Genomic DNA, 55,831 nt, shown 5'->3' on the forward strand with positions numbered 1-55,831 from the left:
TGACCCGTTGACTCTCACACCTACACTTATCGGCCATCACTCCCAAAGGAATAGCCCTGATGAAAGCCGTGCTGTGCAAAGAATTCGGCCCCGCCGAATCGCTGGTGCTGGAAGACGTCGCCAGCCCCGTCGCGAAGAAGAACGAAGTGCTGCTGGACGTGCATGCCGCCGGGGTGAACTTCCCTGACACGCTGATCATCGAGGGCAAATATCAATTCAAACCACCCTTCCCGTTTTCTCCCGGCGGCGAAGCGGCGGGTGTCGTCAGGGAAGTGGGCGAAAAAATCAGTCACCTCAAGGTCGGTGACCGAGTGATGGCACTGACCGGTTGGGGCAGCTTTGCCGAACAGGTCGCGGTGCCGGGCTACAACGTGTTGCCGATCCCGACCTCCATGGACTTCAACACCGCCGCAGCCTTCAGCATGACCTATGGCACCTCGATGCATGCCCTCAAGCAGCGCGCCAACCTGCAACCCGGCGAAACCCTGCTGGTGCTCGGTGCCTCCGGCGGCGTGGGCCTGGCAGCGGTGGAGATCGGCAAGGCCATGGGCGCGCGGGTGATCGCCGCCGCCAGCAACGCGGAAAAACTGGCCGTTGCCAAGGCCGCCGGCGCCGACGAATTGGTCAATTACAACGAAACCAGCCTCAAGGACGAGATCAAGCGCCTCACCGACGGTCAGGGCGTCGACGTCATCTACGATCCTGTGGGCGGCGATCTGTTCGACCAGGCCATCCGCTCCATCGCCTGGAATGGCCGGCTGCTGGTGGTTGGTTTCGCCAGTGGACGCATCCCCGAACTGCCGGTGAACCTGGCCCTGCTCAAAGGCGCGGCCGTGGTGGGTGTGTTCTGGGGCTCCTTTGCCCAGCGCCAGCCTCAGGACAACGCCGCCAACTTCCAGCAATTATTCGACTGGTTCGCCGAGGGCAAACTCAAGCCGCTGGTCTCGCAACTGTACCCACTGGATAACGCCGCCCAGGCGATCAATGACCTCGCCCAGCGCAAGGCTGTGGGAAAGGTGGTTGTGCAGGTGCGTTGACTACATCGATGCGTCCCCGACGCCCACGGCGTCAGGCCGCGACTGCCCCGGTATCGAAACGCTTGCGGCACCGAGGCCCACAACGTCGCCAGCTTATGCCTGGACGACGAGTTCGTTTATGAACATCCCCCCGGCAACATTTCCCCCGTGCAGAGCAAAACAAGCGATGCTATTTTCGGTAACGAAACTGTAATATTCGCATTCGCAGTCATAACAAGAATCCGGAGTCCTTGAATGTTTGCTTTCTTCCGCCCTGCCGCACACCAGGCACCCCTGCCTGACGAAAAAATAGACAGCACCTACCGACGCCTTCGTTGGCAGATTTTCGCCGGGATTTTCATTGGGTACGCGGGCTACTACCTGCTGCGCAAGAACTTCACCCTGGCATTTCCAGACTTGATCGCCCAAGGTTATACAAAGGGCCAGCTCGGCGTGGCGGTATCGGCGATTGCGATCGCCTACGGCCTTTCCAAGTTTCTGATGGGCATCGTGTCCGACCGTTCCAACCCTCGCTACTTCCTGCCCTTTGGCCTGGTGATGTCCGCCGCGGTGATGTTCGTTTTCGGTTTCGCACCGTGGGCGACGTCCAGCGTGACCATCATGTTCATCCTGTTGTTCATCAACGGCTGGGCGCAAGGCATGGGTTGGCCACCGAGCGGGCGAACCATGGTGCACTGGTGGTCGCAGAAAGAACGCGGCGGTGTGGTTTCGGTATGGAACACCGCACATAACGTCGGCGGCGGCCTGATCGGCCCGTTGGCGATTCTCGGCATGGGGTGGTTCAACGACTGGCACAGCAAGTTCTACGTGCCGGCCGCCGTGGCCCTGCTGGTGGCTGCATTTGCCTTCATTGTCATGCGCGATACCCCGCAGTCAACCGGTTTGCCACCCATCGAGAAGTACAAGAACGATTACCCGGAAGGCTACGACGCCAGCCACGAGAACGAATTCAGCGCCAAGGAAATCTTCGTCAAGTACGTGCTGCGCAACAAGATGCTCTGGTTCATCGCACTGGCCAACGTCTTCGTCTACTTGCTGCGCTACGGCATCCTGGACTGGGCGCCGACCTATCTTAAAGAGGTCAAGCACTTCGACTTCGACAAGACGTCCTGGGCTTACTTCCTGTACGAATGGGCAGGGATCCCCGGCACGCTGCTGTGCGGCTGGATGTCGGACAAGATCTTCCGTGGCAACCGTGGCCTGACGGGCATGGTGTTCATGGCCCTGGTGACGGTCGCGACCCTGGTGTATTGGCTGAATCCGCCGGGCAACCCGATGATCGACATGATCTCGTTGTTCGCGATCGGCTTCCTGATCTATGGCCCGGTGATGCTGGTGGGTCTGCAGGCGCTGGAATTGGTACCCAAGAAAGCGGCCGGTACGGCTGCCGGTTTTACCGGCCTGTTCGGTTACCTGGGCGGTTCAGTCGCGGCCAGTGCCATGATGGGTTACACGGTGGACTATTTCGGCTGGAATGGCGGTTTCATCCTGCTGATCGCCGCGTGCCTGCTGGCCATGGCGTTCCTCGCGCCAACCCTGGGACACAAGCAAGTCAGCAGTCAGAGCCGCGAAGCGGTGGCCTGATCGAGGGTTGATCTGCAACGCTTGAGCCGCGCCTCCAGATTCCGATCCGGCATGGCGTGGCTGCGCAGGGCGTGAATGGTCTGCTCGACATAATCGCGGGTAGTGCCGAAACGCCCGCAGGCGCTTTCAAACACTTGGCTCAGCACATGGTCCGGCAGGTTGCCGGCATAGCTGGGCAGGTGTCGCTCCAGCACAAAGCCCAAGGCCTGCACACGGTTGCCGTTCTCGAGCCGGCAACTGAGCCAGTGCGGACGATAGGATGGAACCGGCATCTCTCGCTGCCACAAGGCAAACAACGAGTCCTCGAGATTCTCCTCCGGCAACCGGTAGGCGAAACCGCTGCATGAGCCACCACGATCCAGTCCGAACACCAGCCCCGGCAATTCCGGCGTACCGCGATGCTCATGGGACCACAAGTACAAACCGCGATGATAACCGTGGACCCGCCCGCGTATCCGCTCCACTGCCGTGCATTCCGGCCGCCAGATCAATGAACCGTAAGCGAACAGCCAGACCGGACCGCCTTGGTGAAGGCGCATGGTCGACTGCATCGACGTGAGCAATTGTTCTCGGGTCAGTTGCGCGCCCAGATCAAGTCGTGGCGGATACAAGGCGCAGCCAATGGCGGTTTCGATAGCGGTCATGGCCGGTAGCAGTAAGCTCCTCACAAGGATCGGGAATGGATCGGCGCGCGTCATGGGCCTGACGCTTGTCACATCCCAGGCAAGTTGGATGCCAGACACACCCTTGACACTGGAAAATCCCCTCGCCACAAAAAAGCGCCACCCAGAATCGTTCAAGATCAAGGCTCAGGCGCGAGGGGCGTAGGCAAACACGTCGGCGCGCATTTGGTGGGCATCCATCCCGGCCTCCACCAGCGCATCGAGGGTGGCATAGATCATCGCCGGCGAGCCGCTGGCATAGACGTATACGCCCGACAGATCGCTGATGTCTTCGCACACCGCCTCATGGAGCATCCCGCAGCGCCCTTCCCAGCCGCACAGGTCGCTGACGACCTTGTGCAGGAACAGATTCGGCAGCTTCTTCCACTCGTCCCAATGCTCGATCTCATAGAAATCGTCCGGCCGCCGCACGCCCCAATAGAGATGCACCGGATGCTTGAAGCCTTCTGCCCGGCAGTGCTCGATCAGGCTGTGCATCTGTGCCATACCGGTACCGGCGGCGATCAACACCAACGGACCGTCCGGCAATTCGGACAAATGAGTGTCGCCAAAAGGCATCTCGACATGAACGTTGGGATTGCGTTGCAGTTGCTCCAGCAGCGCCTTCGCACTGTTTTCGCGCACCAGCACATGCAATTGCAGATCGCGCCCCGAATGTGGCGCCGACGCCAGGGAGAAAGCCGATTTATCGCCATTCTCCCGTTCGATCATCAGATACTGCCCCGCATGGTAGCGCGGCGGCTTGCCCGCCGGCGCCCGCAGGCTGACCCGCCAGACATCGCCACCCACATCGACACAACCGGTGACCTGGCACGCCAGGCGACGCACCGGCAACTCACCCGGCGCCAATACCCCGTCCCACAACACTACACAGTCCTCCAGGGGCTCGGCGATGCAGGTGAAGATCTCTCCGTGATCACAAACGTCGCCGGCCTGCCGCACGCGGCCTTCCACCAGCAACGCACCACAGACATGGCAGTTGCCGTTGCGGCAGCTTTGCGGGCATTCATAGCCCAGGCGCCGCGCACCATCGAGAATTCGCTCGGCGGGCCGTATCTCCAGCACCGCGCCGGACGGCTGCAAGGTCACACGCATCAATCTATTCCTAACTGATTCCAAATGGCATCGATCCGTTGGGTAACGGCTTCATCCTTGACGATAACCCGGCCCCACTCACGGGTGGTTTCTCCAGGCCATTTATGCGTGGCATCGAGCCCCATCTTCGATCCCAGGCCGGAGACCGGCGAAGCGAAGTCGAGGTAGTCGATCGGCGTGTTGTCGATCATCACCGTGTCGCGCTTGGGGTCCATGCGCGTGGTAATGGCCCAGATCACGTCGTTCCAGTCCCGTGCATTGATATCGTCGTCAGTGACGATAACGAACTTGGTGTACATGAACTGTCGCAGAAACGACCAGACGCCCAGCATCACCCGCTTGGCGTGCCCTGGATACGACTTCTTCATGGTGACCACGGCCATGCGATACGAACAGCCCTCCGGCGGCAGGTAGAAATCGGTGATCTCCGGAAATTGCTTTTGCAGGATCGGCACAAAGACTTCGTTCAACGCCACACCGAGGATGGCCGGTTCATCGGGCGGACGGCCGGTGTAGGTGCTGTGGTAGATCGGCTTCACCCGATGGGTGATACGTTCGATGGTGAACACCGGGAAGCTGTCGACTTCGTTGTAGTAGCCTGTGTGGTCGCCGTACGGGCCTTCATCGGCCATTTCGCCGGGGTGGATCACCCCTTCGAGGATGATCTCGGCGGTGGCCGGGACTTGCAGGTCGTTGCCGCGGCATTTCACCAGTTCGGTGCGGTTGCCGCGCAGCAGGCCGGCGAAGGCGTATTCGGAGAGGCTGTCGGGCACGGGCGTGACCGCCCCAAGAATGGTCGCCGGGTCCGCGCCCAGTGCCACCGATACGGGGAAAGGCTGGCCGGGGTGTTTTTCACACCACTCGCGATAGTCCAGCGCACCGCCACGGTGGCTCAGCCAACGCATAATGACCTTGTTGCGGCCAATCACCTGCTGGCGATAGATACCCAGGTTCTGGCGATCCTTGTTCGGGCCTTTGGTGACGGTCAGGCCCCAGGTGATCAACGGCCCCACATCGCCCGGCCAGCAGGTCTGTACCGGAAGCATCGCGAGGTCGACATCATCCCCTTCGATTACCACTTCCTGGCAAATCGCGTCCTTGACGACTTTCGGTGCCATGGAAATGATCTTGCGAAAAATCGGCAGTTTGGACCAGGCGTCCTTCAGGCCCTTGGGTGGCTCGGGCTCCTTGAGGAACGCCAGCAACTTGCCGATCTCGCGCAGCTCGTCGACCGACTCGGCGCCCATGCCCATGGCCACGCGCTCCGGTGTGCCGAACAGGTTACCCAGTACCGGTATGTCGTAGCCTGTTGGGTTTTCGAACATTAACGCCGGGCCTTTGGCCCGCAGCGTGCGGTCGCAGACTTCCGTCATCTCCAGCACCGGAGAGATGGGAACCTGGATGCGTTTCAACTCGCCGCGCTGCTCAAGCTGCTGCACGAAATCCCGAAGATCCTTGAATTTCATTGAGATGCCACCCCGAAAATAGGCGTACATCCTACCTGCTCCAGCGCCCGAACAGCAGCCCACGCGTGCGCAGAGCAGTCAATTATCGGCAGTACCCAGCAGCAGCGGAGCAAACAACGGTCCCAGACGAGCACTACCGAGGTCCGACAAATGATCCTCATCCCGGTATTGCGAGTAACCATTGGCCTCGATTGGGCAGATCCGATCCGAGCACATCAACGGCGTAGGATCGATGACATGTACGCCGGGGTCGGCAGCCTTCATCGAGTCGAACAAGGCGCCCAGGAAGTGCTGGCGCGCCAGGTGCTCCGAGAGCGGACGGCCCAACCCCTCGGCCGAACGCCCTATGCGCGCCAGGCTCGTCAGTCGGCCGATGGCACCCTTGCGTTGCAACGGCACCTCCTTGAACAACCAGACCTGCGCGCCCGTTGCCCTGATCGCTGCGACGCGCGCCTTGAGCGCCGCGGCCATACGCGCCTCGGCTTCGGCGGTATTGTCGCGGGGATCGAGCAACACCTTCTTGTCGCCATCCTCACGACCGTAGACATATAAGCTCCAGTTGGATGCCAGTACCACATCCTTGATCTTCAGGCGACGAACCTGCTCCATGGTTCGTGCATTGAAATCCTTGCAACGCGGCCTCGGGTCATCGCTGAGAATTGGCGGGCAGGCGCTCATGCTGTAAAGCCAGACCGGGCCACTACCGTGCGCGATGCTACTTTCAATCGCCGGCAACAGCGCCGCAGCGTGACTGTCGCCCCAGAACAGCCGGGGCGCCGGGGCATCCTTGTGCCCGCCCAACAGGCATGCCTTGTCCAGACGCTTGTCTGAAGTCACCAGCATGCATTTCATCTGCCCCGCTCGCCATTCCCGCGCCTGCGCATACTCCATTGCTTTGCCGGTAAGGCGCTGGGGAAAGCCATCCGCCGACCGTACCACCGAACCCGATACAGCCAGGACAGCCATGGCCAGCAACCCTCCCACCAACACGGGTTTACGCCCAGCCAGCAGGCGCTTTTCACGGAACGCAAGCTCAACGAAACGCCAACTCAGCCAGGCAAGAACCAGCGCCAGCAGAATCCAGCACGCCGCCTCCCACGGCTGGATTCCATCGATGGAGATGGCGTTGGCATAGACGTAGACCGGCCAATGCCACAGGTAAAAGGAATAGGAAAGCAAACCCACCCAGACCAGAGCCCTGGTACTTAACACCTGAGCGACCCAGGTCGAACAGCGAGCGCCTGACCAGATCAATGCCGTGGTACCGAGCACAGGAAATAAAGCGGCCCAGCCCGGAAACACCGTCGTTTCGTCGAAGGTGAAAACCGCTGCCAGGATCGCCATCAACCCAGCCACGGCGGCGAACTGACAGATCCACGGTCGAACAGCGTGCCTGGGCGCAGGCAGGACCGCCAACATCGCCCCGCACAAAAGCTCCCAGGCCCGGGTCGGCAACGAGAAGAAAGCAACGTCAGGCTTGCGGTCGATGTAAGCGATATTCAGCCCGAAAGAAATCAACAGCAGGGCAAACAGCATCCAACGCCAATGGCGAACGTGGCGCATCAACAGCACCATCAGCAGTGGAAAAAAGATGTAGTACTGCTCTTCGACAGCCAGGGACCAAGTGTGAAGCAGCGGCTTCAGATCCGAGGCAGGCGCGAAATAACCATCTTCACGCATGAACAGGATGTTTGAGATAAACAGAGATTGATAACGAACCGTCCTGCCAAGCTCTGAAAAATCCTTGGCCGTCAGCAGTAACCAGCCGACGGCCAGTGAAGCCAGCAGTACCACGCTCAAGGCCGGGAGGATACGTCGCGCCCGACGCGCCCAGAAATCGACGAAGCTGAAACGCTGCGCACTGATCTCGCGGAACAGGATACTGGTGATCAGGAACCCGGAAATGACGAAAAAGACGTCGACACCGACAAAACCACCGCTGAATGTGCCGAAACCGAAGTGAAACAAAACAACTGGAATAACGGCCAGCGCCCTCAAGCCATCAATGTCACGGCGGTTGCCAAACGTATGCATAACGCTCCTTGTCGCTTTGAAGACCCATGATGAACACGGACACAGCCAGCCTACGAAAGTTGTCCATTTTGATAAAAAACTTCGCAAAAAAAGAGCGCCTCATCTGAGGCGCCCTTTTTTTCTACAACCTGACTTCGTGTTACTTACGCTTCATCGACAGGAAGAACTCATCGTTGGTCTTGGTCGTCTTCAACTTGTCGACCAGGAACTCGATGGCCGCCACTTCGTCCATCGGGTGCAGCAGCTTGCGCAGGATCCACATGCGTTGCAATTCGTCATCGGCGGTCAGCAGCTCTTCGCGGCGAGTGCCGGAGCGGTTGATGTTGATGGCCGGGAACACGCGCTTCTCGGCAATGCGACGATCCAGGGGCAGCTCCATGTTGCCGGTGCCCTTGAATTCCTCGTAGATCACTTCGTCCATCTTCGAACCGGTTTCAACCAGTGCGGTGGCGATGATGGTCAGCGAGCCGCCTTCTTCGATATTGCGCGCGGCGCCAAAGAAACGCTTCGGTTTCTCCAGTGCGTGGGCATCGACACCACCAGTCAGTACCTTGCCGGAGCTCGGGATCACGGTGTTGTAGGCACGGGCCAGACGGGTGATGGAGTCCAGCAGAATGACCACGTCCTTCTTGTGCTCGACCAGGCGCTTGGCCTTCTCGATCACCATTTCGGCAACCTGCACGTGGCGGGTCGGCGGCTCGTCGAACGTCGAGGCAACCACTTCGCCGCGCACGGTGCGCTGCATCTCGGTCACTTCTTCCGGACGTTCGTCGATCAGCAACACGATCAGGTGAACTTCAGGGTTGTTACGGGCGATGTTGGCCGCGATGTTCTGCAGCATGATCGTCTTGCCCGCTTTCGGCGGCGCCACGATCAGACCACGCTGACCTTTGCCGATGGGCGCGCACAGGTCGATGACACGACCGGTGAGGTCTTCGGTGGAGCCGTTACCGGCTTCCATCTTCATGCGCACAGTCGGGAACAGCGGGGTCAGGTTTTCGAAAAGAATCTTGTTCTTCGCGTTTTCCGGACGGTCAAAGTTGATCGTGTCGACCTTGAGCAGGGCGAAATAACGCTCGCCTTCCTTCGGAGGGCGGATCTTGCCAACGATGGTGTCACCGGTGCGCAAGTTGAAACGACGGATCTGGCTCGGCGAGACGTAGATATCGTCCGGGCCGGCGAGGTAGGAAGCGTCCGCGGAACGGAGGAAGCCGAAGCCGTCCTGGAGAATCTCCAGCACGCCATCACCGGAGATTTCCTCGCCGCTCTTCGCGTGCTTCTTGAGCAGGGAGAAAATCACGTCCTGCTTGCGCGAACGGGCCATATTTTCTATGCCCATCTGTTCGGCCAATTCGAGCAGTTCGGTAATCGGCTTTTGCTTGAGTTCAGTCAGATTCATATAGGAATGACGTAATCATTTATGGAGGGGAAATTAAGCTTTTGGCTTAATGAGGCCGCGCCGCAGAGAAGGCGACAGGATCGCGTACTTATTCGAAAGGAGTGCGTCGGCGACGGCTTGCAGGGGGCAATGGAGAAACCAGTGCGGGGCCGAATGTACCACCTGGATTTGCGAGCGTCTAGCCCCGAAGAACGAAAAAGCCCCGCGATTGGCGGGGCTTTTTCAATGGCATTCGGCGCTTAGATGTTGGCGTCGAGGAAAGCCGCCAGTTGCGACTTCGACAGCGCACCGACCTTGGTGGCCTCGACGTTGCCGTCCTTGAACAACATCAGCGTCGGGATACCACGCACGCCGTGCTTGGCCGGGGTTTCCTGGTTTTCGTCGATGTTCAGCTTGGCGACGGTCAGCTTGCCCTTGTAGGTCTCGGCAATTTCGTCCAGAACTGGAGCGATCATCTTGCACGGACCGCACCACTCAGCCCAATAGTCCACCAGTACAGCGCCTTCGGCCTTGAGTACGTCAGCCTCGAAGCTAGCGTCGCTAACGTGTTTGATCAGATCGCTGCTCATGGGAAATCTCCGGGGTTGTCAGCAAAAAAACGTGGCCCATCATAGCTGCCCTTCCCGGGTTCAGGAAGTCACTGTTGATTGAGTCTCGCTATGGCGCCGGACGCATTTGGACATGACCGGGGTCATGAGGCGACCGGGGCGACGAAGCAGATTCCGGTGCGCAGCGCAGCGTTACGGACATGCTCCTGCATGGCTTTCTGGGCGGAGCCCGAGGAACGCCGGGACAATGCCCGCAGGATTTTCCGATGCTCTTGCCAGGTTTCCATGGCCCGTTCGGCCCTGATGAACGGCAATTTCTGGCTCTCCAGGAAAATCTCGGCGCTGGCGGTGAGGATGCTCAGCATCGCCTGATTGCCGCCGGCCTGCAGGATTCGCCGATGAAACTCGAAATCCAGCCGCGCCGCCGTGTCGAAGTCCCCTGATTTCAGTTCCCGGCGCATGGCCTCGACGTTATCACCCAACATATCGAGCTCATCGGGGCTCAGCGTCGCCGCCGCCATTCCAGCCGCGAAACCTTCCAGGGCATAGCGCAGCTGGAAGATGTCCAGTGGCGGGGCCTGGGCCGCGAACGGCCAGCCCGGTGCCGGCTCACTCCACGAGACCTCTGCTGACGCTTGCACGAATACCCCTTTGCCCGGCTGCACGCTGATCATCCCCAACGCGCTCAATGACGACAGGGCCTCACGCAGCGACGCCCGGCTCACGCCCAGTTGCAGCGCCAGATCCCGTTGCGACGGCAGCGCATCCCCCGGACCGAAGCCTTCGTCGGCGATCAGTTTGCGAATGCCTTGCACGGCCACTTCGGGAACCGCACGAGAAATGGAATTCATGTTTTTTCGGGCACATCGGACCAGTGAGCGGCTAGTTGTAAAGCTATTCGCCGCGCCCGGCAAGTCGTGCCCCAGCAATGCTCGACGGCAAATACCGATGCCCGATAAAGGTGCGAGACACACCCCAACTGTTCAGACCAGTCAGACCGAACCCCGTCAGCAAATCCGCGGTTTCGCAGGGTTTGAAAGCGCGTTGGCATGGCCTGTGCTCTGTCCGAACGCAGAAATCACATCACCGACCGCGGAGATTCGCCATGATCCAGCGTTGCAGCGCCCTGCTCACCGTCCTGTTTGCCAGCCTGATGCTCTGCCAGTTACCCGCCCATGCCGACGGGCTGGAAGACGTGGTCAAGCGCGGCACGCTCAAAGTCGCGGTGCCCCAGGACTTCCCGCCGTTCGGCTCGGTAGGCCCGGACATGAAACCCCGCGGCCTGGATATCGATACCGCGAAGCTGCTGGCCGACCAGCTCAAGGTCAAGCTTGAGCTTACGCCGGTTAACAGCACCAATCGCATCCCGTTCCTGACCACCGGCAAGGTCGACCTGGTGATCTCCAGCCTGGGCAAGAACCCGGAACGTGAGAAGGTCATTGATTTTTCCAGCGCCTACGCCCCGTTCTACCTTGCCGTGTTCGGCCCACCCGAGGCCGCCATCAATGGCCTGGACGACCTCAAGGGCAAGACCATCAGCGTCACCCGGGGCGCCATCGAAGACATCGAGCTGACAAAGGTCGCGCCCGAAGGCACCACCATCAAGCGCTTCGAAGACAATAACTCGACCATCGCGGCCTACCTCGCCGGCCAGGTGGACCTGATCGCCAGCGGCAACGTGGTGATGGTCGCCATCAGTGAGCGCAACCCCAAGCGCGTCCCGGCGCTGAAAGTGAAGCTCAAGGATTCGCCGGTTTACATCGGCGTGAACAAGAACGAGCCCGCGCTGCTGGATAAGGTCAATCAGATACTCGCCACGGCCAAGACCGATGGCAGTCTGGAGAAAAACGCCCAGACCTGGCTCAAGCAGCCGCTGCCGGCCGATCTCTGACCGCCACTTGAGAGGCTGAGCATGGCTTATCAGTTCGATTTCCTGCCGGTGATGCAAAACACCGAGTTGCTGTTGCGCGGTGCGCTGTTCACCCTGGAATTGACGGCCATCGGCGCGCTGTTCGGGGTTGGCCTCGGCATCGTCGGCGCCGTGGTACGGGCGTGGCAGATCCGCCCGTTCGCGACGATATTCGGGGTGTACGTGGAGCTGATCCGCAACACACCGTTTCTGGTGCAATTGTTTTTCATCTTTTTCGGCCTGCCATCCCTGGGTGTGCAGATTTCCGAATGGCAGGCGGCGGTCCTGGCCATGGTGATCAACCTCGGCGCCTACTCCACCGAAATCATTCGCGCCGGCATCCAGGCAATCCCCCACGGACAGCTGGAAGCCGCCGCGGCCCTGGCGATGAGTCGCATCGAAGCCTTTCGCCACGTGGTGTTACTGCCGGCGCTGGGCAAGGTCTGGCCAGCCCTGAGCAGCCAGATCATCATCGTGATGCTCGGCTCGGCGGTCTGTTCGCAGATCGCCACCGAAGAACTGAGCTTTGCCGCCAACTTCATTCAATCGCGCAATTTCCGCGCCTTTGAAACCTATGCACTGACCACGCTGATTTATTTGTGCATGGCGCTGTTGATCCGCCAGTTACTGGACTGGGTGGGACGTCGCTGCCTGTACAAGAACAGCGCCAGGAGCGACCAATGAGCGACTTCACTTTCTGGGACGTGGTGCGCAACCTGCTCACAGGCCTGCAATGGACCCTCGCACTGTCGCTGGTGGCGTTTATCGGTGGTGGCGTGATCGGTTTGCTGGTCATGGTGATGCGCATCGCCAGAGTCACCCTGCCCCGCCACGTCGCCCGAACCTATATCGAGTTGTTCCAGGGCACGCCGCTGTTGATGCAGTTGTTCCTGGTGTTTTTTGGCGTGGCATTGGCCGGCGTGGAGATCTCGCCGTGGATGGCCGCAGCCATTGCCCTGACTCTGTTTACCAGCGCCTATCTGGCGGAGATCTGGCGCGGTTGTGTCGAAGCGATCCCCAATGGCCAATGGGAGGCGTCCTCGAGCCTCGCGCTGAACCGGCTGGAGCAGTTGCGCTACGTGATCCTGCCCCAGGCCCTGCGCATCGCTGTGGCACCAACCGTGGGTTTCTCGGTGCAAGTGGTCAAGGGCACGGCTGTCACCTCGATCATCGGCTTCACCGAGCTCACCAAGACCGGCGGCATGCTCGCCAACGCCACGTTCGAACCCTTCATGGTCTATGGCCTGGTTGCCCTCGGCTATTTCCTCCTTTGCTACCCCCTGTCCCTCAGCGCGCGCTACCTGGAAAGGAGACTGCATGCCTCTGCTTAGAATTTCCGCCCTGCACAAATACTACGGCGATCATCACGTACTCAAAGGCATCGACCTGACCGTCGAAGAAGGCCAGGTGGTCGCGATCATCGGCCGCAGCGGCTCGGGCAAATCTACCTTGTTGCGCACGCTCAATGGCCTGGAATCGATCAACGATGGCGTGATCGAAGTGGACGGCGAGTACCTCGATGCCGCGCGCGCTGATCTGCGCAGCCTGCGCCAGAAAGTCGGGATGGTGTTCCAGCAGTTCAACCTCTTCCCACACCTGACCGTTGGCGAAAACGTGATGCTCGCGCCGCAGGTTGTACAAAAAGTATCCAAGGCCAAGGCGACCGAGCTTGCCCGGGAGATGCTCGAGCGGGTCGGGCTCGGTGAAAAATTCGACGCTTTCCCGGACCGGCTGTCCGGCGGCCAGCAGCAACGGGTAGCGATTGCCCGGGCCCTGGCGATGTCACCCAAGGTATTGCTCTGCGACGAGATCACCTCGGCCCTGGACCCTGAACTGGTCAATGAAGTGCTCGGCGTGGTGCGGCAATTGGCCAAGGAAGGGATGACGCTGATCATGGTCACCCACGAGATGCGCTTCGCCCGCGAGGTGGGTGACAAACTGGTGTTCATGCACCAGGGCAAGGTGCACGAGGTGGGGGATCCAAAGGTGCTGTTTGCCGAGCCGCAGACGGTGGAGCTGGCGAACTTTATCGGGATGGTCGAGCCTGTGGCCTGAGGTTTGCGGTGCCGGCTATCGCGCAGGCGAGACAAAACCCGCTTGGGAGCGAGCTTGCTCGCGATTGACCGCGAAGCGGTCGCCTTTGCGTTGGCGTAAGCGGTCGATCGTGGCAGGATGGCAGGGTTATCGACCGAGACCTTCCGACATGCCGCCATCCCAAGCCAAGAATCTGTCCCTGATCGCCGCCATTGACCTGGGCTCCAACAGTTTCCACATGGTTGTCGCCAAGGCCCAGAACGGGGAAATCCGCATTCTTGAGCGGCTCGGTGAAAAGGTCCAACTGGCCGCCGGCATCGATGAAGAACGCAAACTGAGCGAAGAATCCATCCAGCGCGGGCTCGATTGCCTCAAGCGATTCGCCCAACTGATCAACGGCATGCCGCTGGGCGCCGTGCGGATCGTCGGCACCAACGCCCTGCGCGAGGCGCGCAACCGTGGCGAATTCATCCGCCGCGCCGAAGAGATCCTCGGCCATCCGGTGGAAGTCATCTCCGGTCGGGAAGAAGCCCGCCTGATCTACCTCGGTGTTTCCCACACCCTGGCCGATACCCCCGGTAAACGGCTGGTGGCGGACATCGGTGGCGGCAGTACCGAATTCATCATTGGCCAACGCTTCGAGCCGCTGCTGCGCGAAAGCCTGCAAATGGGCTGCGTCAGCTACACCCAGCGCTATTTCCGCGACGGCAAGATCACGCCGGCCCGTTATGCCCAGGCCTACACGGCGGCGCGGTTGGAAATCATGAGCATCGAACATGCCCTGCACCGCCTGACCTGGGATGAAGCCATCGGCTCTTCAGGCACCATCCGCGCCATCGGCCTGGCGCTCAAGGCTGGCGGCCATGGCAGTGGCGAGGTCAACGCCGAGGGCCTGGCCTGGCTCAAGCGCAAGGTGTTCAAGCTCGGCGAATCGGACAAGATCGATTTCGAGGGCATCAAACCCGACCGCCGGGCGATTTTCCCGGCGGGCCTGGCGATTCTCGAAGCCATTTTCGACGCCCTCGAACTGCAACGCATGGACCACTGCGAAGGCGCCCTGCGCGAAGGTGTGCTGTATGACCTACTGGGACGCCATCATCACGAAGACGTCCGTGAACGCACCCTGGGTTCGCTCATGGAGCGCTATCACGTTGACCTGGAACAGGCCGTGCGGGTCGAGCGCAAGGCGCTGCATGCCTTCGACCAGGTGGCCGACGACTGGGATCTCAACGACGGGGTCTGGCGCGAATTGCTGGGCTGGGCCGCCAAGGTTCATGAAGTCGGCCTGGACATCGCCCACTATCACTACCATAAGCACGGCGCCTACCTGATCGAGCACTCGGACCTGGCGGGCTTCTCCCGCGAGGACCAGCAGATGCTCGCCCTCCTGGTACGCGGCCACCGCCGCAACATCCCCAAGGATAAGTTTGCCGAATTCGGCGATGAAGGCATCAAGCTGATTCGCCTGTGCGTACTGCTGCGATTCGCGATCCTGTTCCACCACATCCGCGGCACCCAGGAAATGCCCCAGGTGGCCTTGCGGGCCGACGGTGATCAACTGGATGTAATGTTCCCCGAGGGCTGGCTGGAAGAAAACCAACTGACCCAGGCCGACTTCGCCCAGGAAGCGGAATGGCTGACCCGAGTGGGGATCGTGCTGAATATTCACTGAACCCCGCTACAGCAAAACCCTCTGTGGCGAGGGAGCTTGCTCCCGCTGGAGGGCGAAGCCCTCCCTGACCTTGGGGCTGCTTCGCCCGAACGCGGACCGGCCCAGCGGGAGCAAGCTCCCTCGCTACAAAAAGCCAAGTTCACCGCCCCCACCGCGCTCGCCGTTCCTTAATTGACCGCCAACACCGGGCTGCTCAGACGATCCAGCAACGTCGCCTGGGCGCTGCGCGGGTTCTGGTTGCCGGTCGGTGTGTTGCGGATGTAACGGCCGTCCGACTGCAGGCTCCAGCTGTGGGTGTTATCGGTGAGGTAGCTTTCCAGCTCCTTCTTGACCCGCAGGATCAACTTCTTGCCCTCCACCGGGAAGCAGGTCTCGACGCGTTTGTCGAGGTTGCGCTCCATCCAGTCGGCGCTGGACAGGAACATCTGTTCCTCGCCACCGTTGAGGAAGTAGAACACCCGCGTGTGCTCCAAAAAGCGCCCGATGATCGAACGCACATGGATGTTATGGGAGACCCCCGGGATACCTGGCCGCAGGCAGCACATGCCGCGCACCACCAGGTCGATACGCACGCCCGACTGGCTGGCCTTGTACAGCGCGCGGATGATCTTCGGATCGGTCAGCGAGTTGAACTTGGCAATGATGTGCGCCGGTTTACCGTCCAGGGCGAACTGGGTTTCCCGGGTGATCATGTCGAGCATGCCCTTTTTCAGGGTGAACGGCGCATGCAGCAGTTTCTTCATGCGCAGCGTCTTGCCCATGCCGATCAACTGGCTGAACAGCTTGCCGACGTCTTCACACAAGGCATCGTCGGAGGTCAGCAGGCTGTAGTCGGTGTACAGACGGGCGTTGGCGGCGTGGTAGTTACCCGTGCCCAGGTGGGCGTAACGCACGATCTCGCCGGCCTCGCGCCGCAGGATGAGCATCATCTTGGCGTGGGTCTTGAAGCCGACTACGCCATAAATCACCACCGCCCCCGCCGCTTGCAGACGGCTTGCCAGTTGCAGGTTGGACTCTTCGTCGAAGCGCGCACGCAATTCGATCACCGCCGTGACCTCCTTGCCGTTTCGCGCCGCATCCACCAGGGCGTCGACGATTTCCGAGTTGGCGCCGCTGCGGTACAGGGTCTGGCGCACCGCCAGGACGTGAGGGTCCTTGGCAGCCTGGCGCAGCAGGTCGACTACCGGCGTGAACGACTCGAACGGGTGCAGCAACAGGATGTCCTGCTTGCTGATCACGTTGAAAATATTCTCGCTGTTCTGGAGCAGCTTCGGGATCTGCGGCGTGAACGGCGAATATTGCAACTCCGGATGACTGTCCAGGCCGGTGATGCTGAAGAGACGGGTCAGGTTGACCGGACCGTTGACCTGATACAGCTCGGTTTCATGCAGGTTGAACTGCTTGAGCAGGTAATCGGACAAGTGTTTCGGGCAAGTGTCGGCCACTTCCAGGCGCACCGCATCGCCGTAGCGACGGGAGAACAGCTCGCCGCGAAGGGCACGGGCCAAGTCTTCGACGTCCTCGGTGTCAACCGACAGGTCGGCGTTACGTGTCAGGCGGAACTGGTAGCACCCCTTCACCTTCATGCCCTGGAACAGGTCATCGGCGTGGGCGTGGATCATCGACGACAGGAACACATAGTTGTCGCCAGGGCCGCCGACATCTTCCGGTACGCGAATGATACGCGGCAGCAGGCGTGGCGCGGGGATGATCGCCAGGCCGGAATCGCGGCCGAAGGCGTCGATGCCTTCCAGCTCGACGATGAAGTTCAGGCTCTTGTTGACCAGCAACGGGAACGGGTGCGTCGGGTCGAGGCCGATCGGCGTGATGATCGGTGCGATCTCGTCGCGGAAATAGCGGCGTACCCAGGTCTTGAGCTTGGTGGTCCAGTGGCGACGACGGATGAAGCGGACCTGGTGCTTTTCCAGCTCTGGCAACAGGATGTCGTTGAGGATCGCGTACTGGCGGTCGACGTGACCGTGGACCAGCTCGCTGATGCGCGCCAGGGCCTGATGGGGTTGCAGGCCATCGGCACCGGCTTGCTCACGGGCGAAGGTGATCTGCTTCTTCAGGCCGGCGACGCGGATTTCGAAGAACTCATCCAGGTTGCTGGAGAAGATCAACAGGAACTTCAACCGCTCCAACAAGGGATAGGACTCGTCCAGCGCCTGCTCCAGCACGCGGATGTTGAACTGCAGCTGCGACAGCTCGCGATGGATGTACAGGCTGCTGTCATCCAGGCTGGGGATCGCAATCGCCGGGGCCGGGGCGGGTTCGGCGACGACCACCGGGGGAGCAGGCTCAAGCTCCGGTGGTGTTTCGGCGATTTGCTCGACCACGGGTTGAGCGTCTTTTACAGCAACTTCAGAGAGTCCTTCGGTATTCATCGCAAGTTCCTGGGAGGCTATTACTGCTCTCGTAGCAATTGGGCGGCGCGCACGGCGAAGTAAGTCAGGATCCCATCAGCACCAGCGCGCTTGAAAGCGGTGAGGGATTCGAGGATGACCCCTTCGCCCAGCCAGCCGTTCTGGATCGCCGCCATGTGCATGGCGTACTCGCCGCTGACCTGATAAACAAAGGTCGGCACTTTGAATTCGTCTTTGACCCGGCAAAGGATGTCGAGGTAAGGCATGCCTGGCTTGACCATGACCATATCTGCCCCTTCTGACAAGTCGGCCACCACTTCGTGCAAGGCTTCCTGACTGTTGGCCGGATCCATCTGATAAGAGGCCTTGTTGGCCTTGCCTAGGTTCAGGGCCGAGCCGACCGCATCGCGGAACGGACCGTAATAGGCACTGGCGTACTTGGCCGAATAGGCCATGATCCGCACGTTGACGTGCCCGGCCACCTCGAGGGCTTCACGGATCGCCTGGATGCGACCGTCCATCATGTCCGACGGCGCCACCACCTGGGCACCGGCCTCGGCATGGGACAACGCCTGCTTGACCAAGGCATCGACAGTGATGTCGTTCTGCACATAGCCGTCTTCGTCGAGGATGCCATCCTGCCCGTGGGTAGTGAACGGATCCAATGCCACGTCGGTGATCACCCCCAATTCCGGGAAGCGCGCTCGCAGGGCACGGGTCGCGCGCTGGGCAATACCATCCGGGTTCCAGGCTTCGGCGGCGTCCAGGGACTTGAGGGCCGGCGGCGTCACCGGAAACAGCGCCAGCGCCGGAATGCCCAGTTCCACCCATTGGGCGGCTTCTTCGAGCAGCAGGTCGATGGTCAGGCGTTCCACCCCGGGCATCGATGCCACCGCTTCGCGCCGGTTCTCGCCATCCAGCACGAACACCGGCAGGATCAGGTCATCGGTGGTCAGCACGTTCTCACGCACCAGCCGACGAGAGAACTCATCACGGCGATTGCGACGCAGACGGGTGGCAGGGAACAGACGATTGGCGGGGGTAAAGCTCACGGCAGACTCCTGAGCCCACTGACGGGCGAGCGTGACAGTTATAAGCGGCCATTATGACTAACGTATGACAGTTATGTGCACCTGTGACCTGTCGTCGCAGTTATTGTGGTTGTAGGAAATGTTCACGTCGAGACACATTTCGACACTTTCCTGAATGTGCCCGAAGGGTTAGGCTGCGCGTTCATTTCGCCAGCACCCAGACAATGCTCCAGCAATTTCTACACGACTTCGGCTATCTGGCCCTTTTCATCGGCACGTTCTTCGAAGGCGAAACCATCCTCGTGCTCGCAGGTTTTCTGGCGTTCCGTGGCTACATGGACATCAATCTCGTGGTAGTCGTGGCGTTCTGCGGCAGCTATGCGGGCGATCAGCTGTGGTATTTCCTGGGGCGCAAGCATGGGCGCAAGTTGCTGGCGCGCAAACCGCGCTGGCAATTGATGGGCGACCGCGCCCTGGAGCACATTCGCAGGCACCCGGATATCTGGGTCCTGAGCTTTCGCTTCGTCTATGGCCTGCGTACGGTGATGCCGGTGGCTATCGGCTTGTCAGGCTATCCGCCAGGACGCTACCTGCTGCTCAACGGCATTGGCGCGGCGATCTGGGCGACCGCCCTGGCTGCCGCCGCCTATCACTTCGGCGCGGTGCTCGAAGGCATGCTGGGCAGCATCAAGAAATATGAGTTGTGGGTACTCGGCGCGTTGCTGGTGCTGGGCCTGTGCCTGTGGTTGCGTCGACGGATCAAGAATGCGCGGCTGGCGAAAAAAGTCCTCGAAGCCGAGCGGCTGGAGCGAACCAAACCCGACGAACCTACGACGCCAACCGAGCAAGCCGGTTGCGACAGTAATAGAGCCCCATGACGCTGAGCAGGCTGTAGCTGAGCAAGCCGACCCAGGCTGCGGGGCCTGCCGGCCACACCCCGGCCAGCGGCGCCAGCCACACCAGTGGCAGGTTGGAGGCCAGTCGCAACAACTCCAACCTCAGCGCCCACGGGCGATTTTCCAGAATCATGCCCAATACGAACAGGCCGAACGCGACCGTCCCCCACCCCAATACCAGGGCGGCGACGGGCAGGCTGTTCTCCAGGTTCATCAAATAACTACCCAGCGCGATGTAGAGGCAGAATTGCAGCGCCACGTAGCCCTGCTGGCGTCCATCCAACGGCACTTCGAATTTGCGGAACCGGCTCAGGTCCGGCTTGTTCAGCGGGTAACTCGCCGCCACATCTGCGGGTCGCCACCCCGTTGGCATGAACCAGATCCGCAGCTTGTCCCACCAGCGTCCGGCCCGTCGGGCATCTGTCCATAACTGCACATAGAACTGCAGATTGGCCCACAACGGGTTCCAACTCGCCAGCGGCGTAGTCACGCCAAAAATCACCGGCTCGCGGTCGTCTTCCTCCTGGAAGGTGCCAAACAGACGATCCCAAATAATGAACACCCCGCCGTAGTTGCGATCCATGTAAAGAGGGTTCTGCGCATGGTGAGCACGATGATTGGACGGCGTGACGAAGTACCACTCCAACCAGCCAAGCTTGGGGATGTGCTGGGTGTGGACCCAGAACTGGTACAGCAGGTTCAGCGCCGCGACACTGACGAACACCGTCAGCGGTACGCCCAGCACAGCCAGCGGCAGGTAGAACACCCAGCTCAACAGGAACCCGGTACTGGTCTGGCGCAGCGCCGTGGAGAGGTTGTAGTCCTCGCTCTGGTGATGCACCGAATGAGCCGCCCAGAGGATGTTGCGCTCATGACCCATGCGATGCAGCCAGTAGTAGCAGAAGTCATAGAACACGAAGGCGAACACCCAGACCCAAGCCTGGTCGGCAGGCAGCCGGGCAACAGCCAGATGTTCCAGGGCAAAGGCGTAGGTCACCAACCCCACGCCCTTCGTCAACAAACCGGTAGTGGTCGACAGCACGCCGGTGCTCAGGCTGTTGATCGCATCGGCCATGCGGTAATGACTCACGCCACGCCAGCGGTCGGCCAGCAACTCGACGGCGATCAACACGAAGAAGAACGGTACGGCATACAGAATGAAATTCATGATGCGACCCGGACAGGAGATAGTCGGCAGATTAGGTTTAGCCGCCGGATAACCCTATGGCAACGAGTGACAAATTAGTGGACATTTAACGCCATGAATCTGGAGAAAAACCCATGAGCAAAAAAGTTGCAGTGATCCTTTCCGGCTGTGGCGTGTACGACGGCGCCGAGATCCACGAAAGCGTGATCACCCTGCTGCGCCTGGACCAACGCGGTGCACAGGTCCAGTGCTTCGCCCCCAACATCGCCCAACTGCACGTGATCAATCACCTGACCGGTGAAGAAATGCCCGAAAGCCGCAACGTACTGGTGGAGTCGGCGCGGATCGCCCGCGGTAACGTGAAGGACTTGCGTGAAGCCAGGGTCGAGGATTTCGACGCCCTGATCGTACCTGGCGGTTTCGGTTCGGCGAAGAACCTCTCCAGCTTTGCCGTCGAAGGCGCGGATTGCACCGTCCACCCCGAACTCCTGGCACTGACAGAGGCCTTCGCGGAGGCCGGCAAGCCGGTGGGGCTGATCTGCATTTCCCCGGCCCTGGCGGCGAAAATCTATGGCCTCGGCGTAACCTGCACCATCGGTACGGATGTCGACACTGCGGCTGCGGTGACCAAAATGGGTGGCACCCATGAAGACTGCGCCGTCACCGACATCGTCGAAGACCGCGCGCGCAGGCTGGTCAGCACTCCAGCCTACATGCTGGCGCAAAACATCAGCGAAGCGGCGTCGGGAATCAATAAGCTGGTGGATCGGATACTCGAGCTGACCCACGAAAACGATGCCTGACAACCTTTGTGGGGGCGGGCTTGCTCGCGAATTCGTCGGTTCAGCTGGCATATTTGTTAACTGACAGACCGCATTCGCGAGCAAGCCCGCTCCCACAGGAGACGGTACTCAGGTCATCCGGCTCAAACGCGTAAGGATCCGATCCAACGCATTGGCGAACCCCTGCTTGTCCCGCTCGCTGTAGGCCGCAGGGCCGCCGCCCATCTGGCCCTGCTCACGCAAATTGGTGAACAGGTTGCGCACCGCCAGCCGATCCCCCATGTTCTGCGCGTTGAACTCCTTGCCCCGCGGGTCCAGGGCTGCGACGCCCTTTTTCACCAGCCGGTCGGCCAGGGGCACATCGCTGCAGATCACCAGCTCACCCGGCCCCGCGTGCTCCACCAGATAATCATCCGCAGCATCAGGGCCGCTGGGGACTACGATCAACTTGACGCAAGCCAGGCTGGGCTTGATCTGCGGCTGCCCAGCCACCAGCACGACCTCGAACCGGCGTTTCAAGGCGAACTTGACCACCAGTTCCTTCGCCGCCTTGGGACAGGCGTCAGCGTCGATCCAGACACGCATCAGGAAACCTGGACCCTGCGCTTCTCTGTCATCCAACTACGGCCATACAACACGACAATTGCCAGGATCGCGATCACTTGAGCGGTCAGCGAATAGGCATCGGCGTGAATACCCAGCCAGTCGAAATCGAAGAACGCCACCGGGCGGGTGCCGAAGATCCCGGCTTCCTGCAGAGCCTTCACACCATGCCCGGCGAAGACCACCGACAGCGCGCACAGCAACGCGGCGTTGATGCTGAAGAACAGCGCCAACGGCAGTCGTGCCGAACCGCGCAGAATCACCCAGGCCAGTCCGACCAGCAGCACCAGCGCCGTCGCGCCACCGGCCAGTACGGCGTCATGCCCGGCGGGACCGGCTTGCAGCCACAGGGTTTCGTAGAACAGGATCACTTCGAACAGTTCGCGATAGACCGAGAAGAACGCCAGTACGGCGAAGCCGAAACGGCCACCACCACCGACCAGGCTACTCTTGATGTAATCCTGCCAGGCCGCCGCGTGACGGCGGTCGTGCATCCACACTCCCAACCACAGCACCATCACACTGGCGAACAACGCCGTTGCACCCTCCAGCAATTCACGCTGGGAACCGCTGACGTCAATCACATAGGCTGCCAGGCCCCAGGTCGCCAGGCCGGCCAGCAACGCCAGGCCCCAACCCGCGTTGACGCTGCGAACTGCCGATTCCTGGCCGGTGTTGCGCAGGAACGCCAGGATCGCCGCCAGCACCAGGATCGCCTCCAGCCCTTCGCGCAACAGAATCAACAAACCGGAGATGTAGCTCAGCGACCAACTCAGGCCATCTCCGCCCAACAGTCCCGCCGACGCCTTCAGCTTGGCCTTGGCCGCATCCAGGCGTTGTTCGGCCTGCTCCACCGGCAAGCCGTCCTGCAGGGACTGACGGTAAGCCATCAGGGCTTTTTCGGTGTCCTTGCGCACAGCGGCATCGACGTTATCCAACGAGCTTTCCACCAGCTCGAAACCTTCCAGATAGGCCGCTACCGACAGGTCATAGGCCTGGTCGTGATCACCGGCACGATAGGCCGCGATGCTTTTATCCAGGGTGGCGGCGGTGTAGTCGAGCAACTGCGCCGGGCCACGCTGCACCTGCGGCGGCTGGGCACGCTGGGCGCGGAACGTTGCGGCCGCGGCCGGGCCTTGGGCGGCGAGCACTTCAGCGGGGGTCTGGCGGGCCAGGTCGGCGAGGTTGAAGGTCTGCTCGCTTTTGGCCGCCGCCGGGTCCGCACTGAAGCCGGCGATAAAGGCAGCCAGGTCCCAGCGCTGACGCTCATCGAGCTGATCGGCGAAGGCCGGCATGTCGGTCCCTTCGATGCCCATGCCGAGGGTGTTGTAGATCGCGTAGAGGCTCAGGTGATCGAGACGCCGACCGTCGCGCAGGTTGGAAGGCGCCGGCTCCAGGCCGACACCGGCGGGGCCGTCCCCGGCGCCGCTGTCACCGTGGCACACCGAGCAGTTCTGGGCATACAACGGCGCACCGCGGGTCGGGTCCGGGGTAATGACCGGTGCCTGGCTGACTTCATAGGCCACCGCCAGCTTCGCCCCCAGTTGACGTGCCAGGCGGGCGACGTCGCCGCCGTCCTGATGCTGGGTGATCGCTTGGCGCAAGGCGCTGATGCCCTGCGTGAGCTCCACCTTTTCCGGCTTGGCTGGCAGCGCAACGACCAGCCCTTCCAGCACCTGGGTAAATTCCAGCTGCTCGCGATACTCGGACTCGTCTATGACCTTGCCCGCTTCGACGGTTTCCGGGTAATCCGCCCCGATGTAATCCAGCAAGTGCAGCGCCTGGGGAGCGCCCTCAACGGTGTTGGCCAGCAATGGATTGCTGCACAGGGCAAGCAACGGCAGCGCTAGCCAGGCCAGAAAACGAAGCGGGGCAATCATGAATGACTCTCAATTGGAAATAAGAAGTAACACATTGTTCACTTACCCAGGCTTTGGCTCAAGTGCGAATGTGCTGCAGTGGCACATTTTCATCGGATTTTCATGCTTTGGAAGTGATGTCACAAAAACTGCATTTAAAGATCAAAAAGACATGATTGAATCGCATCCATCAATGGCTGCCACCCGCGGCCATCCGCCGTTCTCTCGTTCAGCGGTGCCGGAGGCGGTAAGGCCTGTACCAGCTTCAGGACATTGCCGATTTGCCGCGTGTAGGCACGAACCTCGTCGAGCCCTTCTACCAATGGCAGGGCGATACCAGTGGCGCTTTCAAAGGCCTCGATCGTCGGAACGACGCCGAGCTTGCCACGAAACACCGGGATGCCGAGCCCCGGCATCAACAAGCCCACCAACAGGCGTGGATCGCGGCGGCTGACACTCAGGCCAACACTGGCGAGCGCCGCGGCCACGCCAATGACCTGGCCGGCCGTTGCCAACAGCGACAGGCGTTTATTGGATTCGCCATCGAAAAAAATCGCCCGATACCGAAAGTAGTCACTGAATACCTCCCGCTCGTCCAGGGCTGCATTCATGAACCAGGCGCGAGAATCGTGGACATGCTCATCGAACAACCGCATCAGCTCCCACGCCTCATCATCGCGAGGCACAAGGTCCTCACCGAACCAACGCGTCACTTCCCGATTGCCGGCCCGGCGCAGGTCACGGTATTCCTCGGCCTCATCCTGCTCGTTGAGCAAGTACACCAGGCCGCCTACCGAGGCGTTGATGAGGCGACCTTGACTCAGGCCTGAACCGAAGGGATTCAGATTCCACTCAGGCACGTAGTCGCGGCGGAAATCCAGCATGGCACCATGCAGCTGATGTTGATCCAGGCTCGGTTCGAATGTTTTGGCCGTATTGAGCGCTATCTCACCCACACCAGTCCGTTGTTCGTATGCACGCTTCAGGGCCAAATGACGTTCATGATCAGCAGGTACGGCGCAAGGCTCCTTGCCGGCGCGCAGGGCAGTGTCTTCCTCCCGTTGTCGCCGGTGCAGGGCGGCAAAGGCCGAACGTTCCTCTTCACTCATGTCCTTGCCCTGCACATGGGCCCAGGCCGAGGTCGTGCGAAAGAGAAAATTGGCATAGCGGCTGATTCGCCATCCGGTGATCAAGCCGGCCTCCCGGGCCATCACTTCTTCGAGCGGCCCATTGTCCTGGGCATCGAGCCAGATGTTGAAGCGACGGACCAGTGTTGGAGAGATGTCGAAAGCATCGTATGTCGCGCCGTCCATGACCAACCACGGCCAGCGCTCTTTCTGTTCCTCGCTGAGGGCATCGGCCGGTGCCTGCAAGGGGGCGCCGACCTGATAGGCCTCATGAAACATGTGCTGCAGGGGCAACTGGGATAACAGCTCGTGATTGCCTCCCAATGCCTTGCCCTGGTCACCCGGTGGATACCCCCCTCCAACATCCGAATGCACACCCGGGTAGAGGTATTCAAATGTGCCCGCGCGATAGGTGGAGGGACAATCGGGATCGTCGGGCTCGGCTTTTCGACGGATCGAATCCAAGGGAAAACTGCCCCGCTGCTCATGGGCTGCGACCAGGTGCACGCAACGCTCCAGGAATACCTGCGACTCGGGCAGCCGCAACGAACCGTCAGCCCAGCCCATGTGTCCGCTGACAAAGGGCGCCAGGTACGCCATGCCCACCGACGCCACCGTGTCGAACAGGCCGAGGAATCCGATGCTGATGGGCACACCGGCGAACAGGTAACAGGTTTCGCCGTTCACCTCGACTTCGGTCAGTTGATGCAACCACTGGGTAAATGTCCGGGCCTGGGCGGCGCCACGGGAAAAGCCATAGACATACAGGCGCAAGGCATTGATCCGAGGGATCGAGCGACTGGCGTGCAAACGCTCCACGGTCTCGCGCAAAGCTATCAATGGCCCTTCCAGGGCAGCACGCCTACGAGCTTTCCCGGTATTGAGTGCATCGCCCAAGCAACTGCCCATCTGCCGGCCCCAGGCAAAGGCCTGCGCCGGTTCCAGGTGCGACTCGCCACAGTGGCGACGCAAGGCATCGATCAGCCGCGTCAGGCCCCAATTGATGCGATTTTCTCCACCGCGAGCCGCCACCAGCCCCATAGCGTCAGGTTCAAACTCACCGACTTCGGGAAACTCGGTACCGACACCCTGCATGTAATAGGCATAGAAACCCGCCTCATTGGCCCGGCTTTGCTCCAAACCGGCGCCGCCACCCAGGCTGGCGTGATACAGGCGCGCCACGTTGCTGGTGGTCGGCGGGGAGTTCCGCTTGTCTGTGGGTTCATGGTTATTGGTGCCGTCAAAACACAACGTGATATGCAATACGTCCATGCAGGGCGGGCCGGAATAGGGAACGTTCGCCGCCCTGCAAGCCGTCCTGGAGATTTCCGCGGCTTCAATCAGCGCCCTCTGCTGTTCAACCTGATTGCGCAAAACGTCTTCAGGCGTTCGCGGCAACATGCCCTCCTGGGTAAAGAATGGCGTGGCGGCCAGGGCCTGTGACGCATTTTTCAAGGTGCCGGACATGGCGACAGTGCCTCCTCCATCCTGCGGGGGAAAACGAAGGGATAACCGGACTTGCCTGGCAACATTTCCACTGCGGACACGGCCACTTGATCACAAGGCAGGAAATGCACGTCAACCACCCCGAGCCGCTCGTAGGGGGCTACCTCAGCCCAGACGCTGTGCCGGCTATAGCCGGCCCGATGGGCTTTCATCCGCGTCCGCCATTCATCGGTGTGCCGTCGCTCCGGCCAACCGCCATAAGCATGGGGCGCCGGATCCTTCTCCCATTCCACCCACACCTTCAGCCCCGGACGCCATTGAGCGGGCATCCCAACGCAACAGTTCTGCTTGCCGCCACCGCCATAAGGCCCGATGCCCGGCCCACCGTTGCGGTTGACGCTGAAGTGATGAATGGCCGCTGAAGTGTGGTTATAGCCTTCGATGGGCGTACCGATCAGGCTGGTTTGCGCAGGCATGCAACCGCAAAGAGTACTGACGAGCGACAACCTCCATGCCCCTGGCCCCGTCATTGGTTGATACCTCGCCCACCCTTCGCCAGGGCGGCGCAATCGACGAGCCACTCCTGGAGGAACTGCTCCCGCGCCACTCCCGTCAGCTGCTGACGGTCTGCATCGACATGAACGCGAAAAGCCTGATAGATGAGCGTCTCGAACGAATCGAAACCGTAGGTGCCTGGAAGGATTTGCTGTCGGGTACACCATAGTTGCGCGTCACCGAGGGCGCCCACTCCGGTGACTTGCTCATCGCTCAACCGCAACACCGGCGCGTCCCGCCCCGCTTCCCTCTGTCGGACATCGAGTCCCGCCATCTGGCAGGCCTTGCCATCGCGGTCGATCCATTGCCAACTGATGACGCCCTCATGGAGCATCTTGAGCTGGTCGGGATCAAGCAGCTCGCACAAGCATCTGAACAGGCGAGTGTCGTAGTAACGCAGTACACCGCTTCTGTGGCCCTGGGCCCATTCGGCCTGGGTGCACCGTCCCAGGCGTTCGCCAAGGGCATCGAACGACCAGCGGCTGAACAGCGCCAGCACCCGCGAATGGCGGTAGCACCTCTGGATGAAGTCCGTCAGCCACGGCTGCTGCGCGGTATTGAAGAGCAATACCCGCACCAGCACCGGCCCCTGGTCAGCGAAGGCTCGTTCGGGGGAGTCCTGGAGCAGAAGCCGGTAGCGCGGCGACGGCACAAGCTCGTTCAAGTGTCGCAACAGCGGATAGTCGAACAACGCGCAGTCGACCAGCAGGTCCACATGAGGGAGGCCGCAGGTCTTGGCCTGAGCACATAGATGTTGCAGCCATTGCAGGGCAGTTGGGAACATGATCATCCTTGAGAGTTGAACCGCTCAGAAGCGGATAGCCAAACCTTTGGCCTGGGCTTGGGCCTGTAGAAAGCAGCGTTTGCACAGCACGCCGATCGGCAAGGGTGAGCTACCCGCTGGCGGCCCGGTCGCGCCTTGGCTTATCGCGGTGAGGTCAGTCAAAGTGCCTGTGCGTCCGGCCACCGGCTCACCGGCTTCACCCGGCCGGCGGGCTGGTTTGTACCGCAGAGTCGCTCCGGGCCCCGGACCACCGCCTTGCTCGATGGGAATGCTGCTGAAAATACCGTCGGCACCAATGCGCAGGAAATGCCCACCCCCCTCCAAAGTCAGCTGCGTTCCGGACTTGACTGTCAGCGCCCCCGCGCATTCGAGTTGAAGGACCTGTCCGGCGCGAATCACCAGGGTCTCGCCGGCCTGCGCATGGAGGCTGCCGTTGATGTTGAGAAAATCGTCGGCATCGAGTTGCGTCACGCGATGCCCTCCAACGGTGTGGTGCTCCTCGCCCCGAACTTCGCTGTAGCGCTGTCCCGCCAGGGTAATGCGCTGGTCGCGTCCGATTTCCAACACATGGTCATTGCGCACATTGGCGAACAGGTCGCGTTCGGCCCGCAGATAAATCCGTTCAGCCCCCTTTCGGTCTTCGATGTGCAATTCGTTGCTGCCGCCCCCTCCCGGCAAACTCCGACTCTTGAAGACACTGCGGGTGTCGTTGACGGGTAACCCATGGGGTACCGGGTTGGCCTGGTTCGGCACGCAACCGGTGATCAGCGGTTGATCGGGATCGCCCGCCAGGAAGGTGACCACGACCTCCATGCCGACCCGGGGGATCAACTGGGTGCCGAAGCCATCCCCCGCCCACCCCGTGGCGACCCGCACCCAGCAGCTGCTCCGCTCCGGGTTGCCTTCGGCACGGTCCCAATGAAAGCGGACCTTGACCCTGCCATACTCATCGCAATGAATCTCGCTGCCTTGCGGGCCGCTGACCGTGGCCGTTTCACTGACCAGCAACGGCCGGCGATGCCTCACGGACGGGCGATAGAATACGTCCCACGGAATCGCCTTGAACCGGTTGCCATAGCCCTGCTCCAGCGAGCGCTCTTCCACATTGCCAATGGCTTCTTCAAGGACCTGGGGTTGCGAGCCTTCATGCCTGAGCCAGGTGAGTAGCCAGCGCTGGTTCCAGCAAACCCGCCCATGGTTCTTCAGCCTCATGAAATGCCCGCTTACCAGGGCCGGCTGGTTGCTGGCACCTTCGGCGACGCAGGTGTCCCTTTGTCGGCGTTGCAGGACCCGCTGGGCCGTCAGTCGGCCGTGGGCCAATGTCAGGAAACGCCCTTGCGCGCAGGCATAATCCTCGCGATCCGGCTGCGCCCCCTCTTCGCCAAAAGGATAGTGTCCGGCGGCACCTTCCAGGGTCAGGCGAGGCTTTTCGAAATCATGGTCACGCCGGGTTACCCGGCTGGTGGCACCCCGTACCCGAACGGAGAAGGCCCTGATCGTGGGCTCGTCGGCGACCATCGCACCGTCAGGCACGAACGGTGTGGGTGGTAGGCTCCTGAACCTGGACTGGTCATCACCCACGACGAGAACATGCTGCTGCGGCCCATGCTCGAAGTGATAATGCCAACCCTCTTCCTCACACAGGCGCTGGATAAAGGCCAGGTCACTTTCTTCGTACTGGGTGCAATAGTCACGCGGCGGATATTCCGTGGGGCCCAGTTGAAAACGAAAGGCATCTTCCAGCAGACCATGCAACTTGAGCACCTCGGTGATGATCTGGCGAACGGTCCGCCGCTGGAAGATTCGCCGATTGAAAGCCAGGTCGAGACTGCTCAGGCGCGGCATCAGCGTCGCGTGATAGTGGGTCAGCCGCCGTCCAGACTCACCCACGGCGAAATCCGCGATCTGCCCGTGGATGCCATTGCCCAGCGTATCGAAGGCCAGGAAGGCGGGACGATGCAGAAACCGCTCGAGCGCCAGCTCGGCGTGCTCGCTGACGAGCCTGATCCTGAATTCAAAAGGCCGACTGATGGCCTCCGTGCCCTCGAAGGCAAGGACATCGAACTCATCGGGCTGGCTGTCGATCGTCAGCCTGAACTGGGCTGTGGAGAAGGCGGGCATTGGCGGTCACCGGATGAACGAGAGTGCCCCATGATCGAAAAACCAACGCAGATCGTATGCAGCCCCAATCCGAACACCTCATAGGCAAATTCCCCGCGCCCCCCCATCTCGGTCTGTCAGAAAAGGTGGTTTTGTAGGCTGATACCTACTCGCAACACACAAAAAATGTGGGAGCGGGCTTGCTCGCGAATGCGGTATGTCAATCAAAGTATCCCTGACTGATACACCGCATTCGCGAACAAGCCCGCTCCCACACTGTTTTTCTTATGAAGTACCAGCGTTTACACGGCAGCTTTGCGAATCGTCGCCAGCAGACCCGCCGCGCCAATGAACAATCCGGCAAAGGTCCGGTTCATCCGCCGTTGCTGCTTCGGAGTGCGTAACAGGCGCAGGACTTTGGCGGCCAGCCCGGTGTAGCCGGCCATGACGATGAGGTCGACGCAAATCATGGTCACGCCCAGGATCAGGTACTGCTTGACCAGCGGGGCATGGGGGTCGATGAACTGCGGCAGTACTGCCAGCATGAACACCAGTGCCTTGGGATTGCTGATGTTCACCAGGAAGCCACGGAACATCAGTGCCAACGGCTTGCCGATGGGGCGCGGGGAGGCGTCGTCGCTGATCTCGCCGGGAATGGCTCGCCACTGCTTGATGCCCAGGTACACCAGGTAGGCGACCCCGAACCATTTGATCGCATAGAACGCCGTGGCCGAGGTAGAGAGGATCGCGCCGACGCCAGCAGCGACAATCACAATCTGCAATGCCAGGCCCAACTGCAGGCCCAGGGCATTCCAGTAGCCACGCCAGAAACCGTACTGCAGACCGCTGGACATCGATGCGATGGCACCGGCGCCCGGCGAAAGACTGATCACCCAACAAGCGGCGAAAAACGCCAGCCATGTTTGCAGCACCATTGCACACCTCGGCTCGGACTCATCGAACTGGCTACGCTAATGCGACTATCGGATAAACGCCATGAATTTTTACCTCGCCGCCAAAGCGTCAAGCTTGAACAACCACTCATGGAAATGCGGGCAGTTCAGACGCATGGCATCTAACCCGATCTCACAAGCGATCAAGGGGCCGTGAAATGTTTTTTGGTATTCGGGCATCGCCTTGGATATACGCCTGGAGGGTGCAGTCTGTGGACTGTTGTTGATGTCTTCCGGTGTCTGATAGCCACTGGCGATCGATTTGAGGACCGGTACAACCGTTGAGTCATCCGTCCATTCTGCAAACTTATCAGCGTCTGCGAAGAGAAGTGCTTCGAACTCATGCACCATCAAGTTGGGAATGAAGTTCTTTTCCCCAATATCGATCGCCAGCTGGGCTTCCAGAAAACAAGCCTTTTGGCGACCTGTACCCGCAATCGGAAAATCGGCAGACGCCAAGCCGGGAAAATCACCGGGCAATGCATAGAGATCAAACATTGTGGTGACCTGCGCAGCATGATGCTCCCGACATAAGCGAGTCACTTGATGTTTGACTTTTCCATAGCTGACGACGCCCCCCTTATTGCCGGGGCTTGTGCTGATGATGATTGGCGTAAGAAAAACACCAAATGCCCAATAATGAGGAGCCAGCAACTCGTTGACGAAGGCCTCTTCCGTTTGCCCTTCTACAAGAAGAACGACTCGACTCATCGGCTCGGCCTCCCGCCCAATATGTTCTTCTTCCAAAGTTCACCAAGACTGAACTCTTCCAACCATGCGCTCAGAGCGGCGGTATCCAATCGCTTGAACGTCGAGGCACCACCGACCTTGTCTACGACGATCAAATCCTCAGCGTCGAACTGATCAACGAGCTCTACTGACTGCGTCGAAATAATGAGCTGGTGTTTCTGGGAAACCGACTTCATCAGGCCACCCAGCGCAACGATGGCAAAGGGATGCAGCCCCAGCTCCGGCTCATCAATCAGAATGGCTGAGGGCATGAACTCCTCAGGCTGCAGCAACACGCTTGCCAGGCAGATGAAGCGTAACGTGCCATCAGACAAAGCGGCTGCGGTGAAAGGGATGTCCTGGCCGACTTCTGTCCATTCAAGCTGTATCTTTTCCTTGTTATCAACCGTTGGGCGCAGATAAAAGTCACCAAAGAACGGAGCCACCATCTGAACGGCCTTCACGATGCGCTTGTAGTGCGTTTCGTTATGGTTCTTCAAGCGATATAAAAACGCGGCCAGATTTCGCGCATCATCGCGCAAATACTCATTATCGTTGATGCCATGGACTTGCTTCACAAGGGCGCTGGAGCCCGTGTCGTGGAAATGATAGATACGCCAGCTTCTGATAGCGGGAACGACATGTCTGTAGATCTGCGTCTTGGACTTTTGCTCAGCTGCGTATGACTCAAAATGGCCGGATCTGGCACGCCAGTCACCGCTAACGTTCCACCACAGTGCCTCATGGCTGAACATCATGCGGTTATCTTGAGTGGGCTTGAGCTTGAATTTATAACCGTTATTGCCGAAGTACAGTTCCGCACAAAGTTCTTCGGTCTTTTTTCGACCGAAATGAAGCAAGGCATCAGGACCTCCGGCAGCCCCTACCGAGAGTTGCAACTGCTCATCCAGAATGCGGCTAATCAAGCGAAAGAAACCAATGAAATTGGATTTCCCTGCACCATTCGCACCGATAAGCACATTGAGCTTGCCTAATTCGATATCGCATTCGGCGATGGACTTGTAACCCTTGAGGGTCAGCCTCGATAGCTGATCCGAATCGTAAACTTTCTTAACCATCCTAGCCTCCCGATACGGTGCATTCGACGAGAAAATCCATCAGTGCCTGCCTGAACAGTAGCGGTATCAAACACCGGCTCAGCTTGAAAGTTTGTTTCAAACACTGACAAAAGAGGGTAGCGGTATCGAGGCAGTCTACTCGACGAACCCACCCACCGGAAAAGCCTCACTGCCACGCCACCGCCGGACCGATCGCTGGAAGAACAGGCTGTTGGGCACTTGCACCATGGAGCTGCCGGTGCCGAGTTCCTCAGGCTCGATCAAGGTGGTGTAAAGCAGGTTGATCGCGACCACCCGTCCTTTGATGCCGGGCTTGTCGGTCGCCTCTACCAGCTCGACCACGTCGCCCAGGCGAAATGGCCCGACGGTGTAGATCAGGACGGCGCACAGCAGGTTCGACAATACGCTCCAGATGGCGAAAAACGCCACGGCCGCCACCGCGACGAAGCCGGAAATCGCGGTCCACAATACCGTGGCCGACACCCCCAGGCGTTCGAGCACCACCAGCACCGCGCTGCCCATGATCAGCCAGCGCAGCACGCCGCGCAGAACGATTAACAGGTGAGGCGGAAACGGGTAGCGCTCACCGAGTCTCGTGAGCCCACGCGCCACGATACGCTGCATCACATAACCGGCCAGCAGGATCAGCAGGACTTGCACACCGAGCCAGAGCGGCTCGATCCACATGACCGGGATGGGCAAGGTCAACGCTTCCATCAGGACAGCGCCTCCAGCTCCGCTTGCAGGGTTTCCAACAACTCCAGGGCTTGCATCCACGCCTCCTCAAGCTCCGCCTCCCGAACTTTCAACCGGGCCTGTTCGGCCAACAGGTCGCGCAGTTCATCCTTGCGCGCTGCCTCGTAGAGACCACTGTCGCCGAGGCGGGTTTCGATTTGATGCAGTTTTTCATGCAGCTTGCCCAGCTCGGACTCGAGCCTGTCGGCCTCGCGCTTGTGCGGCGCCAGCTGCTGTCTCAGGGCGGCGGCGGCCTGGCGCTGAGCTTTCTTGTCGGTCTTGTCCGGGTTCACCGGCGTACTGCTGACCGGCGCATTGCGCTGACGGTAGTCCACCAGCCAGCGTGCGTAGTCTTCGAGATCGCCGTCGAACTCTTCGACCTTACCGTCGGCCACCAGAAAGAAATTGTCCGTGGTGCTCTTGAGCAGATGTCGATCGTGAGACACCACCAGTACCGCTCCACTGAACTCCTGCAAGGCCATGGTGAGGGCCAGGCGCATTTCCAGGTCCAAGTGGTTGGTCGGTTCGTCGAGCAAGAGCAGGTTGGGCTTCTCCCAGGCGATCAAGGCCAGCGCCAGGCGCGCCTTCTCGCCACCGGAGAAATTCAGCACCGGCTCGTCGATGCGCGCGCCACGGAAGTCAAAACCGCCGAGGAAGTCACGCAAGGTCTGCTCGCGTTCGGTCGGCGCCAGGCGCTGCAAGTGCAGCAACGGGCTGGCCTTGGCATCGAGGGAATCCAGCTGGTGCTGGGCGAAGTAGCCGACCACGGTGTTCTCGCCGCGGGTCAGGCGTCCGGCCAAGGGCTGGAGTTCACCGGAGAGATTCTTGATCAGGGTTGATTTACCGGCCCCGTTGGGGCCCAGCAAACCGATCCGCGCACCGGGTGTCAGCTGCAGCTTGACCTTCTCCAGCACGGTCTTGTCGCCATAACCCAGTCGCGCATCGGACAGGTCGATCAGCGGGCTGGAGATCTTGGTGGACTCGCGGAAGACGAAATCGAATGGCGAATCGACGTGGGCCGCGGACAGCTCCTCCATCCGTTCCAGCGCCTTGATTCGGCTCTGGGCCTGACGGGCCTTGGTGGCCTGGGCCTTGAAGCGGGCGATGTAGCTTTCCATGTGCGCACGCTGCGCCTGCTGCTTCTCATAGGCCTGCTGTTGCTGGGCCAGGCGCTCGGCACGGGCGCGCTCGAAAGCCGTATAGCCGCCGCGATACAGGACGAGCTTGCGCTGATCGACGTGGGCCACGTGGTCCACCACCGCGTCGAGAAAATCACGGTCGTGGGAAATCAGCAGCAGAGTACCCGGGTAGCTCTTGAGCCAGTCCTCGAGCCAGATGATGGCGTCGAGGTCCAAGTGGTTGGTCGGCTCGTCGAGCAGCAGCAGATCCGAGGGGCACATCAAGGCCTGGGCCAGATTCAGGCGCATCCGCCAGCCACCGGAGAAATCCCCGACCTGACGGTCCATCTGTTCGTTGGTAAACCCCAGGCCAGCGAGCAATTTGCGGGCGCGGGCATCGGCGGTATAACCGTCGGCGCTGTCGAGCTCCGAATGCAACCGGGCCAGGGCGCCGCCGTCGTGGGCCGCTTCGGCGACAGCCAGGTCGCGTTGAACCTGACGCAGGCGTATATCGCCGTCGAGCACGTAGTCCACCGCCAGGCGTTCGAGGGTATCGACCTCCTGGCGCATATGGGCAATACGCCAGTCGGCGGGCAGCGAGCAATCACCGGAGTCCGGGTGAAGCTCACCCCGCAACAAGGCGAACAGGCTCGATTTGCCGGCGCCGTTGGCACCGATGAGGCCGGCTTTGTGGCCGGCGTGCAGGGTCAGCTCGGCGTCTTCTAGCAGACGTTGCGGGCCACGCTGTAAAGTCAGGTTCTGAAGTCGGATCATAATGGCGGCGGAGTCTACCAGCTTCGCTCGCAACTGGCGCGAGTAGCACGATGTCCTCTGACCTGTGGAATTTCTCCCTCGACCTCTATGCCCGGCCCGGCGTAGAGCAGACCTGCCTGGCATTGCAGGAGGCCGGCGCGAGCGTCTGCCTCCTGCTTTGCGGCCTGTGGCTGGAACAGCGCGGCGTGGCTTGCGATCAACAAAGACTGCAACAGCTTCGGCAGTTGGCGGAGCCTTGGGATAAAGAAGTGGTCCAGCCGCTACGGACGCTTCGCAGCCAATGGAAAGCGGATGCCGTTCAAGACCCGGACCTTATGCACTTGCGCGAGCAGGTCAAGAAACTGGAGCTGGAAGCCGAACGGTGTTTGTTGGAGCGACTGGAAGTCATGGCTGCAAATTGGCCTGGGGGCCAACAGAACGCTTCAGCGCGATGGCTGCAAGAGCTGGCGGCGAGTACCGAACCTGCGGACCACGACGCGCTGCATCAGTTGCGCGTCGCGGTCTCCAGCACTTAGGAAGCGCTGGTTGGGGTGCTGGCGCTCGGCGTAACGGCGGCTGGGCTGACCGTCGAAGCCGGGGTACTGGCGGCTGGAGCCGGGGTCGCTGTCGGGGCCGACGATGCAGGCTTGGCGGCTGGCGCAGTCGCGGGTTTGGCAGCGGCTGGCTTGGCGGCGGATTTGGCCGCAGCGGGTTTAGTCGCAGTCTTGGCGGGCGCTTTGGCAGCGGCTGGCTTGGCAGCTACAGCAGGTTTGGCGGCAGCGGTTTTCGTCGCCGCTGGTTTGGCAACTGGCTTCGCTGCGACAGCTTTTGCAGGCGCTTTGGCGGCAGGCTTGGCAGCCGCAGTTTTCGACGCGGCGGGTTTGGCGGCGACTGCTTTTTTAGCGACCGGTTTCACAACAGCTTTCGCAGCAGGTTTGGCGGCCGCTGTTTTTGCAACGGGCTTGGCGGCAGCTTTGACAACCGGTTTTTTAGCCGCTGGTTTAGCAGCGCTGGCAGCGACCGGTTTAGCCGCAGGCTTACTCGCTGCTTTGGCCGGTGCTTTCGCGGCAGGCTTGGCAGTTGCCTTGGCCGGTGCTTTTGCCACAACGGGTTTAGCTACCGGTTTCTTGGCCGATACAGCGACAGGCTTGGCAGCACGAAGCGTCAGCGCCTTGCCGGCAGCCTCCTGCACACGACCCACACCCTGGGCCAGCTTCAGGCTTTCCTGGGCATCACGCTTGAGTTGCAGGATGTAGGCGCGGGTTTCGGATTGACGATCCTTCAAGGCATCGAGCAGGTCTTCGAGTTCTTTCACGACGTCCTTGGCCTTGGCTTGTGCCTTGGCCTTGCCGGCGGTAGCTGCGTCTTGCAGTTTGGTACGCGACTTGTGCAGTTTTTCCTGCGCCTTGCCGCGTTGTTTTTCCAGTTTGGCGAGCAGTTTTTCAGCATCAGCCAGGGCTTGGGAGCAGGCGCTTTCCAAATGTTCGAGCAAGGCGCCCGAGAGTTGTTGGAGCAAGTGCAACGGAGTGTTTACAGGCTTCTTGGGGGCCGACATGGTTTACCTCCTGACTGACGTGAGTGCGGCTCATACTAGACCTCTGCTGCAACCGCCGCTAGGGCATGTTGACAGTACACAAGACGTTGCGTTGCAAGACACAAAAAATCTTCTGCGCCATTGCCGGAGCAATCTCACTTCGCGGCAATCGTCGCAGGCATAATTCCTCCATTCGAGCCCGGAGAGCACACATGTCGCGTCACCTGTTTTTCCTCCTGTGCATGGTTTGCTCAACGGTCCAGGCCGTTGAAAAAACCAGCGCAAGCGATGCCCACGACCTGGCCTACAGCCTGGGCGCGAGCCTGGGTGAACGCCTGCGCCAGGACGTGCCCGACCTGCAGATCCAGGCATTGGTCGAAGGCCTGCAACAGGCCTACCTGGGCAAGCCGCTGGCGCTCAAGGATGAACGCATCGAACAGATCCTGGCCAAGCATCAGGCACAGCTCACTGCGCAATCGACGACACCACAGATTGAAGTGGCGCTGAAGACGGAGCAAAAATTTCTCAACGAGGAAAGAAACCGGCCAGGTGTGAAACAGTTGGAAGACGGCATCCTGCTGACTGAACTCAAGCCAGGCCATGGCGCGAAAGCCGGTCCCCACGGCAAGGTCCAGGTGCTGTATACCGGTCGACTGCCCGACGGCAGCGTGTTCGACGCCAACCGCCAGGCGCAGTGGTTCAATCTCGACAGCGTGATCGATGGTTGGCGCAGCGCGTTACCGCAAATGCCCGTAGGCGCGAAATGGCGATTGGTGATTCCTTCGACCCAGGCCTATGGTGCCGAAGGTGCCGGGGATGTGATTCCCCCGTTCACGCCACTGGTGTTCGAGATCGAGCTGCTGGGTGTGACGAGCTGACATCGCCCGAACGAAAAACGGTGCGCAATGCGCACCGTTTTTTTTCCAGAGAAACCATCAAGCCTGAACGGCCGCCTCTTCCTTATGGGCGTTGTGCAACACTTCGATCAGGCAGTCCTCCAGCTCGAACCGCTCGTGCAGAAGTCCACCCAGCTCCTTGAATTTTTCCGCTACGCATTTGCCTTCATCGCAAAGGTCGTTGAATGCCAACAGCTTTTCGGTAATAACGTCGATGCGCGGGTAGATCTGTTCGGCGAGCTCCAGGCCACGCTTGTCGTTGAAGGCCTTGGCCTCGCCGGTAAGTTGCTCGTAGATCTCGAAATGCCCGGCAGAGACATAGTCCACCAGCACACCGCAGAATTCCTGCAACGGCTTACGGCTTTCACCCAACGCTTCAGGTTTGTCACCGAGAGCATCATAGGCCCGAACCAGTTCGTGACGCTCCTGCAACCAGCGGTCGATCAGCAGATGCACCCCACCCCATCGTTCCTGAGCATTCTGACAACTTTCGAGCATGGCGATTTCTTCCCTTGTGAGTCATGCCCCTCGCAGCCTGCATACACCTTGATGATTCATGGCAAGCCGGACACAACATGATCGAGCGGCATAATTCCAATGATACGTGCGGGCCAGATTATGCTCGCACGACAGCCGCTTCAAGGTACGCAGGCGACAAAGTTCATACAAGTGTTTAATCCGTTACCCGGACGAATTGCGACGTCTTGTCGCCCAGCGGTCGAATCAGAGCGGTCCAGACAAGGCGAAGCAGCAAGTAGGTCATTGCAATGGATATGGCGAGAAAAAACAGCAGGCTCCATTCGGGGATGCTCAGGTCGAACAATGTCCAGGTGACACCCGCACAATCGACCGCGCCATCGAGAACCTGTCGCATGGCACTCCACCATGAACCCGCGCCCTTCACTTGGGTCAGGCAATCGGGCGAATGGCTTTGCAACAGAACCTGACGCCAGGCCAGGGCCATTCCTCCGGACACGGAAACCAGTCCCGTCACACCGTAGAGAATGCTGCCCTTTCGACCCGGGCCATGCACGCAGGCTGCGAGACCATTCACCAGGAACAGCACCAGGCACAAACGCTGCAGGACACACAGGCTGCAAGGCGTCAGTCCGACCGCGTACTCCAGATAGCTGGCGATGCCCAAAGCCAGGGCCGCGGCGGCGGAAGCCATGAAAAACAAGAAGCGAGAGCAAGCCAAAGACATGGCGGTTCCGTAACAGAAGAGACAAGCAGTTACGGTAGAGGAAAGCCCTCCGGCCTTTCAAGGCAGGCCCGCGCAGACACTTCACCAAGGGTGTAGGGAATTCCCGACAGAGACGAGGGGATTTCGCGCAACCCCCTGTAGGACTTTCCCGAATACATCATTTGGGCCTTGAACCGGACGGCGATCAGCGACTGTCCTCTTGGCAAGACCACCGCGAACCGCAGAGCTTTGTCAGTACTCCTTAACTGGATAATACCTGGGCTGGAACCGGCAACGGTGCAGCGAGCAAGCGCTCATCCAGCAGTCCCAAGCCCTCCTGGAACAACTGGTTGCTGCGCTCGGCATCGCCCAGTTGTGCCAGGAGTCTCGCCAGTTCGGCACAGGCTTCGGGATTGCGCTGGATCCGCAAGCTACCTTCCAGATAATCCCGTGCCTTGCCCCAGAGGCTGTTTTGCAAACACAAGCGGCCCAACGTCAACAGCAGGCTGGAATCGGCCGGATGATCCTTGAGCCAGTCCTCGGCCGCTTGCAGTTGTCGAGCCGGATCATTGCCGCGGACCAGCCCGTACAGGCGCGCCAAGTGGCTGTCGTAGTGACGCTTGAGCGCGGCGCGCAATACTTCCTCGGCCTCGCCCTGCGCGCCCAGCTGTCGCAGCTGTTCGGCATAAGCCAGCACCAGCGCCGGCTCCTGGCGCTGCGCGGACGTCAGTTGTTGCCAGGCGCGGTTGAGCGACTGCAAGCCGACGCTGCCGTCCTCTTCACGATGGGCCGCCAGGGAGAGGTTTTCACCCCAGGCCCGGCGTTCCAGCTCAGCCAGTTCGGCCGCCGGCAGTACCTTGTCCTTGCGCAGTTCCGGCAACAGGCGAATCACCGCCGACCAATCGCCGCGCTGCTGATGCAGCCGTTGCAACTGGCGCAGGACCTGGACGTTATGGGGATGACGATCATGCATGGCTTGCAGCGTGACCAAGGCGCCGTCGGTGTCGCCCCGGTCCATCTGCAACTGCGCGTGGCTCAGTGCAATGGCCAGCTCCGCCTGGGGCTGGCGCTCCAGGGCGCGCTCCAGGAGGTTGTCGCTCTGTTCGTAAAGACCTTGTTCGTTGGCCGCGCGGGCCGCGCCGAGGTAATACAGCAATGGCTGGCGCTCGGCTTCCGCGGCACGATGCAAATGCCGTTGGGCACTGGCCCAGCGACCTTCGGCAAGGTCCAGTTGCCCGTGTTCGATCGCCACTTGCACGCGTCGACTACGATTGCGCCGCGACCACGGGTTGACCACGCCGCCGGAAGTGGTCACCAGGCCGATCAAGGCGCGCACTGCCCGCCACAAGAGCCAGAGCACCGCCACCAACGCCAGGGTGACCCAAAGGCCCGCTTCGTAGCGGAAGTTCTTGTACGCTACCAGCACGTAACCCGAATGCTCGGAAATCGCCACGCCCAACAGGGCGGCGGCAGCGATGACCACAAATAGAATCACGTAGAGACGCTTCATGGCGTGGCCCCCTGCTCAGCAGGCTTGGCCAGCGGCTTGACCGACTCCTCGGCATTCAGGTTACGGCGCTCCAGATAGGCCTGGACGCTGCTCAGGGTCGCGGTCAGGTCCGGTGTAACCACCGTCACCGGCTGTTTGGCCAGTTCGGCCACTCGCTCGAGCATGACTTTGCTCTGCGGGTTGTCCTGGTTGAAGTTGTTCTTCAGTACATCACGGGCCTCGTCCAACGCCTGGGTATACACCGGCGCCTGCCCGTTGAGAGCCGCCCATTGCGCCTGCTCCAGCGCCAGGCTCAAGGCCAGGCGCACCTGCATCAGGCTCTGCCCGGCCAGCAGCGGGCGGACATTCTCGTCGGCATTGAAGTCGATGCGGATATAGCGCGAGATCTGATCCCACCACTGCGCCCAGCGGCTGGCTCCATCGCCATCGGCCGTCAGGCCCAGCAGGGATTCGCCGCGATCCTTGTACTCCGGCGCCAGCTCCGTGAGTTGCAGCACTTGCTCACGCAGGGCTCCCAACTGCAGGAACAGCCCAGTGCGATCCGGCTGCTCGGTACTGCGCAGCGCCGCGAGCGTCTTGGCCAGCTGCTCGCGGGCAGCGAACGACCCCGGGTCATTCTGCTCCCGCAGGATTTCGTCGGCACCCTGGACCAGGGCCTGGGCACTGCTGATGTCTTGCAGGGCGGACAGGCGCAGGCTGGCAAGGCGCAACAGATGCTCGGCCTCGGCCAACCGCCAGTCCTTGCGGCTGGCACCGAGCACGGTTTCCAGACGCTGGCTCAGGTGCTGCTGGTCGCCTTGCAACTGCGCGACCTGACGCCGTCGCTCCTCCAGCTCTTCGGCCGCCGGCATCTGTGCGAGGCGCTCGCTGAGGCGTTGCTCATTGAGCTTGAGATTCTGGGCCTGATCATTCAGTGCCTGGACCTGGGCGGATTGTTGCTGGTTGTTGGCCTGCAGGTGACGCACCTGCCAGACACCCCAGCCGCCAACGGCCACGCCAGCGACCCCCAGCAACAATGCAACAATGGCCAACCCGTTACCGCGACGCGGCGCCACCGGTACCGGGGTTTCCACCGGCGTATCGATCACGGGCCGGTCTTGATCTTTTGGCAAGGCTGTTTCGCTCACGTATCCATCCTTTGCATTAGAAAACGGCACGGATTGTCCCCGTAACGCCGCCAGCAAAGCCGCGGCACTGGCGCCACGACAATCTATAACTGATCGGACCCCGGCGGCCCGCGCCATCCCGGCCACCCTGGGGCTTGGAACAAACAACGGCAACCGCGCCAGATCGGGCCACGCGGCACCCGCCAGGCGGTGCAGATGCTCGAAGCTCTGCCCACTGCTGACCATCAGTGCGTTCAAGCGTTCCGCTTCGACCTTCGCCAGCAGTTCGCCTTCGCGATACTCGGGCAGGCCACGCTGGTACAACTCCAGATAATCGACACTAGCACCTTGCTCGCGCAAGCGCTCCGCCAGCAAGCCTCGGCCACCCTCGCCACGCACGATCAGAACCTGGGGATCGGGCCGGGTCAACGCCTGGCGCAACGCCGGGAGTTGCAGCAAGGCTTCGCTGTCGTCGCCCTCGGCCGGATAAAACACCGAAAGGCCCGCATCGGTCAGGATCTGCCCGGTGGCCGCCCCCACGCTGAACCAGGGTTGTTCCGGCGGCTCGGGCCAATACTCGCGCAGATGTTCCAGGCACAACCGGGCAGCGGGTTTGCTGACGACGATCACGGCGCAGTACCGGTCGAGCCGCTGCAGCAGCGCCCGGCCGGAATCGGACAAGGGAATCGGTTCGATAGCCAGCAACGGCAGGCTGCTGCTGAATACGCCAGCCTCGGCCAGGACAGTCGCCAGGGCTGACGACTCGTCCTCTGGCCGGGTCAGCAGCAACCGCCAGCCCATCACGCGTGGCCAGCCTCGCCGTAGACCTTCTTGAGAATCTCGTCAGCCCCCTGGCTCAGCAGATCTTCGGCGACTCGCACTCCCAGCGCTTCAGCATCGCCCCGGGGCGCCCGGGCTTCGGAACTGAGCAGTCTGCCGCCGTTCGGATCACCCACCAGGCCACGCAACCAGACCTGCTCGCCTTCCAGTACGGCATAGCAGGCAATCGGCACCTGGCAGCCGCCGTTGAGGTGCTTGTTGAGGGCACGCTCGGCGAAGACCCGGGTCGCGGTGTCTTCATGATGCAGGGGGGCCAGCAACGCGTGGATCTCGCTGTCGGCGCTGCGGCATTCGATGCCAACGGCGCCTTGCCCACCGGCTGGCAGGCTGTCGTCGACGCTGATAGCCGAAGTGATGCGGTCCTCGAAGCCCAGGCGGATCAGGCCGGCGGCGGCCAGGATGATGGCGTCGTACTCGCCAGCGTCGAGCTTGGCCAGGCGAGTGTTGACGTTGCCACGCAGAAAGCGGATTTGCAGGTCGGGACGGCGGGTCAGCAGTTGTGCCTGGCGACGCAGGCTGGACGTGCCAACCACGCTCCCGGCAGGCAGCGCTTCAAGGCTGGCAAAGGTGTTGGAGACGAACGCATCGCGCGGATCTTCCCGCTCGCAGATGCAGAACAGACCCAGGCCTTCGGGGAAGTCCATGGGCACGTCTTTCATCGAATGCACCGCGATGTCGGCTTCGTTGTCCAGCAGCGCGGTTTCCAGCTCCTTGACGAACAAACCCTTGCCGCCGATTTTCGACAACGGCGAGTCCAGCAGCTTGTCACCACGACTGACCATGGGCACCAGCGTCACGATCAGGCCGGGATGGGCGGCTTCCAGACGGGCTTTGACGTATTCGGCCTGCCACAGGGCCAGGGCACTTTTACGAGTGGCGATGCGGATCTCGCGAGGGGACATGGATCAATCCGTACTTAAAAGATACGGCGGATAATAACAGCTCAGCCAAATCCGCTTTGACTTGAATCACGACCCCAAGGCCTCCCTGGCCGTCAATGTCCTGGAAATGAAACGTGCAATGCCGGCGAGGCGTTGCGCTAGTGGCCTGTACCCGAGTTAACCGTACAGGCCACTAGAGCTGCTGCATCATCTTGCGCACGCCCGCCACATGTCGCCGACTGACGATCAACGCGTCGCCATTGAGGCCTTTGAGAAACAGCTGGAAATGCCCAAGGGGCGTACGTTGCAGACGTTCGATGCGCTCGCGGGCCACCAGGGCATTGCGGTGGATACGCACGAATCGCTCACCGAACTCGTCTTCGAGAGCCTTGAGGGGCTCGTCCAGCAGCACCTCGCCACTCTCATGGCGCAAGGTCACGTATTTGTGGTCGGCGATGAAGTAGACCACCTGATTCAACGGGATCAATTCGATGCCCTTGCGGGTTCGCGCACTGATGTGGCTGCGCGGGCCGCTGCCACTTTCCGCTGCCGGACGGGTCAGCGCCGCCAGTTGCACGCGGTTGGGTCGCTCGGCCTTGCGCAAGGCGTCGAGCAACGCCTCGGATGCCACCGGCTTGACCAGATAGCCCACGGCGCCGGCCTGCAATATCTCGGGCGGGAAGTCATCCCGGGTGGTGCAAAACACCACGGCGGGAGGCGATTCCCGTTCGCACAGCTTCGCCGCCACCTGCAGACCATCCAGGCCAGGCATGCGAATGTCGAGCAGCACGATATCCGGCTTGTGGCTGTCGATAAGGGCCAACGCCTCGTCGCCATTGGTGGCGCTCGGCTCCAGGACACTGTAACCCTCGAGCTCGCCAACCATTCGGCTCAGGCGCTCGCGGGCCAGTGGTTCGTCATCAACGATCAGGACATTCATATTGCGCTGGATTCCTGCGTGAGTCTCGCACAAGGATAGCGTAGACAGGGGAAGTGACATCCGTCACCGCGATCCACGCTAAGACTCGCCCGAGGGCCAAAAAGTGCCGCGAGGCGGTTGCCTATCTTTACCAGCGCTTGCCGACCGATGCTCGAGGCCCGTTGTCGCACGGCGTCGCCGTGGGGATTGTTCATTTTCGATCTGATCAATATTGAGCCCCCCTGGTTGGTTCGCCCCATGCGCCATGATGGAAAAAGCAAAACTCCTATCGTCCACTGTAGACGGTTGCCACGACGATATTGCTCAATCGGAAAATATCGTTGTGCAGAAAACCTGCTTGCACGCCCGGCTCATGCGCAAAAAACCAGCCGACCAGTGCCAGCGCCAGCCCCGGCAACCCTGCTATCATCCGCCGCAGCCTTTTAACCGCTACTTTTTCCACAGCCGATCACGAGCGAATTCATGAGCACTGACAAGACCAATCAGTCCTGGGGCGGCCGCTTCAGTGAACCCGTCGACGCCTTCGTCGCCCGCTTCACCGCCTCCGTCAATTTTGACCAGCGCCTGTATCGCCACGACATCATGGGTTCGATCGCCCACGCCACCATGCTGGCCAAGGTCGGCGTGCTGACCGATGCCGAGCGCGACAGCATCATCGATGGCCTGAAGACCATCCAGGGTGAAATCGAGGCCGGCCAATTCGACTGGCGTGTCGACCTCGAAGACGTGCACATGAACATCGAAGCGCGCCTGACCGACCGCATCGGCGTGACCGGCAAGAAGCTGCACACCGGCCGCAGTCGCAACGACCAGGTCGCCACCGACATCCGCCTGTGGCTGCGTGATGAAATCGACCTGATCCTGGCCGAGATCACCCGCCTGCAGAAAGGCCTGTTGGAACAGGCCGAGCGTGAGGCCGAAAGCATCATGCCCGGCTTCACGCACTTGCAGACCGCCCAACCTGTAACGTTTGGGCATCACATGCTGGCCTGGTTCGAAATGCTCAGCCGCGACTATGAGCGCCTGGTCGATTGCCGCAAGCGCACCAACCGTATGCCCCTGGGCAGCGCCGCGCTGGCCGGCACCACCTACCCGATCGATCGCGAATATACCGCCCAACTGCTGGGCTTCGACGCCGTGGGCGGCAACTCGCTGGATAACGTCTCGGACCGCGATTTCGCCATCGAATTCTGCGCCGCCGCAAGCATCGCGATGATGCACCTGTCGCGCTTCTCCGAAGAGCTGGTGCTGTGGACCAGCGCGCAGTTCCAGTTCATCGACCTGCCAGATCGTTTCTGCACCGGCAGCTCGATCATGCCGCAAAAGAAAAACCCTGATGTGCCGGAGCTGGTACGGGGCAAGAGCGGCCGGGTATTCGGCGCGCTGATGGGCCTGCTGACCCTGATGAAAGGCCAACCGCTGGCCTACAACAAGGACAATCAGGAAGACAAGGAGCCGCTGTTCGACGCCGCCGACACCCTGCGCGACTCACTGCGCGCCTTCGCCGACATGATCCCGGCCATCAAGCCCAAGCATGCGGTGATGCGCGAAGCGGCCCTGCGCGGTTTCTCCACCGCGACAGACCTGGCCGATTACCTGGTGCGCCGTGGCCTGCCATTCCGCGATTGCCATGAAATCGTTGGGCATGCCGTGAAATACGGTGTGGACAACGGCAAGGATCTTGCGGAGATGAGCCTGGACGAACTGCGTCAGTTCAGCGACCAGATCGAGCAGGACGTGTTTGCTGTCCTGACTCTGGAGGGTTCGGTCAACGCCCGTGACCATATCGGCGGTACGGCGCCGGCGCAGGTGAAGGCTGCCGTGGTACGTGGCCAGGCGCTGCTGGCCAGTCGCTAAGACCCAAAAGCATCGCGAGCAGGCTCGCTCCCACAGGGGATCTCTGTGTTCACAGATCCTCGGGAGCGAGCCTGCTCGCGAAAGCATGCTTCAGAACAGCACAAATCTCACTTTTTGGCGGCGATCATCGCCAAAAACTCTGGCATCCCCGCTTCCCTGTCCGCCGCGATCCGCTGCACGTTCGGATTCGCCCCCAACCGCTCCATCAGCGCCTTGGCCGCCGGCATGTCTGCGAAGAAGTCGATATCGAACAACTTCTTGCCTACCTGTAAGGCTGGCGAAACACCGTAGAGAAAGTACAAATCGGCAATGCTCAGGCTATCGCCTGCCACATAGGGTGAGAACTTGCCGTGCCTGCCCAGCGAGGCGAACCCCAGCAACAGTTCAGCCTTGCTCTTTTCCTTGATGGCATCCGGTACCGTCATACCGAAAAATGCCTCGGCGTAGCAGGCACGCCCCGGCAGTTCGATGTACAACTCGATTTCCCGGCACAGGGCCAGGGCCTGGGCTCGTTCGTACGGGTCGGCGGGCAGCAGGGCCTTGCCCGGCTGGGTTTGCTCAATGTATTCGAGGATGACGCTGGTTTCGCTGATGAAGCCCTGGTCGGTTTTCAGCACCGGCACTTTGCCCCGTGGGCTGATGGCGAGTATTTCCGGAGTCTGGCTGCCATAGAAGGGTACTTCTTCGAAGGGCACGCCCTTCTCCAGCAACGCCAGCTTGACCATGTTGTAATAATTGCTGGCGCAGAAACCATAAAGCTTGAACATTGCAAATACCTCCGGTCCGTGTGGGGTGGGCAGCCTTGCGTTATAGACTGTCAGGAGGTTTCACGCCAGGCGCATCACGCAGCTGGATGCAGGTAAACTGGTGCCTTTCCCACAGGAGCCTGCCATGAGCGAGCCAACCGACATCGACAACGACGAAGAAGAATTCGTCGAGTCGACCCTGATCGAAGCCATAGAAAACCAGATCGAAAGCGGCAACCCGCCAGCAGCCAAGGCCACCTTCAACAAACTGACCCTGGTCAATTACGAGCGCGAAGAAATTCTGAACCTCATGGCCCATGTGCTGGCCTTCGAAATCGACGCCATGCTCGAGGAAGACCGCCCGTTCGATACCCAGTGGTATGAAGAGGCGTTGCGCAAACTGCCCGAACTGCCACCGGAAAAGAGCTGAACTTACGGTACACGACTGCTCTGTGGCGAGGGGATTTATCCCCGTTGGACTGCGCAGCAGGCCTAGAGAATCGGGCGACGATTAATTTCAAGGGTCGCTTCGCGACCCAACGGGGATAAATCCCCTCGCCACAAGGGACTTGCGTGGTCTCGGTATCGCAGAAGACCTTGGCTCTACCACCCAAAACAAAAAAAGCCGGCCTCCGGCACTGGACAGCTCGGCTGAGTGCGCTCACCTTAGTAACGCTATCGACCATATTCCTAGAAAGTCTGGAGTCCTTATGTCGCTTACCCCTGAGCTGGTTGCCGAACTGGAAATCCTTGCACTCTTCAACCTGGACAGTTCCCAGGAAGGCCTGAAAATCCATCAGACCGCTGCCCCTGCAGCCATTGCCGCTGCCCGACGTCTATACGAGAAAGACCTGATCAGCCAGCCCGACGGCGGCTACCTGACCAGCCTGGGACGGGATGCCGCCCAAAATGTCCAAACCGTCCTGACGATACTCAGCGTTCAACAAGAAGCCGCCTGATCCCCCTACCGCCCACGGAAATCTCCTCTATGGGATTTCCGCAGGCGCACTGACGCACAACGTAAAAAACCGGCATCAAAAACCTGTTTTCAGCTTAAGTATTCCCAAGACCGGGCGCTAACCTGCCATCACCCCACGTTCGACGCCGAAAGCCGGTTTGAGCCGACATGACCCGCAATCACGAAATACGCCCCGATCTGGACGAGGGAATCGACCGCAAGGTGCTGAGCCAGTTGCGCGCCCGTTTTCTCAAGCTCAATACCGTGCGGCTGGAGCGCGCCCTCGAAGGCCTGTCACCCCGCCAGCAAGGCGTACTGACGTTGTTGCCGCTGTTTTTCCACGTCAACCATCCGCTGCTGCCCGGCTACGTCTCCGGCAGCACGCCCGCCGGGCTGTCGAACTACGAGCCTGATGCCGATGTTCTTGCCGAAGCCCAGCGACTGACCCGTTCGTTTTCCTACAAGCCACGCCATGGCAGCAATCCGCCGCGACCGATCCTGGGCTTGTACCTGATGGGTAGCCTGGGCACGCTCGCCCAGGCGGATCAGAGCGACATGGATGTCTGGGTCTGCCATGGGCCGGACCTGAGCGACGACGAACTGGCCGAGCTGCGCAAAAAATGCCAGTTGCTCGAAGCCTGGGCCGCGACCCAGGGCGCCGAAGCCCATTTCTTCCTGATCGACCCGGCCCGGTTCGTGCGGGGTGAACGGGACAATCAGCTCAGTTCCGACGATTGCGGCACGACTCAGCACTACCTGCTGCTGGACGAGTTCTACCGCACCGCGATCTGGCTGGCCGGGCGCACACCGATCTGGTGGCTGGTGCCGGTGTACGAGGAAGACAACTATGAGCAATACACCCATACGTTGCTTTCCAAACGCTTCATCCGCGCCGATGAAACCCTCGACCTCGGGCACCTGGCCTATATTCCACCGGGCGAGTTCATTGGCGCCGGGCTCTGGCAGTTGTTCAAGGGCATCGAGTCACCCTACAAATCCGTGCTCAAACTGTTGCTGACCGAGGTCTACGCCAGCGAACACCCCGATGTCCGCTGCCTGAGCCTGCGCTTCAAGCAAGCCGTATTCGCCAACCGCCTGGACCTGGAGGAGCTGGACCCTTACATGCTGGTGTACCGCCGTATCGAGGAATACCTCAACGCTCGCGGCGAACCCGAGCGCCTGGAGTTGATCCGACGCGCGCTGTACCTGAAGGTCAACCGCAAGCTCACCGGTCAAGGGCGCAGCAGCAGTTGGCAGCGGACGCTGCTCGAACGCCTGGCCGGAGAATGGGGCTGGGACCCGCGCCAGCTCGCGCTCCTGGACAGCCGCAGCCAGTGGAAGGTGCGCCAGGTCAGCAACGAGCGGCGCGCGCTGGTCAACGAACTGACCTATAGCTACCGCTTCCTGACCCAGTTCGCCCGCACCGAAAAAACCGTCAGCCTGCTCAACAAGCGCGACCTCAACGTCCTTGGCCGCCGGCTGTATGCAGCTTTCGAACGCAAGGCTGACAAGGTCGAGTTCATCAACCCCGGCATCGCCCCGGACCTGGCCGAGGATACCCTGACGCTGGTCCAGTCGCCCAACAAGAAAGAACCCGGGCAGAACCAGTGGGGCCTCTACAACGGCAGCCTCAATGCTCTGGAATGGGAGAACTTCGCGCCGATCAAGCGCAGCCGCGAATTGCTGGAACTGCTGACCTGGTGCCATCGCAACGGCGTGATCGACAGCAGCACACGCCTGGCGCTGCACCCAGGCGACAGCGACCTGAGCGAGTTCGAACTGTTCAACCTGCTGGGTAGCCTGCAACAGGCCATCGCCCTGCCCCTGGCCATGGTCGACGAAGAACAGCTGCTGCACGCCAGCGTCCCCAGTGAAGTGCTGATCCTGGTGAACGTCGGCGTCGACCCGCTCAAGCATCACCGCGACCTGAACATCCTGATGACCACCGAGCGCACCGACTCCCTGAGCTATGCCGGGGTCCGGGAAAACCTCGTGTTGACCCTCGACCAGGTCACGCTCAACAGCTGGAATGAAGTACTGGTCAACCGATTCGATGGCGAACACGCACTGCTCGACTGCCTGCGCGACTACCTCAACGACCTGCCCGCCGCTGCGCGCCAACCGCGCTTGCAGGTGCGCTGTTTCTGCCACAACCGGGCGCAGTTCATTGCGCGACGGGTCGAAGAGGTCATCGAAACGGCCCAGACCCTGTTGTTGAGCAGGCTCAACCATCGCTACCTGCTGCAGGTGCAGCAGTATTATCACGTGTTGGAACTGGTCCCGGGCCAGGTCAAGCACGTGGCGCTGGGCAGCCTGTCGGCGCTGCTGGATTACCTGGGCGAAGAACTGGATGCCTACAGCCCGCTGCATCTGGACCCGATGGCGCTGGAAGACCACGACCTGGCGCTGATCCTGCCGATGGGCCAGCCGGAATGCATCCAGGTGTTCTACCGGGTCAATGAGGACGACGCCGATCTGTACGTGCTCGATGAGCTCAATGCCCTGTGGCAACAGCGCCTGCCTTATCACGACGAACAGAGCCTGCTGGTACCGCTGCAGCGCTTCCTGCAGTCAGTGCTGTACCGTCGGGACGCCTTGCTGTCGATGGACACCGACCAGCCGTTGAACCTGGATACCCTGTACTACCAGCTCCTGCCCTCAGGTAACGGACGCGCACGCCGGGTCGAAATGCGCCCGGCGCCGCAGACACCCGAGAACAAGCCGTTCTACGACGTGCAGGCCATCATCGGCAAAGCGACCCATGGCCAGGTCCACGTCACCCTGTATTGCAATCAACAGGAGTTTTCGGAACTGGAACATGGCGACCAACTGTTCCGTGTGGTCGCCAGTGAGATCGTCGAGCAGCGCCGCGAGGCCGAACGCTATCGCTGCTACATCACCGACCTGGACCTCTCGGGCCTGGTGGGTGATAGCGCTTGCTCAAGTAATCTGTACCTGCGCTACAAGGCCGATCTGGAACGCGCCCTGAACGAAGCGCTGGCCCTGGTCTGAAGCCCTCAGAGGTGGAAGTCGCCACCCGCTTCGGGCTGGTATTCCACCGCCAGCAGCGTCAACTTCAACGTCTTGCCACCCGGTGCCGGCCAATCAATGTGCTGGCCGACCTTCAGCCCGAGCAAGGCGCTGCCCACCGGCGCAAGGATCGAGACCTTGCCTTCGTCGGCATTCGCGTCCTGTGGATAAACCAGGGTCAGATGGTAATCCTTGCCGCTGCCCTCCTCGCGGCAATGTACGCGCGCGTTCATGGTCACGACATCGGCGGGCACTTCTTCATGGCTCACCAGGGTCTCGGCGCGGTCCAGTTCGGTTTGCAACGCAATCACGCCCGGCAGTGTTTCGTCGAGACTGTCGATCAGGCGCTCCAGACGCTGTACGTCCAGGCGGGTAAGAGTGATGGAAGGTGCGGTCATGATCCAGGCAGACTCCTTTCTTCTGCACGAAAAAAGCAAAACCCCGCCACAAAAAGACGGGGTTTTTCACAGGCCTCGGCAAGTTGAGGCGTAGCCGGACACTATCACAGCTCAAAAAATATACAACCCACAGGTAGTCGCACTCACTGCATGAGATGTAGAACTGTGGCGCGGGGATTTATCCCCGCTGGGCTGTAAAGCAGCCCCAAAGCAGTCAATCTGACAAATCGAAGTGTCAGGTTTTAGGGCCGCTTCGCGGCCCGGCGGGGATAAATCCCCTCGCCACATTGATCACACCAAGGCTTTGCGTCGCGCCGCCTCGGCACGGATCTCCCGCCGCCGCTCGTCATCGGCCGAGCGCCATTCACGGATATCCTCCACATGGCGGAAACAGCCGATGCAGACCTTCTGCTCATCCAGCTTGCATACACGGGTACACGGCGACGGCACGGCAGGGCTGACGTTGCTGTAGAGCGGCTTGGGTGGCCGGCCCGGGACGGTCTGGCTCACGTTGTCACAGGCCTTCGAACTCAAGTTCGACACCGGCCTGCTGCTTGACGATACGCTCGAGCATCTCGCCCAACTGCTCTGCGTGCTTGTCGCATACCCAGCGTTCGCTTTCCTCGTCGTAGTCGAAGTGGAAACCACCGGACACCGCCGCCAGCCACAACTGCCGCAGTGGCTCCTGGCGACTGAAGATCAACTGGCTGCCATTTTCGAACTTGACGGTGAGCACACCCGCAGAGCTTTCCAGATCGATGTCCAGTTCGCTCTCATCGAAGATATCCTCCAGTATTTGCTGGGTGGTATCGACCAGATCGTGGAAACGGGCTTCTTTCATTGCGACAACCTCAAAATGTCTGCTCATGCTCAAGCGCCGCAAGATACGGGTGCGGCCAGATGATTGCAAAGAATAACCCATCAGCGACCACCAGCCCCGCCGGACGGGAGCCCCGTTGCATAGGCAAGCCGCCGGGTGGCCGGTATACTCCGGCGCAATTAATGCATTTTCAAGGATTTCGCCATGAAGCGCCTGATCTCTTCCCTTGCTGCGCTCGTCGCGGTTGCCTGCCTTGTGACAGCCTGTGGTCAAAAAGGTCCGCTGTACCTGCCTGACGACAGCAAGTCCCCTGAAGAGCAGGCCAAGTCGTCGCAATCCAAAGCCCACACGCACGACACTCACACCACCTACTAAGGGAACGCCATGGACGCTTTTAACTACCGTGGCGGGGAGCTGTTCGCGGAAGGGGTTGCCTTGTCCGCCATTGCCGAACGTTTCGGCACGCCGACCTACGTCTACTCCCGCGCCCACATCGAAGCCCAATACCGGACCTTCGCCGACGCCCTCACCGGCATGCCACACCTGGTGTGCTTCGCCGTGAAGGCCAACTCCAACCTGGGTGTGCTCAATATCCTGGCGCGCCTGGGGGCCGGCTTCGACATCGTCTCCGGCGGAGAGCTTGAACGTGTACTGGCGGCTGGCGGCAGCCCGGACAAGATCGTCTTCTCCGGCGTCGGCAAGACCCGCGAAGACATGCGCCGTGCCCTGGAGGTCGGCGTGCATTGCTTCAACATCGAATCCACTGACGAACTGGAGCGCCTGCAGGTCGTCGCCGCCGAGCTGGGCGTGCGCGCGCCGGTTTCCCTGCGCGTGAACCCGGACGTCGATGCAGGCACCCACCCGTACATTTCCACCGGCCTGAAGGAAAACAAATTCGGCATCGCCATCGCCGACGCCGAAGACGTCTATGTGCGCGCCGCGCAACTGCCGAACCTGGAAGTATTGGGCGTCGATTGCCACATCGGCTCGCAACTGACTACCCTGGAACCTTTCCTCGATGCCCTCGATCGCCTGCTGGCGCTGGTCGACCGTCTCGGCGATTGCGGCATCTACCTGCGTCATATCGACCTGGGTGGTGGTGTCGGCGTGCGTTACCGTGATGAAGAGCCGCCCCTGGTGGCCGATTACATCAAGGCCGTTCGCGAGCGTCTCGAAGGCCGCGACCTGGCGCTGATGTTCGAGCCGGGCCGCTACATCGTGGCCAATGCCGGCGTGCTGCTGACTCAGGTCGAGTACCTCAAGCACACCGAGCACAAGGACTTCGCCATCGTCGATGCGGCCATGAACGACCTGATCCGCCCGGCGCTGTACCAGGCCTGGATGGATGTGACTGCCGTGCGCCCCCGCGATAGCGCCGCCCGCAGTTACGACATCGTCGGCCCGATCTGCGAAACCGGTGACTTCCTGGCCAAGGGCCGGGAGCTGGCGCTGGAAGAAGGCGACCTGCTGGCGGTGCATTCGGCCGGTGCCTATGGGTTTGTCATGAGTTCCAACTACAACACCCGCGGCCGCTGCGCCGAGGTGCTGGTGGACGGTGATCAAGCGTTCGAAGTGCGTCGCCGCGAGACGGTAGCCGAGTTGTTTGCCGGCGAAAGCCTGCTGCCGGAGTAAAACCATGCTGCTGCGTTTTACCAAGATGCACGGCCTGGGCAATGACTTCATGGTTCTCGACCTGGTCAGCCAGCACGCGCACATCCTGCCCAAGCATGCCAAGCAATGGGGCGACCGGCACACCGGCATCGGTTTCGACCAGTTGCTGATCGTCGAGGCGCCCAATAACCCGGACGTGGACTTTCGCTATCGGATCTTCAACGCCGACGGTTCGGAAGTGGAACAATGCGGCAACGGTGCCCGCTGCTTCGCCCGCTTCGTACTGGACAAGCGCCTGACGGCCAAGCGCAGGATTCGCGTCGAGACCAAAAGCGGCATCATCGAGCTGGACGTGCGCAACGACGGTCAGATCGGCGTCAATATGGGCGCCCCGCGCCTGATGCCGGCGGATATTCCGTTCGAAGCAGCGGCCCAGGCCCTGAGCTACCAGCTGGACGTCGACGGCACCACGGTGGAACTGGCGGCGGTGTCCATGGGTAATCCCCATGCCGTGCTGCGGGTCAGCGACATCAATGGCGCGCCAGTGCATGAACTGGGGCCGAAGATCGAGAACCACCCACGCTTTCCGGCACGTGTGAACGTGGGGTTCCTGCAGGTCGTCGACCGTCACCGCGCGCAATTGCGGGTCTGGGAGCGCGGTGCCGGGGAAACCCAGGCCTGCGGCACCGGCGCCTGCGCCGCCGCAGTCGCTGCGATCAGCCAGGGGTGGATGGATTCGCCCCTGCTGATCGACCTGCCCGGCGGACGCCTGTCCATCGAATGGGCAGGCCCCGGCCAACCGGTGATGATGACCGGCCCGGCAGTGCGCGTATACGAAGGACAAGTCCGTCTTTGAATGAGCCAAACCCATGACCGACACGCCACAGGTTCCAGCGCCACAGCCCGATGAATCCTCGAGCCCGCTTCCGGAGGCCGCGGCGGTGGCCGCTTACCTGGAGGCTCATCCGGATTTCTTCGTCGAACGTGAAGACTTGCTTGCAGTGATGCGCATTCCCCACCGGCGCGGCGACACCGTGTCGCTGGTGGAGCACCAGATGAAAATCCTGCGTGAGCGCAACATCGAGATGCGCCATCGCCTTTCGCACCTGATGGACGTCGCCCGGGACAACGACCGGCTCTTCGACAAGACCCGGCGCCTGATCCTCGCCCTGATGGACGCCAGCACCCTCGAAGATCTGGTCATGAGCGTCGAAGACAGCCTGCGCCAGGATTTCCAGGTGCCCTTTGTCAGCCTGATCCTGTTCGGCGACAACGCCATGCCGGTGGGTCGCTGGGTGACTCACGCCGAGGCACAGACCGCCATTGGCGGCCTGCTCACGGAAAACAAAAGCGTCAGCGGCAGCCTGCGCGAACATGAGCTGGACTTTCTGTTCGGTGAAGAACAGCGCAAGCAGATCGGCTCCACCGCCGTCGTCGCCATCGCCCACCAAGGCGTCCATGGCGTGCTGGCCATCGCCAGCCGTGACCCGCAGCACTACAAGAGCTCGGTGGGCACGCTGTTTTTGAGTTACATCGCCGAAGTCACCGGCCGGGTACTGCCACGGGTTGCCGGTTCGCTGCGCTCGGTACGCTAATGATGGAACGACAGCTGGACGCCTACTGCGAACACCTGCGCAGTGAGCGCCAGGTGTCCCCCCACACGCTGGCGGCCTATCGCCGCGACCTGGAAAAAGTGCTGGGCTGGTGCCAGAAGCAGAACGTCGGCAGTTGGCAGGCGCTGGACATCCAGCGTCTGCGCAGCCTGGTGGCGCGCCTGCATCAGCAGGGACAGTCTTCCCGCAGCCTGGCACGCCTGCTCTCTGCGGTACGCGGGTTGTATCACTACCTCAACCGCGAAGGCCTGTGCGATCACGATCCGGCCACCGGCCTGGCACCGCCCAAGGGCGAACGCCGCCTGCCGAAAACCCTCGACACCGACCGCGCCCTGCAATTACTTGAAGGCGCGGTCGAAGATGATTTCCTGGCGCGACGAGACC

Annotated in this window: 53 protein-coding genes and 2 pseudogenes (1 of these 55 running past the window's edge); 20 read left to right on the forward strand and 35 right to left on the reverse strand. The window is 61.0% G+C overall.

From position 1 onward, the window contains the following. The first annotated feature begins 59 nt into the window (after positions 1 to 59). Together FBY02_RS09985 and glpT are read left to right on the forward strand one after the other, a co-directional pair. Positions 60 to 1,037, forward strand: coding sequence for an NADPH:quinone oxidoreductase family protein (locus FBY02_RS09985; RefSeq protein ID WP_144926703.1), 978 nt, complete (start codon positions 60 to 62; stop codon positions 1,035 to 1,037). A 234-nt stretch (positions 1,038 to 1,271) separates the two neighbouring features. Next, on the forward strand, positions 1,272 to 2,621 hold the full coding sequence (glpT, locus tag FBY02_RS09990) for a glycerol-3-phosphate transporter (RefSeq protein WP_144926706.1): 1,350 nt from the start codon (positions 1,272 to 1,274) through the stop codon (positions 2,619 to 2,621). Here the strand turns inward: glpT and FBY02_RS09995 are convergent. The 7 genes from FBY02_RS09995 to FBY02_RS10025 form a co-directional block, all read right to left on the reverse strand. Then, complete coding sequence (locus tag FBY02_RS09995; RefSeq protein WP_144926708.1) at positions 2,597 to 3,265, reverse strand: gamma-glutamylcyclotransferase; 669 nt, start codon at positions 3,263 to 3,265, stop codon at positions 2,597 to 2,599. The genes glpT and FBY02_RS09995 overlap by 25 nt on opposite strands. Before the next feature lie 165 nt (positions 3,266 to 3,430). After that, positions 3,431 to 4,399: a CDP-6-deoxy-delta-3,4-glucoseen reductase gene (locus FBY02_RS10000; RefSeq protein WP_144926711.1), complete on the reverse strand. Its 969-nt coding sequence runs from the start codon at positions 4,397 to 4,399 to the stop codon at positions 3,431 to 3,433. Further along, the gene (gene ubiD, locus FBY02_RS10005; RefSeq protein WP_144926714.1) at positions 4,399 to 5,865 is read right to left on the reverse strand and encodes a 4-hydroxy-3-polyprenylbenzoate decarboxylase; all 1,467 of its coding nucleotides are present in this window, start codon (positions 5,863 to 5,865) and stop codon (positions 4,399 to 4,401) included. Before ubiD ends, FBY02_RS10000 begins: the two co-directional genes overlap by 1 nt. Positions 5,866 to 5,943: 78 nt before the next feature. Beyond that, entirely contained in the window at positions 5,944 to 7,899 is a 1,956-nt protein-coding gene (locus tag FBY02_RS10010) for an acyltransferase family protein (RefSeq protein ID WP_144926717.1), read from the reverse strand. A 139-nt stretch (positions 7,900 to 8,038) separates the two neighbouring features. Continuing rightward, positions 8,039 to 9,298, reverse strand: a complete 1,260-nt coding sequence (gene rho / locus FBY02_RS10015; RefSeq protein ID WP_003206716.1) for a transcription termination factor Rho — start codon at positions 9,296 to 9,298, stop codon at positions 8,039 to 8,041. A 239-nt stretch (positions 9,299 to 9,537) separates the two neighbouring features. Further along, positions 9,538 to 9,867 carry a thioredoxin TrxA gene (gene trxA, locus FBY02_RS10020; RefSeq protein ID WP_144926720.1) on the reverse strand — a complete coding sequence of 110 codons (330 nt, stop codon included), beginning with the start codon at positions 9,865 to 9,867 and terminating at the stop codon, positions 9,538 to 9,540. Positions 9,868 to 9,989: 122 nt separating this feature from the next. After that, positions 9,990 to 10,697 (reverse strand): FadR/GntR family transcriptional regulator, encoded by a 708-nt coding sequence (locus tag FBY02_RS10025; RefSeq protein ID WP_144926723.1) that lies wholly within the window; start codon positions 10,695 to 10,697, stop codon positions 9,990 to 9,992. A 254-nt stretch (positions 10,698 to 10,951) separates the two neighbouring features. On the opposite strand from FBY02_RS10025, the gene FBY02_RS10030 reads away from it, so the two are divergent. The 5 genes from FBY02_RS10030 (at position 10,952) to ppx (ending at position 15,461) form a co-directional block, all read left to right on the forward strand. Next, positions 10,952 to 11,737 (forward strand): transporter substrate-binding domain-containing protein, encoded by a 786-nt coding sequence (locus tag FBY02_RS10030; protein ID WP_144926726.1) that lies wholly within the window; start codon positions 10,952 to 10,954, stop codon positions 11,735 to 11,737. 21 nt (positions 11,738 to 11,758) lie between these two features. Beyond that, positions 11,759 to 12,439, forward strand: a complete 681-nt coding sequence (locus tag FBY02_RS10035) for an amino acid ABC transporter permease (RefSeq protein WP_144926729.1) — start codon at positions 11,759 to 11,761, stop codon at positions 12,437 to 12,439. Next, positions 12,436 to 13,086, forward strand: coding sequence for an amino acid ABC transporter permease (locus tag FBY02_RS10040; RefSeq protein ID WP_144926732.1), 651 nt, complete (start codon positions 12,436 to 12,438; stop codon positions 13,084 to 13,086). The genes FBY02_RS10035 and FBY02_RS10040 overlap by 4 nt, the downstream gene beginning before the upstream one ends. Next, positions 13,073 to 13,810 carry an amino acid ABC transporter ATP-binding protein gene (locus tag FBY02_RS10045; RefSeq protein ID WP_144926734.1) on the forward strand — a complete coding sequence of 246 codons (738 nt, stop codon included), beginning with the start codon at positions 13,073 to 13,075 and terminating at the stop codon, positions 13,808 to 13,810. The genes FBY02_RS10040 and FBY02_RS10045 overlap by 14 nt, the downstream gene beginning before the upstream one ends. Before the next feature lie 148 nt (positions 13,811 to 13,958). Continuing rightward, positions 13,959 to 15,461: an exopolyphosphatase gene (gene ppx, locus FBY02_RS10050; protein ID WP_144926737.1), complete on the forward strand. Its 1,503-nt coding sequence runs from the start codon at positions 13,959 to 13,961 to the stop codon at positions 15,459 to 15,461. Positions 15,462 to 15,628: 167 nt separating this feature from the next. On the opposite strand, the gene ppk1 is transcribed toward ppx, so the two are convergent. Both ppk1 and hemB read right to left on the reverse strand, forming a co-directional pair. Further along, positions 15,629 to 17,848 carry a polyphosphate kinase 1 gene (gene ppk1 / locus FBY02_RS10055; RefSeq protein ID WP_041024485.1) on the reverse strand — a complete coding sequence of 740 codons (2,220 nt, stop codon included), beginning with the start codon at positions 17,846 to 17,848 and terminating at the stop codon, positions 15,629 to 15,631. 20 nt (positions 17,849 to 17,868) lie between these two features. Then, on the reverse strand, positions 17,869 to 18,879 hold the full coding sequence (hemB, locus tag FBY02_RS10060) for a porphobilinogen synthase (RefSeq protein WP_144926740.1): 1,011 nt from the start codon (positions 18,877 to 18,879) through the stop codon (positions 17,869 to 17,871). A gap of 203 nt (positions 18,880 to 19,082) precedes the next feature. Here hemB and FBY02_RS10065 point away from each other — a divergent pair, with 203 nt between their 5' ends. Further along, positions 19,083 to 19,736 carry a DedA family protein gene (locus FBY02_RS10065; protein ID WP_144926743.1) on the forward strand — a complete coding sequence of 218 codons (654 nt, stop codon included), beginning with the start codon at positions 19,083 to 19,085 and terminating at the stop codon, positions 19,734 to 19,736. Here FBY02_RS10065 and FBY02_RS10070 read toward each other — a convergent pair. Then, positions 19,687 to 20,922, reverse strand: a complete 1,236-nt coding sequence (locus FBY02_RS10070; RefSeq protein ID WP_144926746.1) for a sterol desaturase family protein — start codon at positions 20,920 to 20,922, stop codon at positions 19,687 to 19,689. The genes FBY02_RS10065 and FBY02_RS10070 overlap by 50 nt on opposite strands. A 113-nt stretch (positions 20,923 to 21,035) precedes the next feature. Between FBY02_RS10070 and elbB the strand changes: the two genes are divergently transcribed. Then, on the forward strand, positions 21,036 to 21,704 hold the full coding sequence (gene elbB, locus FBY02_RS10075) for an isoprenoid biosynthesis glyoxalase ElbB (protein ID WP_144926750.1): 669 nt from the start codon (positions 21,036 to 21,038) through the stop codon (positions 21,702 to 21,704). 108 nt (positions 21,705 to 21,812) lie between these two features. Here elbB and FBY02_RS10080 read toward each other — a convergent pair whose 3' ends face one another. From FBY02_RS10080 to abc-f, 11 genes are all read right to left on the reverse strand, one after another. Next, the gene (locus tag FBY02_RS10080; protein WP_144926754.1) at positions 21,813 to 22,268 is read right to left on the reverse strand and encodes a YaiI/YqxD family protein; all 456 of its coding nucleotides are present in this window, start codon (positions 22,266 to 22,268) and stop codon (positions 21,813 to 21,815) included. Then, positions 22,268 to 24,166, reverse strand: coding sequence for an FTR1 family protein (locus FBY02_RS10085; RefSeq protein ID WP_144926756.1), 1,899 nt, complete (start codon positions 24,164 to 24,166; stop codon positions 22,268 to 22,270). Before FBY02_RS10085 ends, FBY02_RS10080 begins: the two co-directional genes overlap by 1 nt. Before the next feature lie 134 nt (positions 24,167 to 24,300). Further along, positions 24,301 to 26,739, reverse strand: coding sequence for a DUF2235 domain-containing protein (locus FBY02_RS10090; protein ID WP_256662508.1), 2,439 nt, complete (start codon positions 26,737 to 26,739; stop codon positions 24,301 to 24,303). Continuing rightward, entirely contained in the window at positions 26,724 to 27,194 is a 471-nt protein-coding gene (locus FBY02_RS10095; protein ID WP_256662509.1) for a DUF3304 domain-containing protein, read from the reverse strand. Before FBY02_RS10095 ends, FBY02_RS10090 begins: the two co-directional genes overlap by 16 nt. Positions 27,195 to 27,244: 50 nt before the next feature. Continuing rightward, a complete protein-coding gene (locus FBY02_RS10100; protein WP_178115358.1) occupies positions 27,245 to 28,057 on the reverse strand; it encodes a DUF4123 domain-containing protein in 813 nt (270 codons plus the stop codon). A gap of 24 nt (positions 28,058 to 28,081) precedes the next feature. Further along, positions 28,082 to 30,178, reverse strand: a complete 2,097-nt coding sequence (gene tssI, locus FBY02_RS10105) for a type VI secretion system tip protein TssI/VgrG (protein WP_144926764.1) — start codon at positions 30,176 to 30,178, stop codon at positions 28,082 to 28,084. Between the two features lie 281 nt (positions 30,179 to 30,459). Next, positions 30,460 to 31,092, reverse strand: coding sequence for a homoserine/homoserine lactone efflux protein (gene rhtB, locus FBY02_RS10110; protein WP_144926767.1), 633 nt, complete (start codon positions 31,090 to 31,092; stop codon positions 30,460 to 30,462). 69 nt (positions 31,093 to 31,161) lie between these two features. Next, complete coding sequence (locus tag FBY02_RS10115) at positions 31,162 to 31,821, reverse strand: DUF4276 family protein (RefSeq protein WP_144926770.1); 660 nt, start codon at positions 31,819 to 31,821, stop codon at positions 31,162 to 31,164. Further along, a complete protein-coding gene (locus FBY02_RS10120) occupies positions 31,818 to 32,918 on the reverse strand; it encodes an AAA family ATPase (RefSeq protein WP_144926773.1) in 1,101 nt (366 codons plus the stop codon). Before FBY02_RS10120 ends, FBY02_RS10115 begins: the two co-directional genes overlap by 4 nt. Positions 32,919 to 33,053: 135 nt before the next feature. Then, positions 33,054 to 33,635, reverse strand: coding sequence for a mechanosensitive ion channel family protein (locus FBY02_RS10125; RefSeq protein ID WP_144926776.1), 582 nt, complete (start codon positions 33,633 to 33,635; stop codon positions 33,054 to 33,056). Continuing rightward, positions 33,635 to 35,545 (reverse strand): ribosomal protection-like ABC-F family protein, encoded by a 1,911-nt coding sequence (gene abc-f / locus FBY02_RS10130; protein WP_144926779.1) that lies wholly within the window; start codon positions 35,543 to 35,545, stop codon positions 33,635 to 33,637. The genes FBY02_RS10125 and abc-f overlap by 1 nt, the downstream gene beginning before the upstream one ends. A 50-nt stretch (positions 35,546 to 35,595) precedes the next feature. Between abc-f and FBY02_RS10135 the strand changes: the two genes are divergently transcribed. Further along, complete coding sequence (locus FBY02_RS10135; RefSeq protein ID WP_144926782.1) at positions 35,596 to 36,060, forward strand: TIGR02444 family protein; 465 nt, start codon at positions 35,596 to 35,598, stop codon at positions 36,058 to 36,060. On the opposite strand, the gene FBY02_RS10140 is transcribed toward FBY02_RS10135, so the two are convergent. Continuing rightward, entirely contained in the window at positions 36,057 to 37,079 is a 1,023-nt protein-coding gene (locus tag FBY02_RS10140) for an AlgP family protein (protein ID WP_144926785.1), read from the reverse strand. The two genes, FBY02_RS10135 and FBY02_RS10140, sit on opposite strands and share 4 nt — an antisense overlap. Positions 37,080 to 37,270: 191 nt before the next feature. Here FBY02_RS10140 and FBY02_RS10145 point away from each other — a divergent pair, with 191 nt between their 5' ends. Further along, positions 37,271 to 37,936, forward strand: a complete 666-nt coding sequence (locus FBY02_RS10145) for an FKBP-type peptidyl-prolyl cis-trans isomerase (protein WP_144926787.1) — start codon at positions 37,271 to 37,273, stop codon at positions 37,934 to 37,936. Positions 37,937 to 37,993: 57 nt separating this feature from the next. Here the strand turns inward: FBY02_RS10145 and FBY02_RS10150 are convergent, their stop codons facing one another. The 9 genes and pseudogenes from FBY02_RS10150 to FBY02_RS28095 all read right to left on the reverse strand — a co-directional run bounded on the left by FBY02_RS10150 (position 37,994) and on the right by FBY02_RS28095 (position 44,856). Beyond that, positions 37,994 to 38,452 (reverse strand): Rsd/AlgQ family anti-sigma factor, encoded by a 459-nt coding sequence (locus FBY02_RS10150; protein ID WP_041022643.1) that lies wholly within the window; start codon positions 38,450 to 38,452, stop codon positions 37,994 to 37,996. 175 nt (positions 38,453 to 38,627) lie between these two features. Continuing rightward, positions 38,628 to 39,158 carry a disulfide bond formation protein B gene (locus FBY02_RS10155; RefSeq protein WP_144926790.1) on the reverse strand — a complete coding sequence of 177 codons (531 nt, stop codon included), beginning with the start codon at positions 39,156 to 39,158 and terminating at the stop codon, positions 38,628 to 38,630. Positions 39,159 to 39,399: 241 nt separating this feature from the next. Then, on the reverse strand, positions 39,400 to 40,647 hold the full coding sequence (locus FBY02_RS10160; protein ID WP_144926793.1) for a heme biosynthesis protein HemY: 1,248 nt from the start codon (positions 40,645 to 40,647) through the stop codon (positions 39,400 to 39,402). Beyond that, positions 40,644 to 41,774: a uroporphyrinogen-III C-methyltransferase gene (locus tag FBY02_RS28365; protein ID WP_256662511.1), complete on the reverse strand. Its 1,131-nt coding sequence runs from the start codon at positions 41,772 to 41,774 to the stop codon at positions 40,644 to 40,646. The genes FBY02_RS10160 and FBY02_RS28365 overlap by 4 nt, the downstream gene beginning before the upstream one ends. 36 nt (positions 41,775 to 41,810) lie before the next feature. Beyond that, positions 41,811 to 42,554, reverse strand: a pseudogene (locus tag FBY02_RS28370) (uroporphyrinogen-III synthase); the annotation flags it as partial. Then, positions 42,554 to 43,495 (reverse strand): hydroxymethylbilane synthase, encoded by a 942-nt coding sequence (gene hemC, locus FBY02_RS10170; RefSeq protein ID WP_144926798.1) that lies wholly within the window; start codon positions 43,493 to 43,495, stop codon positions 42,554 to 42,556. The pseudogene FBY02_RS28370 and the gene hemC, both read right to left, overlap by 1 nt. Positions 43,496 to 43,667: 172 nt before the next feature. Further along, the gene (locus FBY02_RS10175; protein WP_139641084.1) at positions 43,668 to 44,414 is read right to left on the reverse strand and encodes a LytTR family DNA-binding domain-containing protein; all 747 of its coding nucleotides are present in this window, start codon (positions 44,412 to 44,414) and stop codon (positions 43,668 to 43,670) included. Beyond that, positions 44,411 to 44,560 (reverse strand): annotated as a pseudogene (locus FBY02_RS28715) (sensor histidine kinase); the annotation flags it as partial. The pseudogene FBY02_RS28715 and the gene FBY02_RS10175, both read right to left, overlap by 4 nt. A gap of 119 nt (positions 44,561 to 44,679) precedes the next feature. Continuing rightward, on the reverse strand, positions 44,680 to 44,856 hold the full coding sequence (locus tag FBY02_RS28095) for a hypothetical protein (protein WP_178112083.1): 177 nt from the start codon (positions 44,854 to 44,856) through the stop codon (positions 44,680 to 44,682). Positions 44,857 to 44,876: 20 nt separating this feature from the next. Here FBY02_RS28095 and argH point away from each other — a divergent pair, with 20 nt between their 5' ends. After that, positions 44,877 to 46,271, forward strand: coding sequence for an argininosuccinate lyase (gene argH, locus FBY02_RS10180; RefSeq protein WP_041022648.1), 1,395 nt, complete (start codon positions 44,877 to 44,879; stop codon positions 46,269 to 46,271). 107 nt (positions 46,272 to 46,378) lie between these two features. On the opposite strand, the gene FBY02_RS10185 is transcribed toward argH, so the two are convergent. Further along, on the reverse strand, positions 46,379 to 47,038 hold the full coding sequence (locus FBY02_RS10185; protein ID WP_144926801.1) for a glutathione S-transferase family protein: 660 nt from the start codon (positions 47,036 to 47,038) through the stop codon (positions 46,379 to 46,381). Positions 47,039 to 47,162: 124 nt separating this feature from the next. On the opposite strand from FBY02_RS10185, the gene FBY02_RS10190 reads away from it, so the two are divergent. The 3 genes from FBY02_RS10190 to FBY02_RS10200 all read left to right on the forward strand — a co-directional run bounded on the left by FBY02_RS10190 (position 47,163) and on the right by FBY02_RS10200 (position 50,987). After that, on the forward strand, positions 47,163 to 47,447 hold the full coding sequence (locus FBY02_RS10190; protein WP_144926804.1) for a hypothetical protein: 285 nt from the start codon (positions 47,163 to 47,165) through the stop codon (positions 47,445 to 47,447). A gap of 280 nt (positions 47,448 to 47,727) precedes the next feature. Beyond that, complete coding sequence (locus FBY02_RS10195) at positions 47,728 to 47,976, forward strand: TIGR02647 family protein (protein WP_144926807.1); 249 nt, start codon at positions 47,728 to 47,730, stop codon at positions 47,974 to 47,976. Positions 47,977 to 48,143: 167 nt separating this feature from the next. Continuing rightward, positions 48,144 to 50,987, forward strand: coding sequence for a class I adenylate cyclase (locus FBY02_RS10200; protein ID WP_144926810.1), 2,844 nt, complete (start codon positions 48,144 to 48,146; stop codon positions 50,985 to 50,987). A 5-nt stretch (positions 50,988 to 50,992) separates the two neighbouring features. Here the strand turns inward: FBY02_RS10200 and rnk are convergent, their stop codons facing one another. From rnk to cyaY, 3 genes are all read right to left on the reverse strand, one after another. Next, positions 50,993 to 51,403 carry a nucleoside diphosphate kinase regulator gene (rnk, locus tag FBY02_RS10205; RefSeq protein WP_144926813.1) on the reverse strand — a complete coding sequence of 137 codons (411 nt, stop codon included), beginning with the start codon at positions 51,401 to 51,403 and terminating at the stop codon, positions 50,993 to 50,995. Positions 51,404 to 51,694: 291 nt separating this feature from the next. Next, positions 51,695 to 51,913 carry a DUF1289 domain-containing protein gene (locus FBY02_RS10210; RefSeq protein ID WP_144926816.1) on the reverse strand — a complete coding sequence of 73 codons (219 nt, stop codon included), beginning with the start codon at positions 51,911 to 51,913 and terminating at the stop codon, positions 51,695 to 51,697. Between the two features lie 4 nt (positions 51,914 to 51,917). Next, positions 51,918 to 52,271, reverse strand: coding sequence for an iron donor protein CyaY (cyaY, locus tag FBY02_RS10215; RefSeq protein ID WP_144926819.1), 354 nt, complete (start codon positions 52,269 to 52,271; stop codon positions 51,918 to 51,920). A gap of 156 nt (positions 52,272 to 52,427) precedes the next feature. Here cyaY and FBY02_RS10220 point away from each other — a divergent pair, with 156 nt between their 5' ends. The 5 genes in view from FBY02_RS10220 to xerC are tightly spaced (at most 13 nt apart) and all read left to right on the forward strand, a layout consistent with a single transcriptional unit that may run on beyond the window. Continuing rightward, positions 52,428 to 52,598, forward strand: a complete 171-nt coding sequence (locus FBY02_RS10220; RefSeq protein ID WP_144926822.1) for a lipoprotein — start codon at positions 52,428 to 52,430, stop codon at positions 52,596 to 52,598. Between the two features lie 9 nt (positions 52,599 to 52,607). After that, positions 52,608 to 53,855, forward strand: coding sequence for a diaminopimelate decarboxylase (gene lysA / locus FBY02_RS10225; protein WP_047702556.1), 1,248 nt, complete (start codon positions 52,608 to 52,610; stop codon positions 53,853 to 53,855). A 4-nt stretch (positions 53,856 to 53,859) separates the two neighbouring features. Further along, entirely contained in the window at positions 53,860 to 54,690 is an 831-nt protein-coding gene (dapF, locus tag FBY02_RS10230; RefSeq protein ID WP_144926825.1) for a diaminopimelate epimerase, read from the forward strand. 13 nt (positions 54,691 to 54,703) lie between these two features. Further along, positions 54,704 to 55,429 (forward strand): DUF484 family protein, encoded by a 726-nt coding sequence (locus tag FBY02_RS10235; RefSeq protein ID WP_047702558.1) that lies wholly within the window; start codon positions 54,704 to 54,706, stop codon positions 55,427 to 55,429. Positions 55,430 to 55,431: 2 nt separating this feature from the next. Further along, positions 55,432 to 55,831, forward strand: the start of a protein-coding gene (gene xerC / locus FBY02_RS10240; protein WP_055127496.1) for a tyrosine recombinase XerC. It continues 500 nt past the right edge of the window; 400 of the gene's 900 nt are visible here — the first part of the coding sequence; it begins with the start codon at positions 55,432 to 55,434; its stop codon lies off the right edge, out of view.

This window comes from Pseudomonas sp. SJZ078 (genome assembly GCF_007828255.1).
GTDB lineage: Bacteria > Pseudomonadota > Gammaproteobacteria > Pseudomonadales > Pseudomonadaceae > Aquipseudomonas.

Excerpts from the sequence above, each read along its gene's own strand:
- FBY02_RS09985 (WP_144926703.1), top strand. The coding sequence starts at position 60 with ATGAAAGCCGTGCTGTGCAAAGAATTCGGCCCCGCCGAATCGCTGGTG.
- glpT (WP_144926706.1), top strand. The coding sequence starts at position 1,272 with ATGTTTGCTTTCTTCCGCCCTGCCGCACACCAGGCACCCCTGCCTGAC.
- FBY02_RS09995 (WP_144926708.1), bottom strand. The coding sequence starts at position 3,265 with ATGACCGCTATCGAAACCGCCATTGGCTGCGCCTTGTATCCGCCACGA.
- FBY02_RS10000 (WP_144926711.1), bottom strand. The coding sequence starts at position 4,399 with ATGCGTGTGACCTTGCAGCCGTCCGGCGCGGTGCTGGAGATACGGCCC.
- ubiD (WP_144926714.1), bottom strand. The coding sequence starts at position 5,865 with ATGAAATTCAAGGATCTTCGGGATTTCGTGCAGCAGCTTGAGCAGCGC.
- FBY02_RS10010 (WP_144926717.1), bottom strand. The coding sequence starts at position 7,899 with ATGCATACGTTTGGCAACCGCCGTGACATTGATGGCTTGAGGGCGCTG.
- rho (WP_003206716.1), bottom strand. The coding sequence starts at position 9,298 with ATGAATCTGACTGAACTCAAGCAAAAGCCGATTACCGAACTGCTCGAA.
- trxA (WP_144926720.1), bottom strand. The coding sequence starts at position 9,867 with ATGAGCAGCGATCTGATCAAACACGTTAGCGACGCTAGCTTCGAGGCT.
- FBY02_RS10025 (WP_144926723.1), bottom strand. The coding sequence starts at position 10,697 with ATGAATTCCATTTCTCGTGCGGTTCCCGAAGTGGCCGTGCAAGGCATT.
- FBY02_RS10030 (WP_144926726.1), top strand. The coding sequence starts at position 10,952 with ATGATCCAGCGTTGCAGCGCCCTGCTCACCGTCCTGTTTGCCAGCCTG.
- FBY02_RS10035 (WP_144926729.1), top strand. The coding sequence starts at position 11,759 with ATGGCTTATCAGTTCGATTTCCTGCCGGTGATGCAAAACACCGAGTTG.
- FBY02_RS10040 (WP_144926732.1), top strand. The coding sequence starts at position 12,436 with ATGAGCGACTTCACTTTCTGGGACGTGGTGCGCAACCTGCTCACAGGC.
- FBY02_RS10045 (WP_144926734.1), top strand. The coding sequence starts at position 13,073 with ATGCCTCTGCTTAGAATTTCCGCCCTGCACAAATACTACGGCGATCAT.
- ppx (WP_144926737.1), top strand. The coding sequence starts at position 13,959 with ATGCCGCCATCCCAAGCCAAGAATCTGTCCCTGATCGCCGCCATTGAC.
- ppk1 (WP_041024485.1), bottom strand. The coding sequence starts at position 17,848 with ATGAATACCGAAGGACTCTCTGAAGTTGCTGTAAAAGACGCTCAACCC.
- FBY02_RS10065 (WP_144926743.1), top strand. The coding sequence starts at position 19,083 with ATGCTCCAGCAATTTCTACACGACTTCGGCTATCTGGCCCTTTTCATC.
- FBY02_RS10070 (WP_144926746.1), bottom strand. The coding sequence starts at position 20,922 with ATGAATTTCATTCTGTATGCCGTACCGTTCTTCTTCGTGTTGATCGCC.
- elbB (WP_144926750.1), top strand. The coding sequence starts at position 21,036 with ATGAGCAAAAAAGTTGCAGTGATCCTTTCCGGCTGTGGCGTGTACGAC.
- FBY02_RS10080 (WP_144926754.1), bottom strand. The coding sequence starts at position 22,268 with ATGCGTGTCTGGATCGACGCTGACGCCTGTCCCAAGGCGGCGAAGGAA.
- FBY02_RS10085 (WP_144926756.1), bottom strand. The coding sequence starts at position 24,166 with ATGATTGCCCCGCTTCGTTTTCTGGCCTGGCTAGCGCTGCCGTTGCTT.
- FBY02_RS10090 (WP_256662508.1), bottom strand. The coding sequence starts at position 26,739 with ATGTCCGGCACCTTGAAAAATGCGTCACAGGCCCTGGCCGCCACGCCA.
- FBY02_RS10095 (WP_256662509.1), bottom strand. The coding sequence starts at position 27,194 with ATGCCTGCGCAAACCAGCCTGATCGGTACGCCCATCGAAGGCTATAAC.
- FBY02_RS10100 (WP_178115358.1), bottom strand. The coding sequence starts at position 28,057 with ATGTTCCCAACTGCCCTGCAATGGCTGCAACATCTATGTGCTCAGGCC.
- tssI (WP_144926764.1), bottom strand. The coding sequence starts at position 30,178 with ATGCCCGCCTTCTCCACAGCCCAGTTCAGGCTGACGATCGACAGCCAG.
- rhtB (WP_144926767.1), bottom strand. The coding sequence starts at position 31,092 with ATGGTGCTGCAAACATGGCTGGCGTTTTTCGCCGCTTGTTGGGTGATC.
- FBY02_RS10115 (WP_144926770.1), bottom strand. The coding sequence starts at position 31,821 with ATGAGTCGAGTCGTTCTTCTTGTAGAAGGGCAAACGGAAGAGGCCTTC.
- FBY02_RS10120 (WP_144926773.1), bottom strand. The coding sequence starts at position 32,918 with ATGGTTAAGAAAGTTTACGATTCGGATCAGCTATCGAGGCTGACCCTC.
- FBY02_RS10125 (WP_144926776.1), bottom strand. The coding sequence starts at position 33,635 with ATGGAAGCGTTGACCTTGCCCATCCCGGTCATGTGGATCGAGCCGCTC.
- abc-f (WP_144926779.1), bottom strand. The coding sequence starts at position 35,545 with ATGATCCGACTTCAGAACCTGACTTTACAGCGTGGCCCGCAACGTCTG.
- FBY02_RS10135 (WP_144926782.1), top strand. The coding sequence starts at position 35,596 with ATGTCCTCTGACCTGTGGAATTTCTCCCTCGACCTCTATGCCCGGCCC.
- FBY02_RS10140 (WP_144926785.1), bottom strand. The coding sequence starts at position 37,079 with ATGTCGGCCCCCAAGAAGCCTGTAAACACTCCGTTGCACTTGCTCCAA.
- FBY02_RS10145 (WP_144926787.1), top strand. The coding sequence starts at position 37,271 with ATGTCGCGTCACCTGTTTTTCCTCCTGTGCATGGTTTGCTCAACGGTC.
- FBY02_RS10150 (WP_041022643.1), bottom strand. The coding sequence starts at position 38,452 with ATGCTCGAAAGTTGTCAGAATGCTCAGGAACGATGGGGTGGGGTGCAT.
- FBY02_RS10155 (WP_144926790.1), bottom strand. The coding sequence starts at position 39,158 with ATGTCTTTGGCTTGCTCTCGCTTCTTGTTTTTCATGGCTTCCGCCGCC.
- FBY02_RS10160 (WP_144926793.1), bottom strand. The coding sequence starts at position 40,647 with ATGAAGCGTCTCTACGTGATTCTATTTGTGGTCATCGCTGCCGCCGCC.
- hemC (WP_144926798.1), bottom strand. The coding sequence starts at position 43,495 with ATGTCCCCTCGCGAGATCCGCATCGCCACTCGTAAAAGTGCCCTGGCC.
- FBY02_RS10175 (WP_139641084.1), bottom strand. The coding sequence starts at position 44,414 with ATGAATGTCCTGATCGTTGATGACGAACCACTGGCCCGCGAGCGCCTG.
- argH (WP_041022648.1), top strand. The coding sequence starts at position 44,877 with ATGAGCACTGACAAGACCAATCAGTCCTGGGGCGGCCGCTTCAGTGAA.
- FBY02_RS10185 (WP_144926801.1), bottom strand. The coding sequence starts at position 47,038 with ATGTTCAAGCTTTATGGTTTCTGCGCCAGCAATTATTACAACATGGTC.
- FBY02_RS10190 (WP_144926804.1), top strand. The coding sequence starts at position 47,163 with ATGAGCGAGCCAACCGACATCGACAACGACGAAGAAGAATTCGTCGAG.
- FBY02_RS10195 (WP_144926807.1), top strand. The coding sequence starts at position 47,728 with ATGTCGCTTACCCCTGAGCTGGTTGCCGAACTGGAAATCCTTGCACTC.
- FBY02_RS10200 (WP_144926810.1), top strand. The coding sequence starts at position 48,144 with ATGACCCGCAATCACGAAATACGCCCCGATCTGGACGAGGGAATCGAC.
- rnk (WP_144926813.1), bottom strand. The coding sequence starts at position 51,403 with ATGACCGCACCTTCCATCACTCTTACCCGCCTGGACGTACAGCGTCTG.
- cyaY (WP_144926819.1), bottom strand. The coding sequence starts at position 52,271 with ATGAGCAGACATTTTGAGGTTGTCGCAATGAAAGAAGCCCGTTTCCAC.
- FBY02_RS10220 (WP_144926822.1), top strand. The coding sequence starts at position 52,428 with ATGAAGCGCCTGATCTCTTCCCTTGCTGCGCTCGTCGCGGTTGCCTGC.
- lysA (WP_047702556.1), top strand. The coding sequence starts at position 52,608 with ATGGACGCTTTTAACTACCGTGGCGGGGAGCTGTTCGCGGAAGGGGTT.
- dapF (WP_144926825.1), top strand. The coding sequence starts at position 53,860 with ATGCTGCTGCGTTTTACCAAGATGCACGGCCTGGGCAATGACTTCATG.
- FBY02_RS10235 (WP_047702558.1), top strand. The coding sequence starts at position 54,704 with ATGACCGACACGCCACAGGTTCCAGCGCCACAGCCCGATGAATCCTCG.